The organism is Streptomyces sp. HSS9-12 (assembly GCF_054963655.1).
In genome coordinates, this window is sequence record NZ_JBUEGC010000047.1 from 1 (window position 1) to 54,087 (window position 54,087).

Consider the following 54,087-nt stretch of genomic DNA (forward strand, 5'->3'; position numbering starts at 1 on the left):
GTGCTTGCAGTAGAGGTTCGCCGCCAGTGCGGCTTGAGGGGTGTGCCGCAAAACCCATACGGCTCCGCGGCAACCCGAGATACGTTACGGATCCGGCAGGCCCGTGTCAAGAGGCGGACCTCCCGGCTGCGGGCCGCTCCTCGGCCGACGGTTGGTGTCAGTCGAGGTCGCTCAGCCGACCGTCGGAGTCCGGCTGGGTCTCCTCCACGCGGCGAAGCAGGCGGCCGAGCATCTCGCCCAGCTGCCGACGCTCCTTGTCGGAGAGGTCCTGGAGCAGGTTCTCCTCAAAGACCGAGGCCATCCGCATCGCCTCGAGCCACTTCTCGCGCCCCTCGGCCGTCAGCTCGACGATCACCCGCACGCGGTTGCTCTCGTCGCGCTCCCGCGTGACCAGCCCTTCGGCGGCCATCCGGTCGATGCGGTGTGTCATGGCGGCCGGCGTGAGGCCGAGCCGCTTCGCGAGGTCACCGGGGCCCAGTTGGTACGGCGGCCCGGAGAGGACGAGGGCCTTGAGGACCTCCCACTCGGCGTTGCTGATCCCGAGGTCGCCGGTCTGTCGTCCGTAGGCGACGTTCATCCGGCGGTTGAGCCGCTGGAGCGCCGAGACGATCTGCTCGACCTGCGGGTCAAGATCGCGGAACTCGCGCTGGTAGGCCGCGATCTGCTCTTCGATGCTCGGCTCGTCCGGGCCTGAGCCCGAGCCTGCGTCTGCCTGGGCGTGGGCGGTGTCAGCCATGCCTCGAGTATCGCACGAAACTCATTGGCTTTGAAGTCCTTCTTATTGTACTCTTTAGCATCGAACTTTAGGCCTGAAGTCTTCAGTCTTCGACTCTCCATGTTCCTTCACAACCTGTAGGAGGTGAGCGTGACCACCGCGATGGGGGCAGCGCTGCGCCGGATTCAGCTGGGCAATGCGCTGAGCGCGTTCGGCAACGGCTTCACGGTCCCGTTCCTGTTCATCTATGTGGCACAGGTGCGTGATCTCGGCGCGGGTACGGCTGGTGCGGTGCTCGCGGTCCTCGCCATGGCTGCGCTGGCCGTACTCCCGTTCACGGGTCGGGTCATCGACCGGCGAGGCCCGCTGCCCGTAGCCATCGCGGGGTCGGTGGCGGCCGCCGTCGGGTCGTTGACTCTCGGACTGGTCAGCCACGAGGCCCTGGTCATCGCCGCGGCGGGGCTGATGGGGGCGGGTATCGCGGTGATCCAGCCGTCGCTGGCCACGATGATCGTGTGGTGCTCGACGACGGCGACCCGGTCGCGCTCCTTCGCCGTGCAGTTCTTCCTCAACAACCTGGGGCTCGGCGCCGGCGGCCTGCTCGCCGGGCTCATCGTGGACACCTCGCGGCCGTCGAGCTTCGTCACCCTGTTCTCGATCGAGGCCGTGATGTTCCTGGTGCTGGGGGCGACGGTCGCGACCGTACGGCTGCCCAGCGCGCCCACGGTCCAGGACGCCGTGCCGACCGGCGGCCGGACGAAGGGTGCCTGGCGGAGCCTGCTCGGCGACCGGGCGATGGTGCAGCTGTGCGTACTGGGCTTCGTGATGTTCTTCGCCTGCTACGGGCAGTTCGAGGGGGGCCTGGCCGCCTACGCCGTCGAGGTCACCCGGATCTCACCCGCGATGCTCGGTGCGGCGCTCGCCGCCAACACCTCGGTGATCGTGCTCGCGCAGTTCGTGGTGCTGAAGCTGGTGGAGCGGCGACGGCGCAGCCGGGTCATGGCCCTGGTCGGCCTGATCTGGACGCTGGCGTGGGTGGCGGCCGGGGCCTCCGGGCTGGTCCACGGGAACCGCACGTTCGCGACGGCGGCGATCATCTCGACGTACGCGCTCTTCGGGCTCGGCGAGGTGATGCTGTCGCCGACCGTGGCTCCGCTGGTGGCGGACCTGGCGCCGTCCTCGCTGCTGGGGCAGTACAACTCCGCCTTCGCTCTGGTGAAGCAGCTGGCGCTGGCGGTGGGTCCGGCGGTCGGCGGGATCTTCGCCGGCGCGGGCCTGTACACCTCGTACATCGCCCTGCTCATCGGGTGTTCGCTGCTCATCACGGTGCTTGCGCTGTGGCTGGGGCGGGGGCTCAGCGCGGCACAGGACAGGCCGGGCGGAACCTCCATCGTCGTACGGGCCTCCGTGCCGAAGGCCGTGCCGCGGCCTCGTACCGAGCAGCCGGAGCCTGAGTGCGAGCCCGGACCGGCGGATGCCGCGGCTGTGGCCGCCGGCGCCTGACCCTTCGCGGCTCCCCGTATGTGTGCTGCCGGTGGGCTGGTCAGCTGCTGACCAGCCCACCGGCAGTGCTGTTTTCAAGCCGCCGGGAGCGCGAACTCGCACCAGACCGCCTTCCCACCGCCCGGGGTGCGGCGCGAGCCCCATGAGGACGCGATCGTCGCGACGATCGAGATCCCGCGGCCGGCCTCGTCCACCGGCTCCGCGCGCCGCCGCCGCGGCAGATGCTCGTCGCCGTCCGTGACCTCGATGATCAGTCGGCGGTCCGTACGGCGCAGGCGCAGCCGCATCGGCGGGGTGCCGTGCTGGAGGGAGTTGGCGACGAGTTCGCTGGTCGCCAGGACGCCCAGGTCACGCAGTTCGCTTGGGAACCGCCAGCTGGCCAGCACCCCTGATGCGAAGGCGCGTGCCCGCGGGGCGGCCTCCACCCCGCCCAGCAGTTCCAGCGCCGCGTTGTGGAAGAGCCCCGCGTCCTGGCCGGTGCGCGCCGGGTGCTGGAGGACGAGCACGGCGACGTCGTCGTCGTGGTCCGCGGTGACGCCCAGGGCGCGGATGAGGCGGTCGCACATGACCTGGGGCGAGCCGGTCGCGCCCGCGAGGGCGCTTTCGAGGGCGGCGACGCCTTCGTCGATGTCCTCGCCGCGCCGCTCGACCAGGCCATCTGTATAGAGGACGGCGGTGGAGCCGGGGCCGAACGGTACGGAGCCGGAGGTGTGCAGCCAGCCGCCGGTGCCCAGCGGTGGGCCGGTGGGCTCGGCGGCACGGCGGACCGTGCCGTCCGGGCCGCGGACGATGATCGGGAGGTGGCCCGCGGAGGCGTAGACCAGGCGGCCCTCGTTGGGATCGTGGACGGCGTAGACGCAGGTGGCGATCTGACTGGCGTCGATCTCGGCGGCGAGGCCGTCGAGGAGCTGGAGCACCTCGTGCGGGGGGAGGTCGAGGCGGGCGTAGGCCCGTACGGCGGTGCGCAGCTGGCCCATGACGGCGGCCGCACGGACACCGCGGCCCATGACGTCGCCGATGACCAGGGCGGTGCGGCCGGCGCCGAGGGTGATGACGTCGTACCAGTCGCCTCCGACCGCGGCGTCGGTGCCGCCGGGCTGGTAGGTGGCGGCGACGCGGAGGTCGTCGGGCTGCTCGAGCTCTTGCGGGAGCAGGCTGCGCTGGAGGGTGACGGCTGCCTCGCGCTGGCGGCGCTCACTGGCCCGCAGCCGCTCGGCGGCCTCGACCTGGTCGGTGACGTCGGCGGCGAAGACCAGCACTCCGCGGTGGGGCTCCGGGGCGCCGTCGGAGGCGTCGTCGGTGTCCCGGACCGCGCTGTCGGCCGGGATGTCGATCGGGCTGCAGGTGAAGGTGTAGTAGCCGTGGCGGGACTGGCCGCCGCCTACGGAGGCGCGGGTGACCCGGCGGGACTTGACCGTACGGGGCTTGCCACTGCGGTGGACCTGGTCCATCAGCGGGAGCAGGCCCAGCTCCGCGAGCTCAGGGAGCGCTTCATGGGCGGGCGCGCCGGGGGCGCGCGGGCCGAAGACGGCGGCGTAAGCGCCGTTGACGTACGCGATGCGGTGCTCGGGGCCATGAACGACCGCGACCAGGCCCGGGACCTGGCCGAGGACTTCCAGCACGGAGAGTCCGGCGACGCCGAGGGGAGCGGGCGCGGTGGCAGGCTCGCCGGTGGACCCGGCGGGCGGGACGGGCACGGCGGACTGCTGATGCTCACCGCGCGCCGCGGGCACGGGGCTTCCACCGCCGGCGGGCGCCGCGGCAGGCTGAGGCTGCCGAGGCCGCGCGGCACGGTCGGTCCGTGCGGCGGTGCGCCGCTGTGTTCCGGGGAGCCGGGCGCTCCAGCGCGTGAAGTTCACTGAGTTTTGCCTCGTGATGTCGCTTCGGGTCAGCCAGGCCGCCCGGGGTGCAGCAGGGCGTTCGGATTCGTAATTGGCAGATATGAGCCCACCCATGGTCACACGTCCAGTGTGGCCGACCGGACTGACATAGGTCAGACGCGGCTGGGCGCTGGGGAGTTCCGGGCTCCGCCGGGCGTGCCGCCCACCAATCACGTGGTTTCGTTGTGGCGGCCCGTACCGGCGGCGAGTTCGAACTCCGCGCGCGGGTTCTCGAGCGAACCCAGCGAAACGATTTCTCGCTTGAAGAACCCGGCCAGGGTCCACTCGGCGAGCACGCGCGCCTTGCGGTTGAAGGTCGGCACCCGGCTGAGGTGGTACGCGCGGTGCATGAACCAGGCGGGGTAGCCCTTCAACTTCCGTCCGTAGACGTGGGCGACGCCCTTGTGGAGGCCGAGGGAGGCCACCGAGCCGGCGTACGCGCGCCGGTACTCGTGCAGCGGCTCGCCGCGCAGCGAGGCGAGGATGTTCCCGGCGAGCACCTTCGCCTGGCGGAGCGCGTGCTGGGCGTTGGCGGCGCACGTCGCATCGGGATCGTCGGAGGTGAGGTCCGGGACGGCGGCCGCGTCGCCCGCGGCCCAGGCGTGCTCCACCCCGTCGATCTGGAGGGTGGCCTTGCAGGTCAGACGGCCGCGCCCGTTACGGGGAAGGTCGGTCGCGGCGACGATGGGGTGCGGTTTGACGCCCGCGGTCCACACGAGGGTGCGGGTGGGGAAACGGGAGCCGTCGCTGAGCACCGCCACCCGGTCCTCGCACGACTCGAGGCGGGTCTGCAGGCGTACGTCGATGTTGCGGCCGCGCAGCTCGCGTACGGCGTAGCGGCCCATCTCCTCGCCAACCTCGGGCAGGATCCGGTCGGTCGCCTCGACCAGGATCCACTTCATGTCGGACGCCGAGATGTTGTGGTAGTAGCGGGACGCGTCGCGGGCCATGTCCTCCAGCTCGGCGAGAGCCTCCACTCCCGCGAAGCCGCCGCCGACGAAAACGAAGGTGAGGGCCGCGTCGCGGACGTCGGGGTCGCGGGTGGAGGAGGCGATGTCCAGCTGCTCCAGCACGTGGTTGCGCAGGCCGATGGCCTCCTCGACGGTCTTGAAACCGATGCCGTGGTCGGCCAGGCCGGGTACCGGGAGGACGCGGGAGATCGAGCCGGGGGCGAGGACCAGTTCGTCGTAGGGCACCTCGATGGCGCCTGTGCCCTCTTCCTCGGTGGCGAGGGTGGTGACGGTCGCGGTGCGCTTGGCGTGGTCGATGGATTTCGCCTGCCCGATGACCACCTGGCACTCGTCGAGGACCCGGCGCAGCGGGACCACGACGTGCCGAGGGGAGATCGCGCCGGCGGCCGCCTCGGGGAGGAAGGGCTGGTACGTCATATACGGCTCGGGGTCGAGCACGACGACCTTGGCCTCGCCGGGCTTCAGCTTCCGCTGGAGGCGCAGCGCGGTGTACATCCCGACGTAGCCACCGCCGACAACGAGAATGCGCGCCGGTTCCTTCACAGAGGGTCTCCTCGCGACGTAGCTCCACCCCAGGGGGTCCGCTGCCGGGGGCCGGCCCGCAGCGGAGCCACTGACGATCGCTGTGTCCCCGGGAAAACACAGCACCTTCCCATGAGGCACCCGCGGCGAGCATTTGTCCACAGGCCCAGCGAATTGTGTGAGCGGTGGAAGCAATGAGTCCGGAGCGTCGGCCCGCTGCGGGCGCGGGGCAGCGGTGCAGGTCAGGGTGGAGGACGGGGACGAGCGGGGGTATCAAATCGGGGCGGATCGGGCGCGTACTCCGATCGGAGGGCGCGCCGTACGGAACTGCTCCCTCTTCTTTCTTGACCTGGGCTCAACTATCTTCGTACTCCGTCGGGGTGCTCGACCCGCTCCCCGACCGTCACGGCGGGGAGAGTCTCCGGGGGGAGACGTCATACACCGGGGGAACACGTATGCATATTCAGGGCTCTACTACTCATGTATCCGCTGCCCTGGGCTTTGACGAGGACGAGCGCGCGGTGTCGGCGGACGGCGCCGGAGTCGGCGTCGGCCCGGGGGGAGCCGGGGCGGGAGCGGCCGGGCCCGGAGGATCCGGGGCAACGGGGCGCTCGGCGCCGCTGCGAGTGGACGCGCAGCGCAATCTGGAGCACGTCCTGCGGGCGGCGCGCGAGGTCTTCGGCGAGCTGGGGTACGGCGCGCCGATGGAGGACGTGGCGCGGCGGGCGCGAGTCGGCGTGGGCACCGTGTACCGGCGGTTCCCCAGCAAGGAGGTGCTGGTCCGGCGGATAGCCGACGAGGAGACGGCCCGGCTCACGGATCAGGCCAGGGCCGCGCTGGGGCAGGAGGACGAGCCGTGGTCGGCGCTGTCCCGGTTCCTGCGCACGTCGGTGGCTTCCGGCGCGGGCCGGCTGCTGCCACCGGAGATACTGCGGGTCGGGGCCGATCCGCAGCCGGGGGCGGTGACAGCCGGGGCTGACGTGGTGGAGGCGGCCCAGCCATCCGATGCGGCGGGTGCGGTCGAGGGTGCCGCGGCTTTGGAGGGCCCGCGGGCCTGCGAGACGGCGGGGGTCGCCGAGACCGCCGAGGGGCGGGTGCCGCACCAGCGGCAGGCAGCCCGGCCGGAGCAGTCCGAAGCGGGGACCGTAGAGGCGGTCGGCCAGGGCGGCGGCCGGAGCGGGAGCGCGGCGGCGCTGCTCGAGGTGGTCGGACGGCTGGTCGAGCGGGCCCGGGCGGCCGGTGAGCTGCGCAGCGATGTGACGGTGGCCGATGTGCTGCTGGTGATAGCCACGGCAGCGCCGTCCCTGCCGGATCCGGCGCAGCAGCAGGCGGCATCGGCGCGGCTGCTGGACATCCTGCTGGAGGGCCTGCGTTCCAGGCCGGTTGGCTAAGGATCGCCCCTTCTGTCGTATGTCCGAGCGTATGTGGGTGCGTGCCCCGATCGAGTGAGCTACGTCTGCTGTCTCATACGAAGCCACCCCGGACGAGTGGTTGAAGGCGTTGAACGGGTAGGTAGTTGAGCGGCGTGTGACACGCTGACGCATGTTCAAGTCTGACGGGCGTGTACGGGGGCTTCCGCTATGGGAGTTGACGGGCGAGGCGAGCCACTCGGTGGTGGCGGGGCGCGCAGCGGCGGGAAGGGGCAGGCGGGCGGATTGCCCCAGCGCCAGGCGTCGGCTCCGGGGCAGGGGCCCGGGTCGGCTCCGGGTCAGGGGCCTCGGCGGGTGCCGGGGCAGGGGCCCGGGTCGGCTCCGGGGCAGGGGCCTCGGCGGGTGCCGGGGCAGGGGCCCGGGTCGGCTCCGGGTCAGGGGCCTCGGCGGGTGCCGGGGCAGGGTGGGCCGCTCGTTCCTGAGCCGGGTGCGGATCTGAGTGTTCCGCAGCAGCGAACCGTCGCTGACACGGACCCAGCCGGCGCCTCCGCTGCTGGTCCTGCTGGTCCTGTTGCTCCTCCTGCCGAGGCTGCCGCTCACGCTGCTCATGCCGCTGCCGCAGCGGTGGCGCCGCCGTCCGACGCCCAGCTGATCAGCCTGATGCGGGCCGGTGACGACAGTGCGTACGGCGAGCTGTACCGGCGCCACTCGGACGCGATCCGCCGATACGCCCGTACCTGCTGCCGTGACCCGCACACCGCGGACGACCTGACGGCCGAGGTCTTCGCCCGGACGCTGCAGGCGGTGCGCGGCGGCGCGGGGCCGAACTCAGCAGTCCGTGCCTACCTGCTGACCACGGTGCGGCGGATCGCGGCGGATTGGGCAAAGACCGCGAATCGGGAGCAACTGGTCGAGGACTTCGCGGTCTTCGTCACCTCCGCGACCCCTGCATCGGCCACCGCTGCCGAGCACACGCTCGAACTCGGTGCGGACGTCCAGGCCATGCACCAGGCAGAGCGGTCGATGGTTGTGCAGGCGTTCCGCGGCCTGCCTCAGCGGTGGCAGACCGTCCTGTGGCACACCGCGGTGGAGGAGGAGTCGCCCAGCACGGTCGCCCCGCTGCTCGGGCTGACGGCGAACGCGGCGGCGGTGCTGGCGCACCGGGCGCGGGAGGGCCTCAAGCAGGCTTACCTGCAGGCGCATGTGAGCACGTCGCTCACCTCGGGCGGCGACTGCGCCCGCTACGCCGACCGGCTGGGTGCGTACGCGCGTGGCGGGCTGCGGACGCGGGCCGAAGCCGGGCTGCGCAAGCATCTCGAGGTGTGCGGCGAGTGCCGCTCGGCGCTCCTTGACGTCACCCACGTCAACGAGCGGCTGGGCGCGCTCCTGCCGGTCGCGGTTCTCGGCTGGCTCGCCGCCGGCTACTCACTCAAGACGGCCGGCGCGGCGGGCGTCGGCGCGGCAGGCACAGTGGCGGGAGCGGCCGCCGCAGCCGCGGGTGGCGCCGCCACGGGCGGTACGGCCGGCGCCGGGGCGGCAGCCGCAGCGGGCGGTACGGGCGCGGGCAGCGCAGCCGGCGCTACCGCCGGCGCCGGGGCGGCAGCGACCGCAGGCGGCACTGGTGGAGGTGCCGCGGCCACCACAGGCAGCACAGCGGCAGCTGCGGGCCTGGGCCCGACAGGCGGAGGCGTTACGGCGGGCACAAGTGGCGCAACGGCCGCAGGCGGTACGGGGGCCACCGCAACCAGCACGGGCGCAGGCGTCACAGGGGCAGCGAGCGGTCCGGGGGCCGCAGCAGGCCCGGGTGGGGCAGCCGGCGCTACCGCTGGCGGCGGGGCGGCAGGGACCGCAAGCGGAGCGGGCACGGCCGCCGTCGCGGGCACCGGCAGCACATCGGCAGCCGCAAGCTCAAGTGCGGTCGGCGGAAGCGCTGCTGCAGGCACAAGTAGCGGAGCTGGCGCGGTTGGCACGGCTGGCGCCGGAGGTGGCGCCGCAGCGGGCGGTACGGGTACAGGCGCCGCAGCGGGCACAAGTGGCAATGCCGCCGCAGGCGGTACGGGGGCCACCGCAGGCTCAGGCGCGGCTAGCGCTGGCACCGGGACGGCAGGAACCGCGGGCGGAGCGGGCACAGGCGCCGCAGCGGGCACGGGCGGCACGGCGGCAACCGCAGGCTCCAGCACAGCGGCCGCAGGTGGTGCAGGTGCAGGTGCCGCAGCCACCACAGGCGGCGCGGTCACGAGCGCCGCAGCCGGCGCGGGCAGCACAGCAGCGGCCGCAGGCTCAGGCGCGGCAGGAGGAAGCACCGCCGCAGGCTCAGGCGCGGCAGGCGGAAGCGCCGCCGCGAGTACTAGTGGCGCTGCGGGCTCAGGCGCGGCAGCGGCCGCAGGAGGCGCCGCCGCGGGCGCCTCAAGCTCGAAAGCAGCAGGCGCAGCCAGCGCGGCCGGCGTCGGCGCTGGTGGTACCGGCGCTGGTGGTACCGGCGCTGGTGGTACCGGCGCTGGTGGTACCGGCGCTGGTGCGGGCTCGGGTGCGACGGGGCTCGGGTCGGCGGCCAAGGTCGCCATCGCGGCTGGGGTGGCGGTTGCTACCGCGGCCGCCGTGTTCGGCCTGGCCGGCGGGGGCGGGCAGCACGCCGAGCACAAGCCGCAGGCTGGGAAGCCGACAGCGGCCCCCGTAGCGCCGCCGGAGCAGAGCCCGAAGCCGGGATCGAGGCCGGGCTCAAAGGCCAAGCCTGACCCCGAACCTGACCCGACTTCTCCGCTCCGGCCGGAGCCCACACCGCCGCACGCTCCGTCGGCGCAGCTCCGGCCTGCTCCCGATGCCAAGCCGACACCGTCAACCCATAGCCCGTCCTCACACCAGGCACCCCCCAAGCCGCCGCGCAAGCCGGCCCCGCCCGCTCCCCCGGCGTCGGCCCAATACCGGGTCAGCCAGCTGGAGTTCGACCTGACCGGCGACAGCAGGAGGCCGGAGGTGCGCAGCGGCGAGAGCTCCTGGATGTGGCGGCGCCCGGCCATGTGGATCGACGGCGCCCACTACGACCACGGGGTGACGGTGCGCGCCAAGTCGTCCGTGGTCATCGACCTCAACCGGTCCTGCACCTCCTACGACGCCGTCGTCGGCGTGGACGACCTGAACCTGGGGCTCGGCGCCGTCCGGTTCTCCGTCTATGCCGACGGAAGCCGCCTGTGGCAGTCGGGACTGATGCGCGGCGGGAAGGCAGGGGTGCCTGTGCATGTACCGCTGACCGGCCGCGAGACCCTCCGCCTTGTCGTGGTCCAGCACACGGCGCTCGACTCGCTCGCTCTGGCCGACTGGGCGCGGGCCCGTATCACCTGCGTCTGACCGGTTCGGTGTCTCACAGGGACGGTCGCGGCACCACGCCGCCCGCGACCGCCCGCTGGCGCGGTGCGGACGCGCCCGTCCAGCAGGTGCCCCGGCGGGCCAGCAGGCGGCGGAGCCACAGCTCGGTGGAGACCAGTTCCGCCAGCCCGTCCATGGGGAGCGGTTCGCCCTGGGCCGCCGCCCGCAGGGCCTGGCGTACGACGCGGGCCTCGATCAGCCCCGCGTCGGCGAGCAGCGGGGCGTCGAAGAGCGCGACGAGGTGTTCCACGGAGGCGCTCAGCCCGGCCCGTACGGCTGCCGTGTGGGAGGCCTGCGAGGTGGCGCCCCAGCCGGCCGGCAGGTCGCGGATGCCCGCGCCGGCGAGGACGGCGCGCAGGACCGAGGCACGCGCCCCCGGCTGCACCCGGAGCGCCTCGGGCAGGGCCCGGCAGGCGCGTACGACCTGGTTGTCCAGAAAGGGCGCGTGCAGGCGCTGGCTGCGCAGCTCCACGGCCTGCTCGAAGATACGGTGGTCCGCGGCGTACCGGGCGAGCGCGGCCCGTGCACGCCGTTCGCCGGGACGTTCCAGCGGGCTTCGGTGGCTCGTCGCGTCGCCCAGCAGAACCGATACTTCAGCGAGCGCCTCCCCCGTCAGCCAGCGGGCGGCTGGTCCGGGCCGGCACCAGGCGAGAGCGGCCAGCGAAGCGTCCACGGCACCACCCTGTCCGGCGGCCGCCCGCCCGCCGCCCGCACCCGAGCCGTCGGATCTGCCGTTGCCGTAGCTGCCGTTGCCGTAGCTGCCGGCGCCGTCGTCGTCGAACCGTCGCTCGAGCAGGCGTGCCGCGACCTCGCGCATGCCTTCGTGGTACGGAGTGCGCGCCAGTTTGCGGGCGGCGCGATAGACGGCGAACGGTACGAACAGGGAGTGCGCCGATGGCCCGTCCGCCTTCGCCAGCGCCGCCACGGGCCGCAGCAGCCGCCGCCGCTGGCGGTCCATCAGCAGATCCGCCAGCCGTGCCGGGTGTGCGTCGAGAACCTGCCGCGCGCCATGGCCGACGAGATGGTCCGCGCTGCCCGCGGCGAGCCGCTGCCGGTGCCGCCCAGCGGTGACGAGCGAGGGCCCGGGCTCGTCGGTGAGCGGCACCTCGAGGTCCGCGTACGGCAGGGCATCCGCACCCGCCGGGACGACCACGTGGTGCAGCCGGGGATTGGCGGCGATGCTGCGGGCGCGCTCCAGCTCGGCCTCGCGCACCTGCCGGCCGGCCGCCCCCACCGCCAGGTCGTTGAAAGTGACGGCGAGCAGCCGCTGGCCCGCCTCGGCGCCGTGCCCGAGGGGCGTGCCGGGCACGCCCGGCAGCCCGGCGGCGAGCAGCGCGAGGGTCGCGGAGGCGCTGCCGCCGGAGAGGTCGGCGCCGACGCCGGGCGCGGGCCCGCCGCGTGCGGCGCGCCGCTCGGCGGGCCCCATGCCCGGCACCGGCCCGGGGTCGGGCTCGCGTTCAGGCGCGTGCCGGGGTGCGGACAGCCGGGCCCGTACGGCGTCGACGAGGGCGTCCCGTACGCCGTCCACAGCCTGTGCGGCGTCGAGTTGTGGTGCGGCGACGGCGAGCGAGGCGGTCGGTTCGTAGCCGGCGATCTCGCGGGCGCCGTCGCGCAGGATCAGCGCGTGACCGGGCGGCACCCGCCGCACACCGGCGTACGGGGTGCGGTCGCCGAGGGCCTCTGGAACGTCGGGGCAGGCGAGCAGCGCGGCGAGGTGGGTGATGTCGAGCTCGGCCTCGATGAGGTCGGCAAGCGGGAGGGCGGCGGTGGCGTATGCGGTACCGCGGTCCCAGGGGGTGTAGAAGACGGGCCGGGCACCGGCCAGGTCACCCAGGATGGTGATGCGTCGGCCGACTTGGACGACGGCGGTGTAGCTGCCCGGCCAGGCCGTCAGGTGCCGCAGGGCGCCGCCGCGTGCCGCGAACAGCCCGACGCGCAGCTGCTCGTCGTTCGCTCCACAGCTCCCGAGGACGGCGAGCCGGGCGACGGGCACCTCCTTGCCGGAGGCTGGGGGGTCGGCCCGTACGACGCGCACCTCGTCGGGCCGCCAGTCGCCGACGATCCACAGTGGATCGGGGTCCGCCCAGAGCAGTTGGGCCCCGACGGGGTGGATCGCGGGGCTCCCATCGCCGCGTGTACCGGGCCCGCGGCGGTCGCCGTAGTGCATTCCCGTGGCGGCATTGCTCCATCCCACCAACCACCGCATCGCCGCCTCCACAGGCTGTGGGCACCCAAGACGTAGCAGTCATCATGCACAGCTCGCCGACGAGTGCCGTATCGCATCCGGCGACGCCCTGGTCACGATGCCCGGCCGGACACAGAAGCCGTACCGAAAAGCCGGGCCGTAACGGCTGAGCCAGGCCGTGCCGGCTGTGCCGACACATCAACCGGGTTGCCGCCGAGAGGAGATGCTGCCCCGTCGACGACCATGCTGCCACGACAACGGCGCGCTGGACGGCTGCGAGCAAAGGGCAATCAGCACGCGCGCCGGAGACGGTCCGGAGAATGCCGGGAACCCCAGGTCTCCGGCGACCAGGCGCCATTCGGCCAAACTGCCGGGACGCGGTGGGGGCGGCGGCTCCGGCGGGTATGGCAGGTATGACGGGCGCAGTGCTCGGCGAGGGCCGTACGTACGGACGGGTGCTGCGCGCGGGCGACCAACGTGCAGCGGCGCAGCCCGGGAGGCAATCGGCGCCTCCCGGACTGGTCCGCCGCCCGCGGGGATTGAGGCGACGGTGTCCCCCGGCCCACTGGATCCGGCGCAGTGGGCCAACCCACGCACCGCCCATGGAAGCGCTCTCCCCGCCCCCCGCACAGAGCGCACGGCCAGGCGCACAGCCACACACTCCGGGAGCACAACGCCCCCTGTGCGCACTGGGTTCGGACAATAATCCCGCCATACGGTTCCCTGCCCCTTAACGGTAGGGATGCGGCGAACTACGCTGGGTTTACGAATGCCCCGTGCCTATGCCGGGGCGGTCGTCGGTGTCAGGGGTGGCGCATGTCGAGAGAGCAACGCGGGCCGAACGAGAAGCTCGGCACGGTTCTCGCCCTCGCGGGCATCAGCAACGCCGGACTCGCGCGCAGGGTCAACGACCTCGGTGCTCAGCGTGGTCTGACTCTTCGTTATGACAAGACATCGGTCGCCCGGTGGGTGTCCAAGGGAATGGTGCCGCAGGGAGCAGCACCTCACCTCATCGCTGCCGCCATCGCGGGCAAGCTCGGCCGGCCCGTGCCGCTGCACGAGATCGGCCTGGCCGACGCCGACCCGGCGCCCGAGGTCGGCCTCGCCTTCCCGCGCGAGGTGAGCGCCGCCGTACGCTCGGCCACTGAGCTGTACCGGCTGGATCTCGCCGGGCGGCGGGCCGGCAGCGGCGGCATCTGGCAGAGCCTGGCCGGATCGTTTTCGGTCAGCGCGTACGCCACTCCCGCTTCGCGCTGGCTGATCACCCCGGCCGACAGCGCCGTCGCGCGCGAGCCGAAGGAGGCCGAGGCGGGCGGCGTGGACGGAACGCCGCAGCGCGTCGGCCACAGTGATGTGGCGAAGCTGCGCGAGGCGGCCGAGGACGCGCGCCGCTGGGACTCCAAGTACGGCGGCGGGGACTGGCGTTCGTCGATGGTGCCGGAGTGCTTACGAGTCGACGCGGCGCCGCTGCTGCTCGGCACGTACAGCGATGAGGTGGGCCGCTCGCTGTTCGGCGCGACCGCCGAACTCACGCGGCTGGCCGGCTGGATGGCCTTTGACACCGGCCAGCAGGAGGCCGCGCAGCGCTACTACATCCAGGCGCTGCGGCTCGCCCGCGCCGCGGCCGATGTGCCGCTCGGCGGCTATGTACTCGCCTCCATGAGCCTCCAGGCGACCTACCGCGGATTCGCCGACGAGGGCGTGGACCTCGCGCAGGCCGCCCTGGAGCGGAACCGGGGGCTGGCCACGGCCCGCACCATGAGCTTCTTGCGGCTGGTCGAGGCGCGCGCGCACGCCAAGGCCGGGGACGCGCAGGCGGCGGGGGCGGCGCTGAAGTCGGCCGAGGGCTGGCTGGAGCGGTCGCGGGACGGGGACGCCGACCCGGCCTGGCTCGGCTTCTACACCGAGGACCGGTTCGCGGCGGACGCCGCCGAGTGCTACCGCGATCTGAAGGCGCCGGGCCAGGTGCGGCGCTTCACCGAGCAGGCGCTGTCCAAGCCGACGGAGGAGTTCATCCGCTCGCACGGGCTGCGGCTGGTCGTCTCGGCCGTGGCCGAACTGGAGTCCGGCAACCTGGATGCGGCGTGCGCGCAGGGCGCGCGGGCGGTGGAGGTCGCCGGACGAATCTCCTCGGCGCGGACCACGGAGTACGTCCGCGACCTGCTGAACCGGCTGGAGCCGTACGGGGACGAGCCGCTGGTCGCCGAGCTGCGGGAGCGGGCGCGGCCGCTGCTGGTCGCGCCGGCGTGACGGCGCGGGCCTGACGCGTGACGCCGCGGGCCTGACGCGTGACGCCGCGGGCCTGACGCGTGACGGCGCGGGCCTGACGCGTGACGGCCTCGTGTCGCAGGTAACTGCGTCGGTGGCTCGAGGGCGTGATGGCGTAACGGTGGGTAGTGGTGGCGCGGCGAAAAGTCTGCGGCGTCCCGCTGGCCGCTGGGTTTCGTCCGGTTGTCAGTGGGCCAAGGCATCATCGTGACTGTCGGTGTGCGCGGGGGCCGGGAGGAGGAGCGGTGACGTACGACAGCGACGTGCTGGTGATCGGCGGCGGGATCGTCGGCCTGTCGACGGCATACGCGATCACGCGCGCCGCGCCTGGCACGCGCGTCACCGTGCTGGAGAAGGAGCAGGGGCCCGCGCGGCACCAGACGGGGCGCAACAGCGGTGTGATCCACAGCGGGATCTACTACCGGCCGGGGTCCCTGAAGGCGCGGTTCGCGGTGCAGGGCGCGGCGGAGATGGTCAAGTTCTGCGCCGAGCACGGCATCGCGCACGAGGTGACCGGCAAGCTGATCGTCGCGACCGAGCGGTCGGAGCTGCCGCGGCTGCACGCCCTGGTCCAGCGGGGGCGGGAGAACGGCATTCCGGTGCGGGAGCTGGGCCCGGCCCAGATCGCGGAGTACGAGCCGGCGGTGCGGGGGCTGGCCGCGATCCATGTCGGCACGACGGGGGTGTGCGACTTCGGGGCGGTGGCCGCGCGACTGGGCCGGCTGGCCCAGGATGCCGGGAGCGAGATCCGGTACGGGGCCGAGGTGCGGACCATCGGGCGGCGGGCCTCGGCGGTCGCGGTGCGTTTGGCGGACGGGTCGGTGCTGCGGGCGCGGGCGCTGGTGAACTGCGCGGGGCTGCACTGCGACCGGGTGGCGCGGCTGGCGGGCGATGAACCAGGCATGCGGATCGTGCCGTTCCGGGGTGAGTACTACGAGCTGGTACCCGGCCGTTCCGATCTGGTGCGGGGCCTGGTCTATCCGGTGCCGGATCCTGCCTTTCCGTTCCTCGGCGTGCATCTGACCCGGGGCATCGAGGGCTCGGTCCACATCGGGCCCAACGCGGTGCCCGCGCTGGCCCGGGAGGGGTACGACTGGCGGACCGTACGGCCCGCTGAGCTGGCGGCGACGCTGGCGTACCCGGGCTCGTGGCGGATCACGCGCCGGCACTGGCGGTACGGCGCGGGCGAGCTGCACCGGTCGTTGTCCAAGCGGGCTTTTACGGAGGCCGTGCGGCGGCTGCTGCCGGAGGTGACGGCGGCGGATCTGATTCCGGCCCCGGCCGGGGTGCGCGCTCAGGCGGTGCTGCCGGACGGAACGCTCGTCGACGACTTTCTCTTCGCCGAGTGGCCTCGCATGGTGCATGTGCTCAATGCGCCGTCGCCGGCCGCGACCGCTTCGCTGCCGATCGGGCGGGAGGTGGCCCGGAGGGCGCTTGCCGCGCTGGGGGCGGCGGTGAGCGCGTAGGCGCGCGGGCGCGGGGTGCGCGGGCGCGGGGTGCGCGGGCGCGGGGTGCGCGGGCAGCGGGGTACGGTGCGCGGGCCGGGGTTGGGGGCTGCCGCCGTAGAATCGGACATTGTGTCTGAGCCGAGTATCTTCCCCGCACCCCTGCCCGCCGACGGTGACGACCGGCACGCGGCCGGGGCGTCCGGTCTGCCCGCGCGCTCGGCGGAAGAGTCGGTGCGCAGCCCCGGGAAAGGCTCGAAGGAAGGCAAGCAGCTGCTGTTCCCCGGTGGGCCGGCCGCCGACCCGGCGGGCTCGCACCATGAGCGGCGGATCCGTAGCTTCCGGCCCCGGCGCGGGCGGGTGACCGTCGGACAGGCCGAGGCACTGCGCCGACTGTGGCCGAAGTGGGGCCTGGACATCGATGGCCAGGCCCGGCTGGACCTCGGTGAGCTGTTCGGCGACCCCAGCATGCCCGTCGTCCTGGAGATCGGCTTCGGCATGGGCGAGGCCACGGCCCAGATGGCCGCCGCCGACCCCGGTACCGGCATCCTGGCCGCCGATGTGCACACCCCCGGCCAGGGCAACCTGCTGAATCTCGCGGAGCGGAACGGCCTGTCCAACATCCGGGTGGCGAACGGCGACGCGATCATCCTGCTGCGCGAAATGATCGAGCCCGGTGCCCTCGCCGGGCTGCGGGTCTTCTTCCCTGACCCCTGGCCGAAGAAGCGCCACCACAAGCGACGTCTGATCCAGCCGGAGTTCGTCGAGCTGGCCGTCTCCCGGCTGCGGCCCGGTGCGCTGGTGCACTGCGCGACCGACTGGGAGCCGTACGCCGAGCAGATGCTCGAGGTGCTCAGCGCCAACCCCGATCTGGAGAACACCCAGCCGGATGGCGGCTACGCCCCGCGTCCCGACTTCCGTCCGCTGACGAAGTTCGAGAGCGCGGGCCTCGACAAGGGTCACGTCGTCCACGACCTGTTGTTCGTACGGCGCTGACGCGAGCCGGCGTGATGGCGTACGGCCCGGCGCCTCTGTGACCTTGGCCGGAGTCCTGGGCTATCGCACCGGTGCGTCCCCGCCCCTGGTTAGGGTCGACAGGTGCATCCGTCTCCGCTTCCACAGCATCCGCCGGTGCCGACGTACCAGGCGCAGCCGCAGTTCGACGCCGTGCCCGAGCAGGCACAGTGGCGGTACCGCCCGCGTCGGCCGCTGTGGGACAGCAAGGTGCTGCGCGTCGGCGCGCTGGGTACCCTGCTCGCGCTCTCCGGTCTCGTCATCCTCGCGCTCGTCCGGCAGGAGACCGGTACCGAGGGCTTTCTGGTCGGGCTCGGGCTGGCCGTGCTGCCCCTGCCGCTGCTCATCGGCGTCTTCCGCTGGGTCGACCGCGTCGAACCCGAGCCATGGAAGAACCTGCTGTTCGCCTTCGCCTGGGGGGCCTGCGCCGCGACGCTGGTGGCGATCATCGCCAATGGGTTCGCATCGGAGTTGATAGCGACCCGGGTGGGAGAGTTCTCCCGCAGCGAGGCCGACACCTGGAGCGCCGCCGTCGTCGCCCCTGTCGTGGAGGAGAGCGCGAAAGGCGCCGCTGTGCTGCTGCTGTTCGTCTTCCGCCGCCGTGACTTCGACGGCATCGTCGACGGCGTCGTCATCGCCGGAATGACCGCCACGGGCTTCGCCTTCACCGAGAACATCCTCTATCTCGGCAATGCCTTCGGCGAGGATCAGGCGGTCGGCTCGTTCGGCCTCCAGTCGGTCACCGCCGCGACCTTCTTCATCCGCATCGTGATGTCGCCGTTCGCCCACCCGCTGTTCACGGCGCTGACAGGGATCGGCTTCGGCGTCGCGGCCCTGGCCGCGACGCGCCAGCGCGCCCGCCGCATCCTCGCGCCGCTCGCCGGGCTGCTGACGGCGATGGTGCTGCACGCCGTCTGGAACGGTTCCGCCACGCTCGGCGGACTGGGCTTCCTCGCCGTCTACGGCATGTTCATGGTCCCGGTCTTCGGCCTGCTGACCTGGCTGGTGATCTGGTCCCGGGGCAACGAGCTGAAGACCGTACGCGGCCAGCTTCCCGCGTATGTGGCAGCGGGCTGGCTGGCGCCGCCGGAGACGTACGCACTGTCCTCGATGAAGGCCCGGGCGCTGGCCCGCAGTGTCGCGCGCCGCGCCCACGGGCCGGCGGCGGCCCGTGCGGTGGCCGAGTACGTGGGGTTCGCCACGGCCCTGGCCTTTCTGCGGCAGCGGGCGCACCGGGGGGCGGCCGGGGCGGACTTCGCCGCCCGGGAGCAGGAGTTGCTGCACCACTTGTGGCAGCGGAAGGACGTGGCGCAGCCGGCGCTGGTGCAGGCGGCGGCGGTGACGGTCCGGCCGTGGGGGCCGCAGGGGGTGCCGTACGGGATGCCGCCGGGGTCTCTGTACGGAGCGCCCTCCGGGTACGGGCCCTGGCCGACGACCGGGCAAGGACCGGGCCCGTACCCGGCCCCAGGGCCCCACACTTCCGGCCCGTACTCGGCCCCGCCGCCAGGAGTCGGCCCCGGGCCGTACCACCCTCAGTCCCCCTACGGACGGTACGGCGCGCCCGGCAGCTGACGCCTGCGGCCGGGCTTCCGCCCCAGGCCCCGGAAATTGGGCGGAGCCCTGAACCGGGATCGGTCAGGCCGAGGCCGTCGTCAAGGTGTTCAGTTCCGCCTCCGTGAGGCGGAGGTCGGCCAGGGCCAGCAGCGCCGGGAGTTGTTCGACGGTCCGCGCGCTGGCGATGGGCGCCGCCACCGTCGGCTGCGCCGCCAGCCAGGCCAGGGCCACCGTCGCGGCCTCCACCCCGTGCGCCCGCGCGATCTCGTCGAGGGCCGCGAGCACCCGCCGCCCGCGCTGTCAGCCATATGTGACATCAACACCCCGGTGACACCGGCTGTTCCAGCATCACCGGGGGCCGAAGGGCCATGACCGTCAGGGGTTCAGACCGTGCTGACGCAGCCAGGGCATCGGGTCTATCGGGGAGCCGCCACCCGGCCGTACCTCGAGGTGGAGGTGCGGGCCGGTGACATTGCCGGTGGCGCCGACGCGGCCGATGACCTCGCCCGTCGACACCTGGCCGGACGACTGCACGATCGACGACAGATGGCAGTACCAGATCTCGGTGCCGTCGCTGAGCTTGAGCACGATCCGGTAGCCGTACGAGCCGGCCCATCCGGCCTCGGTGATGGTGCCGCCGTGCACCGCCTTCACCGGGGTGCCGGTCGGCGCCGCGAAGTCCTGTCCGGTGTGGTCGGCGGACCACAGGTCGCCCGCCTGGCCGAAGCCGGCCGTGAGCGTGTACGAGGACGTCGGCAGGGTGTAGCTGGCGGCCAGCTTGGCCAGCCGCTCGGCCTCGGCCTTGCGCCGGGCCTCCTCCGCCGCCTTCCGCCGTGCCTCTGCCTCGGCCGCCTTCCGCGCGGCGTCTGCCTCCTCCTTGCGCTGCGCGGCCTGCGCTGCGGCCTGCTTGGCCGCCGCCTCCTCGGCGGCTTCGCGCTGAGCCTCATCGGCGGCGGTCTCCTGCTGCTCGGCCTGGCGCATGATGCGGGCCCGCAGCGCCTCGCCGGCGCCGGTGCCGTCCGCCGCTTCGTCGGTGGTGAGGCCGGCCTGGGTGAGCGGGGCGGCCGCGGTGTTGTCCGAGGAGTCCGGCATCAGCTGTCCGATGCCGGGCAACTGGCCCGCGTCCGGGAACTCGTCCGCGACGTGCGAGAGGTCCGGCATGGAGATGGGAAGCGGAGGCCGTTCCTTGGCCGAGGCCATGCCGCCCGCGCCGACCGCGGCGATCATGCCGACACCGAGGACGGCGCCGCTGCGGGCCATGCCTCCCCCGCGCTGCTTGGCGACGCGGTGCCTGCCGCGCACCGGGGCAAGGCTTTCGGCGGTCGGGTTCCACTCGCCGGGGGCCGGGTCGTCGCTGAAGCCGTAGTCAGCGGGTTCGTCGAACCAGGGCTCGGGGGCAGGGGGCTTGGACGCCACGCGGGCGCACTCCTTTCCTTCCTTCTCGCCTACCGGGTTAGCTGACGGGTTCGGAGCAGGAAGGTCTCCTACGGGCCCCTCCGCGGGAGGCGCCCGATTCACCCCTGGGTGGTGGTTCCCCGGTTCCCTTGGTGCTGGTGTTACTGCTGTTTCTGGATCTTGTCTTGGGTGGTGCTCGTGCGGGATTCGGCGATTGCGCACGGCGCCGCCTCTTGTGGCGGCTGTGACGACCGCGCTGCGTTATCGAACGTTAATAGACCCGGGTGCCGAATTCCAAGCTGTTCCCGTAATCCCTACGCGTTCCGGCCAGGACTTAAATGGACAAGAGTGGCGCTTTCCGGGCGACTTGATCGTCCAGTGGAAAACCAGTCACCGCTGATTGTTGGTCAGTCGTTATCCGGAGCGGCGCCAGTCGATCACGCACCGTGAGACGAGCCGACGGGCCGGTCCCCCGACGAACCGCGCGTCAGCCCCACCGTCCGGCGGCGCACCGGCTGCCGCTCCCCCGGCCGGCTGACCGCCAGCAACGCCATGTCGTCCGCGGCCGCCCCGCCCGTATGCCGCGCCACGTCCTCGACGATCGCGTCGAGCAGGGCGTCGGGGCCGGGAAACTGCCGGCCCCGCAGCCTCTCCTGCACGTCGTAGAACTCGCCGTCCTCGTCCCGGGCCTCGGACACCCCGTCCGTGTACAGCAGCAGCGTGGCGCCGTCCGGAAAGGGGAACTCCTCCACCCGGTCCTTCTCCTCGCCCAACTCCCCCATCCCCAGCGGCAGCGCGGGCATTCCCGGCCCGGTGTCGCGCACAGTGCCGTCCGGGAGCAGCAGCAGTGGCGCGGGGTGGCCGCGGTTGAGCAGCCACAGTGTGGGCGCGCCGACCGGCACCTCGGCGAGCACGGCCGTGGTAAAGCCCTCGAACCGGTCGTGCCCGTCCCGCCGCGCAGCCTCCCGCTGCAGCGCGTGTTCCAGCCGTACGGCGACGGCCTCCAGGGTCGGCTCGTGCTCGGCGGCCTCCCGGAAGGCGCCAAGGGCGATCGTCACCATCTCCACCGCCCCCAGCCCCTTGCCCCGCACATCGCCCACAACCAGCCGCACGCCGTACGGGGTGTCGTGCACCGCGTAGAGATCGCCGCCGATCCGGGCGTCCGCATGAGCCGCCACATAGCGCGCCGCGATCCGCAGGCCGCCGATGCGCTCGTCGGGCATCGGCAGTACGGCCCGCTGCGCCGCCTCTGCGATCCCGCGCGCCGAGGCGAGCTGCCGGCCGCTACGGCGCACCACGCGGTTGATGAACAGCGCGAGCACGACCACCGTCAGGATGGTGGCCACCTCGGTGACCGACTCCATCGTGCCGGCGCTGTGCTCGCTCAGACGCAGACCCAGCACGACGGCCGCGGCGGCGAGCCCGGTGGCGACGATGGCGCGCACCGAGAAGAACGGGGCGCCGACCAGAGGGGCCGCGGAGAAGAACGGCGAGCCGGTGAAGCCGGGCGGGGTACAGAGGTCGAAGACGAAGCCGCCGAGGATGAGGGCGGCGGGGAGCCAGCGTACGAGGCGGCCGCTGAGACTGCCACGAAGACACCGACCCGCCCCGCCCATGCGGCGACCTGCACGCCTCCGTGCTGCTTCTCGCATCCCCACCTGTGGTCTCCTGCCGTTTACCTGCCGTACGCGCCGTGCGCGGCAGCGGAAGGAACCGCGCCGTCCCAGGCTGGCGGCTGTCGGCGCGGGCGGCGAATCTACGTGCGCCAAGTGGGTGTCGGTCCGGTACGAGGGTGCGGCTGCGGATTTCTTGGGGAGGCGTCCGGGGGCTCCGTCATGCGGCGAAAAGCGCGGAAATTGGGCTTTCGGGTAGCGTCGTAGACATGAAGAGTGCGAGGCGTCACCGCCTACTCGGACCTCTGCTCGCCGTCTTGGCCGCGGTCCTGGTCCTGGTTGTCGGGATGGCACCCAGCGCGTCGGCGGCCGACGGTCTCGACCGCGCCGCGGCGGCGCTGCGGCACGGCCCGGTGTACGTCGACCCGCGGGCCGCGGACCGGCTCCCCGCGGCCGACGCCGACGCCCTGGCCAACAAGATCAAGAAGGCGGACAAGCCGGTCTTCGTCGCCGTCCTCCCCGCGTCCGCCGAGTTCAACCCGCAGACGCTGCTGCGCGATCTGCGCACCGAGGTCGGGATCGCCGGTGTGTACGCGGTCGCGCTGGGCAACCGCTTCGACGCGGGCGCCGACTCCGCCGTGATGTCCCACAACGCGGTCTCCAACCTCACCGGGGCCGTCGAGCGGTCGGCGGGCGGCAATACCAAGGTGCTGCTGAACGACTTCGTCGACCAGGCCGTACAGCAGGCACGCGGCCATGCGCCCGCCTCCTGGAGCGACGGCTCCGCGGACGGCGGTGGCGCCGGCGGCACCAGCGGTGTCGGCGCGGTCGTCGCCCTCCTGGTGCTCGCCGCCGTCGCCTGTGGCGGGGTCATGCTCGTCGCCCGCCGCGGAAACAAGCGGCGCGAGGAGTACGAGCAGGCCAGGTTGCAGACGCTGCGCCCGGTGGTGGACGAGGACATCACCGCCTTCGGTGAGGAGTTGGACCGCATCGGATTCGATCCATCCGCTCCGTCCACCGATGAGGCGATGCGCCAGGACTACACCCGCGCCCTGGACGCCTACGACAAGGCCAAGGCCGCGATGGACGCCGCCCGCCGGCCGGCGGACGTACAGGCTGTCACCCAGGCCCTGGCGGACGGACGCTTCTGGCTCGCCGCTCTGGAGGCGCGCCGCTCCGGCGCCCCGCTGCCGGAGCGGCGCCTGCCGTGCTTCTTCGACCCGCGCCACGGGCCGTCTGTCCAGGACGTGCAGTGGGCGCCGGCCGGGGGCGCGGAGCGCACCGTGCCGGTGTGCGCGGCGGACGCCGCGCGGCTGGCCGACGGCGAGGAGCCGATGGGCCGTACGGTCGAGACGCCGTCCGGGCGGCGGCCGTACTGGGAGGCCGGGCCGGTGTACGCGCCCTGGGCAGGCGGCTACTTCGGCGGCGGTGTGCTGCCGGGCCTGCTGGTGGGCACGCTGCTGGGCAGCATGCTCAGCACGCCTTCCTACGGTTACGGGTACGACGACGCCGGAGGCTTCGGCGACTTCGGCGGCGGCCCTGAGGGCGGCGACTACACCGGGTCGGACTTCAGCCCGGGTGACTTCGGGGGCGGCGACTTCGGAGGGGGCGACTTCGGAGGCGGCGGCTTCTGAGCCCTGGCGGCTTCCCGGAGTTCTGACGCCAGGAAGCCGCCAGGCAACCGGTCGCCGACCGGAGTGCCCGGCGCGGCGGGTCCCGCACCACCCGTCGAGTAGCGGGCGCGCCGGATTCGTACGTGGCGTCGGTCGCCGTCTCCCCCTGGAACGACGCCTTCTCCTGCATATGCACCACTGCCTGCGACGACAGGCGCAGCGACGCGCCGGATCACGGCCTTGTCTCAGCGGTCGGGACCGTGCAGGTGCACCCTTGAGATATGGAGCACATCGCGAGCACACCTGACCGGGACGACTACCTGGTCGTGGTGGCCTCGTTCGGCACCGACAGCCGGTACCGCCTCGTGCGCCTGCGGGGCATCGGCTGGGAGCCGCTTTCCCGGGATGAGTTCGAACCCCGCGTCCGCGAGGTCTTCCCGGACATCGACCTGGATGATCCGGAACAGGTCCACTGGGTCGACCGCCCCGAGGAGTGGCCGGCAGCGGGCTGAGGAGCCCTCCGCTCGATCTGCGCCCGACTCGGCGTCGGCGGCTGTCGAGCAGGCCGGTGACCAGTGCGGTGTCCATCGCACGAACCCGAGCAGGCCGGTGACCAGTGCGGTGTCCATCGCACGAACCCGAGCAGGCCGGTGACCAGTGCGGTGTCCATCGCACGAACCCGAGCAGGCCGGTGACCTGCCCCGTCGTCGGCAACCGGGGCCCTCTCCGCCGTGTCACGTGGGTGCCACTCTCCGCGGTCGCCCCACCCGTACCCCAGCAGGTCGCCGGCTGGCAGCACGACCGCCCGGCGCGGCGCCCGGCATCGACCTCTACCCTGGACCTCAGTCGTCCAGGTCGATGACGAAATCCACGACCGTCGTGTCACCGCGACGCACAATCGGGTGCGCGACCTCGACGACCCGGCCGGTGTCCGCGATGTGCCGCCGGATGTAGCGCAGCACCGGCACCCCAGCCCGAGGCGGTGAGTCGCAGCTTGGTCTGCGTGGGCATGGCGGCGGTGAACGACTCGGTGATCCGAGTCACGCGGATGCCGAGGCTGGCCATCTGAGCGCGGGTTCCGCCCGGCCACAGCTCGTGGATCGGGTCGGTCACCGGGGTGCCCGCCACGTCGGACCAGCGGACGTAGCTGGTGCTCATCTGCGTCGGGCTGTCGTTGTCGTAGAACACGAAGTGCCGCGCGAGGAGCGTTCGCCGGGTTCGCCCCACTCAAACAGCGCGCGGCCAGCTGCTCGTCGGCCTCCACCTTCTCAAACCGCTTGTCCAGCCGGTATTCCGACCAGCCAATCCCCTGATCCCGAGTAAACGGCGTGGACTTGGCACCGGGCTTGGTCCGATACCGGTCCGCAGGCATGTGGTGCACGCGAGGGCTCGGGCGCACCCGGGTTCCCGCGCGGGCGCGTGTCTCGATCAGTCCCTCACGGGCCGGTGAGCGCCCAAGTGCCCGAGAGCCCAGGGCGGCCCGCATGACCATCCGCGTCTATACGGCGGCAAGAGACGGCAACCGTGACGGCCGAACACGGCGAAGTACGCGTCATGGTGGGCGAAAAGACCCACGTCGAGTCGTCCACCATGGCCTTTCCGCCCTGCCTTTGCCCCCGCTGCCGGGAACAGAACACCGCCATCGGCCGGTGAGGCAACAGCCTCCCGGCCGGGGTTGGAAGCCCCGGCCGGGAGGCAACTCACCGCTGCGCGTCGCTGAAGCCCTCCAGCAGCTGTCCCAGGTCCGTCTCGCCCTCGCCGTCGGGCAGCGGCACCTCCGCCCAGATGACCTTGCCGTTGCCCGTGTACCTCGTCCCCCACCGTTCGGCGAACTGGGCTACGAGGAACAGCCCGCGGCCGCCCTCGTCCGTCGTGGCCGCCCGGCGCAGATGGGGCGAGGTGCTGCTGCCGTCCGCCACCTCGCAGACCAGGCTGCGATTGCGCAGAAGCCGTACCCGGATGGGCTCGGATCCGTAGCGGATCGCGTTGGTGACCAGCTCGCTGAGGACCAGCTCGGTGGTGAAGCCGACCTCCTCCAGCCCCCACTCGTCCAGCTGACGGGCGACCTGAGCGCGGACCCGGGATACCGCCGCCGGGTCGGCGGGCACCTCCCAGTCGGCGACCTCCCCGGGGTCCAGTACGTGGGTGCGGGCCACGAGCAGGGCGATGTCGTCGTTCGGGTTCGGGGACACCATGCTGTCGAAGACGGCCTGGCAGGTCTCCTCCGGATCCCGGTCGGGGTGCCCGGCCAGGACGCGGCGCAGGAGGTCGACACCGGCGTCGACGTCCCGGTCGGCGTCCTCGACAAGCCCGTCGGTGTACAGGACCAGCCGGCTTCCCTCGGGCAGCTTCAGCTCGGTCGTCTCGAACGGCTCTCCGCCGAGGCCAAGGGGCGGGGAGAGCGGCACGTCGGGGAATTCCACGGAACCGTCGGGGTGGACGACGGCAGGTCCGACATGGCCGGCCCGGGCCATGCAGCAGCGCCCCGAGGCTGGGTCGTAGATGGCGTACAGGCAGGTGGCTCCGGTGATCCCCACGGCTTCGTCCTCGGCCGCCTGCTCGTAGTCGGTGCGCGCGACCAGATCGTCGAGGTGCCCGATGAGTTCGTCGGGTGGCAGGTCGAGGGTGGAGAAGTTGTGGACTGCGGTCCGCAGCCGTCCCATCGTGGCGGCGGCGTGCAGGCCGTGGCCGACGACGTCGCCCACGACCAGGGCGACCCGGGCACCCGGCAGCGCGATGACATCGAACCAGTCGCCACCCACCCCGGCCTGGGCGGGCCGATAGCGGTACGCCACGTCGACCGCGTCCTGCTCGGGCAGCCCCCGTGGCAGCAGGCTCTGCTGCAACGTCACCGCCAGGGCGTGCTCACGCGTGTAGCGGCGGGCGTTGTCGATGGCCACCGCGGCGCGTGCGACCAGCTCCTCGGCGAGGGCCACGTCCTCCTGCTCGAACGGCTCGGGCTTCTCCGAGCGCCAGAAGGTGGCCATGCCGAGGGTGACGCCCCGCGCCCGCAGCGGGACGGTGATCATCGAGTGGAGGCCGTAGCCCGCCATCGCCCTGGCGTGTTCCGGATCCATCTCCTGCCACCCGGCGAAGGCCCGCAGATCCGCCTCCAGCACGGCCTTCCCGGTGGCGAAGCCGACCGCCGGCGGCGCGACCGGGGGGTAGGTGATCTGGCGGCCGATCTGCCAGAGGGGGTGGTCATCCCGGATGCCGGCGATGGCCGTTCGACGCATGGTCATACCCACGGGCTCGTCACCGCGGAACACCTGTTCCACGAGATCGACGGTGGCGAAGTCGGCGAAGCGCGGAACCGCGAACTGGGTCAGCTCCTCGGCGGTCCGCACCACATCGAGGGTGGTGCCGATCTTGGCGCCCGCGTCGTACAGCAGCCTCAGGCGCTTCTCCGCCAGCTCCGCCTTGCCCGACAGCGCCCGCAGTTCGGTGGTGTCCCGGAGCGTCGCGACGCTGCCCGCAGGCCCGCCGTCCCAGTGCGTGGACCGCTGGTTCACGGCCAGCAGCCGCTCCCCGGCCAGGTGCACCTCGTCCGTGGCGACGCGCCCGGAGGACAGCAGCTCGGCGGTACGCGGGTCCAGGCCCAGCTCTGTGACGTCGCGTCCTTCCGCGTCCGGGGGCAGGTCCAGCAGCCGGCTCGCCTCGTCGTTGGCGAGTACGAGGCGACCCTCGCCGTCGACGATCAGCACCCCTTCGCGGACCGAGTGCAGAACCGCGTCGTGGTGCTCGTACATACGGGTCATCTCGGCGGGGCCCAGACCGTGCGTCTGGCGCTCGAGCCGCCTGCTCACCAGCGCCGTTCCGGCCGTGGCCAGTGCGAGCGCGACGGCGGCGGCGCCGAAGACGAGCGGCAGCTGACGGTCGACCAGGCCGCTCACATGCTCGACCCGGAATCCTGAGGAGACCAGGCCGATGACCGAGCCCTTGGCATCGGTGACCGGGACGATGGCCTGAATGACGGGACCGGTCGCCCCCTCGACGGTCTCCGTGACGACACGCCCGGAGGCCGCCGGCTTGATCGTCCCGACGAAGGGTTTTCCGATCCGGTCCCGTTCGGGATAGGTGTAGAGGATTCCGCCCCTGGTCATCACTACCAGGAAGTCGACGCCCGACCTGTCCCGGACCCCTTGGGTGGCCGGCTGCAGCAGCGCGGTCGGGTTGTCGGAACTCAGCGCCTCCGGCACTCCCGGGGCGTGCGCGAAGCTCTGTGCGACGGCGATCGACCGGTTACGGGCTTCCCGCTGGCTGTCGCTCTGCGACTGCAGTACGAGCGAGACCACCGCGGCGACGATGAGCAGTACCACGACCGCCACCTGCAGGATGAACACCTGGCCGGCGAGGCTGCGCGCGCTCAGCTCCGAGCGCAGAGTTGTGCGGTCCGACGGGGCCCTGGATCGGCCGCGAAGTCCGACCATATTCCCATTACTAGCACTGCCCGCCTGGCAGGAGCGACCTCACCGCCCGCTGCCCCGCGCCTACCGGGCGTACGAGCTGCCAGGTCCACCGCGAGGCCGGCCGGCGCGGTCGGCCGGCCGCCATCGGCGGGCGGCTTCCGTACGCGCCGGCCTCACCCTGACAGTGCTGTGCTGCGGACGTAGAGCGGGAGTGGGGCGGCGCGAGCCGACGGAGCGGGCGAGTCCGCACGTCAGAAGCGGGTACGGTGGCGCATCCCGACAGGACCGCCGCGGCAGGCGCACGGCCAGAATTCGACGGTGCCCGGACCGTCGGGCCCGCCCGGACCGCAAGGCGAGCGCGGCGAGCAAGGGCCCGCGGCGAGCCCGGCGAGCAGGGACCGCCCGGATCTTGAATGCGTGACGACCAGCCAACGAGACGGCGGGCGCCCAGGGCTGACGGTCCGTATCTACCGGGTCGGACCCCGCCACCCTGGCCCGCACCCAGCCGCAGACACGCACCCTGCCGGCCTCCGATGTGCCACCCCGCCCGGAGGCTGCGGCCCGATCGGACCCAACCGGCAGCCCGGCCCCGGCCCGCAGAACCCCGGCCGGTAGACGGCGCCGACCGCTACGGTGGGGCCACCCACCGGGAGGTAGCCATGGACTCGTGGACAGACCCGCGGTACGAGGACGTCGTCGCCGCCATCCGGGCCTGCCAGGAAGCCGAGCAGGAGAACGGGCGGGAGCGCCCACTGCGCGGCTTCATCATCCCCACCGACGAGGACTGAGCGCCCCACACAGATCGATTGCGGCCGGGCATCGGCCGAGCTGACGATCTTCAGACCCTCGAAAAACGAGTCAGGCCCAGGTCAGACATCGCCTGACCTGGGCCTCGTCGGTAGGCCGTGTGGGACTCGAACCCACAACCAATGGATTAAAAGTCCACTGCTCTGCCAATTGAGCTAACGGCCCGCACCCCGCAGCATAGCCCGCTCACCCGCCGGTCCCCGAAGGTATTCCCCTTGGCGGGGCCGATCGCCCACCGGAGCGGCCAGGTGCCACCCCCATATACGGATCCGCTGGTGGGCCAGGTGCCGTCGCCGAAGCCGTCCCCATGCGGATCCTCGGCCCCACGATCTTCGTGTAGCCGGTCCATCCTGAACGGATCTTCTTCTCCGCCGCCGGTTCCCGGTCGTTCAATGCGTGACGAGACAGATGCTTCGGCTCAAGTATTCCGAGCGACCAGGTCCGTACATCCGTCGTCGTCGGTCACAGATCACCATGACGGCGCAGGGAGCGGGTCAACAAGGCGCGAGCCCGGACGATGTGTCACATCGTCCGGGCTCGCGCCGGATCAGCTGCTGCGGTCAGCCGTTGCGCTTCCAGCGGGGCTTGTCGGCGCGGCGGTCGAAGGAGCGGCCGCCCGTGGTGCTGCCGCGGTGGTCGTCGCGGCGGCCCGGCCGGTCGTCGCGGCGGTCACGGTTGAACGGGCGGTCGCCGCCACGGTGGTTGTGGTCGCGGCGCTCGAACGAGCGGCCGCCGCCGAACCCACCGCGCTCGTTCTCGCGGCGGTCGCGGTTGAACGGGCGCTCGTCACGGCGGTCACGGCGCTCGTACCCGCCCCGGTCGTCACGACGGTCACGGCCGTAGCCAGCGCGGTCGTCCCGGCGGTCGTACGGACGGGCACCGCGGTCACGGCGCTCGTAACCACCCCGGTCGTCACGACGGTCACGGCCGAAGCCACCGCGGTCATCGCGGCGGTCACGCTGGAACGGCCGGTCGTCGCGACGGTCACGGCGCTCGTAACCGCCGCGGTCGCCCCGGTCGTTGTCCCGACGCTCGCTCTCCTTGCGGTCCCGGCGCTCGAAACCGTCCCGCTCACCCCGGCGGTCGTCACGGCGCTCGTACGACGCCCGGCGCGGCGCCTCAGCGACCGGCTCAGCCACGGTGACCGCCTCCGTCGGCGCGTCGACAGCCGCAGGCTGCGCCGGGATGGTCACGGCCGCCGCGGCCTCCTCGGCCACCGCCTCGGCCAGCACAGCCGCCGGGTCCTCGCCGCGCTCACGCGCCACGATCGCCAGCAGCCGGTCCGCCTCCTCGCGCAGCTCGGCGGCCCGCCGCTGGGCCTTCTCCAGCTCACGCGTCAGATCCCGCACCTCGCGCTCGGCCTGCTTGGCCGCATTGCCGGCCGACTCGGCCTGGACCTCGGTGAGCGAGCGCGCACCGGTGATCCGGGCCACGTCCTCGTCGAAGGCGCCACCCCCACCGACGATGTGGCGCGAAGCGTCGACGCCCGCGTCCTCCATCAGCCGGAAGATCTGCCGGCGCTGGTGCGGCAGCGCCAGCGAGACGACCGTGCCGCTGCGGCCCGCGCGCGCCGTACGGCCGGAACGGTGCAGGTAGTCCTTGTGGTCACCGGCCGGGTCCACGTTCAGCACCAGATCGATGCCGTCGACGTGAATGCCGCGCGCGGCGACGTCGGTTGCGACGAGGACGTTGACGTACCCGTCCTTGAAGTCGGCGAGCGTGCGGGTACGAGCGCCCTGCGTCATGCCGCCGTGCAGCGCGTCCGCGCGTACCCCCGCCTCGCGCAGCTGCTGCGCCACGCGGTCCGCACCCAGCTGGGTGCGGACGAAGATGATGGTGCGGCCCTTGCGGGCGGCGATCGCGGCCGTGACCGGCGCCTTGTCCTTCGGCTTCACCACGAGCACGTGGTGGGTCATCGTCGAGACCGCGCCCGCCGACGGGTCGACCTCGTGTGTGACCGGGTTCACCAGGTAACGCTTGACCAGCGTGTCGATCTCGTCCTCGAGGGTCGCCGAGAACAGCAGCCGCTGGCCACCGGCCGGGACCAGGTTAAGGATCTCGGTGACCTCGGGCAGGAAGCCCATGTCGGCCATCTGGTCGGCCTCGTCCAGGACGGCGACCTGCACCTTGTCCAGCGCGGCGGCGCCGCGGTCGATCAGGTCACGCAGCCGGCCCGGGGTGGCGACCAGGATGTCGACGCCGCGCTCGAGGGCGTAGATCTGATTGCCCATCGAGGTGCCGCCGCAGACGACCTTGAGCTTGAGGCCGAGCACGTCACCGTACGGCTGGAGCGCGTCGGAGACCTGCATCGCCAGCTCGCGGGTCGGGGTGAGGATCAGGCCGCGCGGGCGCTTCTTCTCGGTGTAGCCGCCGGCCAGCGTGGTCAGCAGCGGCAGACCGAAGGAGAGGGTCTTGCCGGAGCCGGTACGGCCGCGGCCGAGGATGTCCTTGCCGGCCAGGGCGTCCGGGATGGTCGCGGCCTGGATCGGGAACGGCGTGGTGACGCCGTTCTGGGACAGCTTGCGCACCACCTGCTCGGGCAGGCCCAGGTCGGCGAAGGTGATCTGCGGAGCCTCGGGGGCCGCGTCGGCCAGATCCTCGCCGATCTCGGGCATGACGGCGTGGTCAGTGGCAGAAAAAGACATGCGAAATGCGAACCTTCCGGAGTTCTCGGCACGTGCCCAAACTCCGTGATTCGCATACGACCGCCTCTATGCGGTCAGCCACGGCAAGGGAAGGAACGCGCCACGCGGCGCGCTCAGGTCCAGGCGCCGGGCAAATGGGATCAAACGATCTGCCACCATACGCACCCCGACCCCCGACTGGCAAATCCGTCTCACGGCCCCCTCGCCCCCGGGCTACGACACCGGCCCGGCCTGCGCTGTCACCTGCGGCTGCTGCTGCGCCGCCGTGTCGGAGGAGCTGGGCGAGGTGGGCGGCGCGGTCGTGCTGGGATTGTCCGGCGAGGGCTCCGGCTGGGGTGACGACGGGCTGGGCTGCGGCTGCGGCGTATTGCCGGACGGAGCGGCAGTCGGCCGGGAACCCGACGGCCGGGGCGCCGCGGGGGACGGCTGCTGACCGTGCCGCGACGGGGACGCCGACGGGCGCGCGCTCGTACTCGCCGTGTCCTGCTCCCCGTCCGTTCTCCCCTTCTTCTTCTCTTCCCGGTCCTTGGCGTCGTGCGGACCCGGGTTCGTACCGACGCCGCCCGGACCGCCATTCGTCACCCCCAGCCCGCCGTCCGGCTGCGCCGCGCCGTCCCGGTGGGTGACCGACCGCGACGGCTTCGGGTCTTCCGGTTCGCTCACGCTCATGCAGCCGCTCGCCACGGCGAACACCAGCAAGGCAGTGGCGGTACGGCCGACAGAACGTGCGGCAGAACGTGCGGCGGGACGGGCGCGATGCGGGCGCACGGCGGCACCTCCGGGACAGGGGCAGGGACAGACCGCTGTGCTCAACTCCGCCCGGCCCGCGCAGGACACGCGCCCCGCACGATCCGCCGCCGCCGGCCGCAGGGCAGCGGCGTCGCCACTCAGCCCAGCAGGCCCTCCGCGAGCTTCTGCCCCAGGAAGACCGCGCCGAGCCCCACCAGCAGCGAACCCACCACATTCGCGGCAGCCGGCGACCCTGGCCGCGCTCGACCAGCCACAGCGTCTCGTAGGAGAACGTCGAGTACGTGGTCAGCGCCCCGCACAGCCCCGTCCCCGGCAGCAGCCGGAGTTCGGGCGGCGCCGAGCCGGCCAGGTCAGCGACACGGCGTACCGGGCGCTCGCCCCCGATCACTCCGCCGGCCGCGACGGCGCCGAGGACACGCCAGATCCCCTGACCCGCGGTCTCGGCCCCGCTGCGAGCCGATGTGCGGATCGACATCCGGATCGATCGCCTCCGCTGCCTCACACGAAGCGGCGGTCGCGCGGGCTCTGTCACCCGTACCCCAGGGCGTGCAGACGGTTGTCGTCGATGCCGAAGTGGTGGGCGATCTCATGCACGACCGTGACCTCGGTCTCCTCGACGACCTCCTCCCGGGAGCCGCACATCCGCAGCGTCGGGCCGCGGTAGATCGTGATCCGGTCCGGCAGCACCCCGGCGTACCACTCCCCGCGGTCGGTCAGCGGCGTCCCCTCGTAGATCCCGAGCAGCTCCGGATCGTCCTTCGGCGGCTCGTCCTCGACGAACACCGCGACGTTGTCCATCAGCCGCGTCAGCTCAGACGGGATCCGGTCCAGGGCCTCGGCGACCAGTTCCTCGAACTCCTCGCGCGTCATCTCCAGCACGGGACTCATTCTCCGCCACGGATCCGCTCCGCGGGGCCGCCTGGGGTGACGGCGCCACGGAAACCGCATAGGAAGCGCGGGGCCGGGGCATACGGCCCCAATGGATCGCGAACCCTCCCGGTCGCCCCATTCCGCACGCTCACTGGGCGCGACCCTGCTGCGCCGTTGGCGCACCCTGGTCACCTCTCTCCGGCCGAAGCCGAGCGGCCCCGAGCTGGCCCTCGCCGCCGAGCCCGCGCCCCATCCCCTCAAACGCGCCGCCGGACTGATCTGCGTCGTGCTTCTCGGCTCCTGGCTCGGGCTGCTGGTCTTCGGGAGCGTTCACGCGCCCGTGGGCCCCGTCGATACCCGGATGACCCTGCGCCCGTCCCTCACCGGCGGCACCAAGGTGAACGTGTCCCCCCTCGGCTCCCTCGAACTGCGCAGCCATATCGCGCCCGTACGGCTGGACGTCGATCTCGACGAGCTCAACCCCGAGCGCTCGCAGGCCCTGGTCCACCACCCCGAGCGGATCGCCGGCCTCCAGGACGAGATCACCCGTGACGTCGGCGCGGGGGCGTCGAACCTGGCCGTACGCTCGTGCATCGCCGTCGCCGCCGGGGCCACCGCTCTGGGGCTCGCCGTCTACCGGCGGCCACGGCGCGCACTCGCCGCGGGCGGTCTGGCCCTGGCCCTGCTCGCCGCGTCCGGCGCGAGTGCGTACGCCACCTGGAACCCCAAGTCCGTACTGGAGCCCAAGTTCTCCGGGCTGCTCTCCAGCGCCCCCAGCGTGGTCGGCAACGCCCGCAGCATCGTCAGCGATTTCAACGTCTACCAGGGGGAGTTGGCGCGGTTGGTCACCAACGTCACCAAGCTGTACGACGCCACCTCGAACCTGCCCGTCTACCAGCCGGACCCGACGACGATGCGCGTCCTGCACGTCTCCGACATCCACCTCAACCCGGCGGCCTGGCACATCATCCAGTCGCTCGTCGACCAGTACGACATCGACGTGATCATCGACACGGGCGACACGATGGACCACGGCACCGAAGCCGAGAACGGCTTCCTCGACCCCATTTCGGACCTCGGCGCCCCGTACGTGTGGGTGCGCGGCAACCACGACTCCGACGCCACCCAGAAGTCGATGAAGAAGCGCAAGGGCATCCACGTCGTCGACGCCGGGAAGTCGGTGCGGGTGGCGGGGCTGCGGATCGCGGGCATCGGCGACCCGCAGTTCACCCCGGACCGCTCGGTCGTCGCCGCCGGGGACCCGGCCGAGCGGCGCGTGGGCCGCGAGCTGGCCGCGTCGATCCGGGCCCAGCGGGCAGCGGGCAAGCCGGTGGACATCGCCATCGCCCACAACCCGGTGGCCGCGGCGGAGACCGACGGCACCGTCCCGCTGGCCCTGGCCGGGCATCTGCACCACCGGACGACGAGTGTCCTGACGCATGGCACCCGGCTGATGGTCGAGGGCTCCACGGGCGGCAGCGGGCTGCGGGCGGTGGAGAAGCAAAAGCCGACGGATGTACAGGCGTCCGTGCTCTACCTGGACCGGAACACCCGGCTGCTCCAGGCGTGGGACGAGATCATCCTGGGCGGGCTGGGCCTGTCAAGGGCCGAGGTCAGCCGCCATCTGCCGGACGAGAACCGGCCGGGAGGGAGCCCGTCACCGACGGTTCCGTAAACCGTTTTGGCGAACACTCCCCCCATCCCATATGCTTCTCACGTCCCCGACGGCGCCGACAAGCGCCCAGGTGGGCCATCAGCCCTCATCGTCTAGTGGCCCAGGACGCCGCCCTTTCAAGGCGGTAGCACGGGTTCGAATCCCGTTGGGGGCACGCAACACCCTGTGCGAGACTGGTTTCGCACGAGCTTGGTCCTGTGGAGCAGTTTGGAGTGCTCGCCACCCTGTCAAGGTGGAGGCCGCGGGTTCAAATCCCGTCAGGACCGCTGCGGCTGGGTAGCTCAGTTGGTACGAGCGTCCGCCTGAAAAGCGGAAGGTCGCCGGTTCGACCCCGGCCCCAGCCACCGTCCCGCCCCCGTCGTCGACGGGGGCGGATTTTTTGTATCTGCTACGGCGGCCCGTAGGCCCGTACGCCAACGGGGTCAGAGAAGCCGCTCTCCGAAGTCGAGATCCTTGGAGTCCCAGCCGCTCCCCTGACATGACGACTTGGGAACGGTCGCTCAGCCGAAGGCCGGCTCCGCCGCGCTGAAGGTGAGGCTTCAGCCCTGCGGTGGCGCAGTCCGGATTGGGGTTCGCCTCGATCGGCGCGACGGTGAGGGTGTCAGCTGCCAGGGGGCCGGACACGACCTCGCCGTCAATGCCGGCCGTGCCCGCCTTCGGCGTAAATGCCGGCCGTGCCCGCCTTCGGCGTAGAGGACTCCGCCCGGGCGCCTCGCCCGCGAAACGGCAACCCGTACGCGAACGGGCGCCGCGCGGCATGCGGTCAGCCCCCGCGCGGGGGAGTCCACACGAGCGGTCGCACTGGATCCGCACTCCCCCGTCGGCGCGGTGCGGTTCCGCGGCAGCCTGCTGCAGGGGCGCAGGTGCGGCGCGGCCACCATCACCATGCGCGCAGCCCCAGCGGGCACCGTTCGGGTTCACTCGGACCCCTCGTCCCGTGGCGAGCTCGTCCCGTGGCGAGCGGGAAAGCCCCCCATCGGGCTGGCATACGGTCGCTTACGCAAAGGTGTCAGCATCTGACACTAGAGGGAGCCAAGCTTCCACTTGTGGAAATCCCGGCCTCGGCAAGGCCGGAACCTGGGCATTCACCTACGGGGCCGTCCGCATTCATGCACCTTTTCCCCTCCCCTGTGTGACCTTGCATGAGCGTTGTGTAATGTACGTGGCCGGATTCCCTCTTGAGTCCGCCGGGGAGCGACAAAAAGACTGCTTACGCAACAAAGCCGGACACGCACCCTGCATGGGGCTGCGCGGCACAGCCGTCACGATCGCAATTGTGAGGAGACCGCCGTATGCCTGATGCCTGTACTCGAGGCACCGCATACCCGATCACGCTGTCCGACGGCACCACCACCCGAACCCGGGAGGTGACCCCCTCCGACCTGGGACCGATCCAGGCGCTGCACCTCCGTTGCTCGCTGGACAGCCGAGCCATGCGCTATCACGCGGGTAAGACCGTGCTGTCTCCCGCCGAATGGCGGCAGCTCTCGGACCCGAAGCGCGGCACCACGTTGGTCACAACCCCTGGCCAGCGCATGGACCACATCATCGCTATGACGAACGTCATGCGGACCGATCAGCAAGGGGTGGGGGAACTCGCCATCCTCATCGAGGACGCATGGCAGTTCAGGGGACTGGGCACCGCGCTGGCCGCGCACGCGGCCGCCGTGGCCCGCCAAGCAGGGCACCACACGCTGACCGCTGTGGTAGCGGCGGGCAATGCGCCGATGCTCCATGTTCTGGAGAGCCTGGACGCGGCGCCGGCCCGGGCGATGGGGCCCGTCCTGGACATCAGCATCCCGCTGTAGCGAGGGCTCCGGGGCCGCTGAGGACCACGTGTCCCGCGTACGGCTCCGGACCTGCACCCCCGGGCGCTCCGCGCCGCGGTGCCTCCCCGCCCACCCGCCCTCACAAAGGGCCGGGTGGGCGGGGGAGGAAACGCGCCGCAGGCGCTGGGAGCACACCCTTGCCGTCCAGTAACCCCACCTGGCCGCGATACCCATCGCGGCCCCGGCAGAAGGAGTCCCGCGTGAGACGCACCCCCCACCGACGCGCCGTAACGACCGGCGCGCTGGTAGCCGTGACGGCGATGCTCGCCGTCGGTGTCCTGGGCACGGGCCGCAGGCGCGAGATGCGGGGCGCGCGCCGCCGGCGCGGTGCGTCGGCCCGCGGGCGCGGAGCGGCCGACTCGGCGAGAGAAATGGTTCGGCACTTCATTCGGCGAGGTGAGATCCTTGACCAGGTATGCCTACTTCCTTGCCCACCGCGCCCGCCACCCTCGCCGCGCTCCAGGAGCGGCTGCCCGAGCTGATGCTGCGCGACGAGCGCCGGCTCGGGCGGCGTCTCGACGGCGCGTGCAAGATCCGTAAGCCCGAGGCCCGGCAGGCGGTCCTGGCGGAGATCGCCGCCGAGGTCGAGCAGGCCGAACTGCGCATCGCGAACCGCCGCGCCGCCGTGCCCGAGGTCACGTACCCCGAGCAGCTGCCGGTCAGCCAGCGGAAGGAAACGATCCTGGAGACGATCCGCGACCACCAGGTCGTGATCGTCGCGGGCGAGACCGGCTCCGGCAAGACCACCCAGATCCCCAAGATCTGCCTCGAGCTGGGCCGCGGGGTCCGCGGCCTGATCGGCCACACCCAGCCGCGCCGCATCGCGGCCCGTACGGTCGCGGAGCGCGTGGCGCAGGAGCTGCGGACGCCGCTCGGCGAGACGGTCGGCTGGAAGGTCCGCTTCACCGACCAGGTGGGCGACGACACCCTCGTCAAGCTGATGACCGACGGCATTCTGCTCGCGGAGATCCAGACGGACCGCGAGCTGCGCCAGTACGACACGATCATCATCGACGAGGCCCACGAGCGCAGCCTCAACATCGACTTCATCCTCGGCTATCTCGCGCAGCTGCTGCCTCGCCGCCCCGACCTCAAGATCGTGATCACCTCCGCCACCATCGACCCGGAGCGCTTCTCCCGCCACTTCGGCGACGCGCCGATCGTCGAGGTGTCGGGGCGTACGTATCCGGTCGAGGTCCGCTACCGCCCGCTCCTCGAAGAGGGGGGCGAGGACGCGGACCGCGACCAGATCACCGCCATCTGTGACGCCGTCGACGAGCTCCAGGCCGAGGGCCCGGGCGACATCCTGGTCTTCCTCTCCGGCGAGCGGGAGATCCGCGACACCGCCGACGCCCTGCTCAAGAAGAGGCTCCCCTTCACCGAGGTGCTGCCGCTGTACGCGCGGCTGTCGCACGCCGAGCAGCACCGCGTCTTCCAGCGGCACACGGGCCGGCGCATCGTCCTCGCCACGAACGTGGCGGAGACCTCGCTGACCGTCCCGGGCATCCGCTACGTCATCGACCCGGGCACCGCCCGTATCTCCCGCTACAGCCACCGCACCAAGGTGCAGCGGCTGCCCATCGAGCGGATCTCGCAGGCCAGCGCCAACCAGCGCAAGGGCCGCTGCGGCCGTACCGCCGACGGCATCTGCATCCGGCTGTACTCCGAGGAGGACTTCCTCTCCCGGCCGGAGTTCACCGACGCCGAGATCCTGCGGACGAACCTGGCCTCCGTCATCCTCCAGATGACCGCGGCCGGGCTCGGCGACATCGAGAAGTTCCCGTTCATCGATCCGCCGGACCACCGGAACATCAAGGACGGCATCCAGCTCCTGGAGGAACTGGGCGCGCTCGACAAGCTGAAGTCCCCCCGGCCGGGACAGAAGGGGCGGCGGCTCACCCCGGTCGGCCGCAAGCTCTCGCAGCTGCCCGTGGACCCGCGGCTGGCCCGTATGGTCCTGGAGGCCGACCGCAACGGCTGCGTCCGCGAGGTCATGGTGATCGCGGCCGCCCTGTCCATCCAGGACCCGCGCGAGCGCCCGACCGACAAGCAGCAGCAGGCGGACCAGCAGCACGCGCGCTTCAAGGACGAGAACTCCGACTTCCTGGCCTTCCTCAATCTGTGGAAGTACATCCGCGAGCGGCAGAAGGAGCTGTCCTCCTCCGCGTTCCGGCGGATGTGCCGCAATGAGTTCCTGAACTACCTGCGGATACGCGAGTGGCAGGACATCTACAGCCAGCTGCGTACGGTCGCCAAGACCATGGGCATCCACCTCAACGACACGGATGCCACCCCGGAGCAGATCCACACCGCGCTGCTGGCCGGCCTGCTGTCGCACATCGGCCTGAAGGACACCGACAAGAACGAGTATCTGGGCGCCCGCAGCGCCAAGTTCGCGGTCTTCCCCGGCTCGGCGCTGTTCAAGAAGCCGCCCCGTTGGGTGATGTCCGCGGAACTGGTGGAGACCTCCCGGCTGTGGGCGCGGGTCAACGCGAAGATAGAGCCGGAGTGGGTCGAGCCGCTCGCCCAGCACCTGGTCAAGCGCACCTACAGCGAGCCGCACTGGGAGCAGAAGCAGGCGGCGGTGATGGCGTACGAGCGGGTGACGCTGTACGGCGTGCCGATCGTCGCCCAGCGCAAGGTCAACTACGGGCGGATCGACCCGGAAACCAGCCGCGAGCTGTTCATCCGCAACGCGCTCGTCGAGGGCGACTGGCGCACTCACCACCAGTTCTTCCACGACAACCGCAAACTGCTCGGCGAGGTCGAGGAGTTGGAGCACCGTGCGCGGCGCCGCGACATCCTCGTGGACGACGAGACCCTCTTCGACTTCTACGACCAGCGCATCCCCGAGCACGTCGTCTCCGGTGCCCACTTCGACTCCTGGTGGAAGAGCAAGCGCAGGGAGGAGCCGGAGCTACTCAACTTCGAGAAGTCGATGCTCATCAACGAGCAGGCGGAGGGCGTCACCAAGGACGACTACCCGGACTCCTGGCGCCAGGGGAAGCTGAAGTTCCGGGTGACCTACCAGTTCGAGCCGGGCGCGGACGCCGACGGTGTGACCGTCCACATCCCGCTGCAGGTGCTCAACCAGGTCACCCCCGACGGCTTCGAATGGCAGATCCCGGGCCTGCGGGAGGAACTGGTCACCGAGCTGATCCGGTCCCTGCCCAAGCCGGTCCGCCGTAACTACGTCCCGGCGCCGAACTACGCCAAGCGCTTCCTCGACACGGTGGTTCCGGTCCAGGAGCCGCTGACGGTCGCGCTCACCCGCGAACTCCAGCGGATGGTGGGCGTGAGGATCGACGTCGAGGACTGGGACTGGTCGAAGGTCCCCGACCACCTGAAGATCACCTTCCGGGTGGTGGACGAGCGACGGCGCAAGCTGGCCGAGGACAAGGACCTGGAAGCGCTCAAGCTCCGGCTCAAGCCCAAGACGCGGGCGGCGATCTCCAAGGCCGCGGACACCAGCGGCATCGAGCAGCGCACGGGCCTGACGCAGTGGACGATCGGCGCACTGCCCCGCACCTTCGAGACCCGGCGGGGCGGCCAGCCCGTCAAGGCGTACCCGGCACTGGTCGACGAGGGCGCCTCCGTCGCCGTACGGCTCTTTGACACCGAGCCGGAGCAGGCCGAGGCGATGTGGCGCGGCACCCGTCGGCTGATCCTGCTGGGCATCCCGTCCAATCCCGCCAAGTTCGCCCAGGACAAGCTGAGCAACCAGGCCAAGCTCGCGCTGTCGCGCAGCCCGCACGGCAGCGTGCAGGCCCTGTTCGAGGACTGCGTGACGGCGGCCGCCGACAAGCTGATCGCGACGCACGGCGGCCCGGCGTGGGACGAGGAGTCCTTCCGGAAGCTGTACGACGCTGTACGCGCCGACCTGGTCGACGCGACGATGGACACGGTGCGGAAGGTCCAGGAGGTGCTGGCGGCCTGGCAGTCCTGTGAGCGCCGGCTGAAGGCCACCACATCGCTGTCCCTCGTACCGTCGCTGACCGACATCAAGGAGCAGCTGGCGGGCCTCATCAAGCCGGGTTTCGTGACCGAGCACGGCGTGCGCCGGCTTCCGGACCTGCTGCGCTACCTGGTCGCCGCCGACCGGCGGCTCCAGCAGCTTCCGAACAACGCCGAGCGGGACCGCGCCCGGATGGCGAAGGTGAAGGAGATGCAGGACGAGTACGCCTGGCTGCTGGAGCGGCTTCCGCAGGGACGGCCGGTCCCGGCGGAGGTGCGGGAGATCCGCTGGATGATCGAGGAGCTGCGGGTCAGCTACTTCGCGCATGCCCTGGGGACGGCGTATCCGGTGTCGGACAAGCGGATCATAAAAGCGATCGACGCGGCGGCGCCGTGACGCCACCATCGCCAAGAGTGAGTTCGACCGAAGCGTCTGACCTGCTGTAGAGTCTCATCTCGCGGCACCGAGCGGCACGAAAGTGCGAGGAGTCGTGACAGCTTGGTCCTGTGGAGCAGTTTGGAGTGCTCGCCACCCTGTCAAGGTGGAGGCCGCGGGTTCAAATCCCGTCAGGACCGCACCGAAGCGAGGCCCGCATCCCACGAGGATGCGGGCCTCGCTGCTGCGCAACAGCCCAACCAGGCGCCAGAGGCGGCGCCCTGGGGGCACTCCCCCAGCTACCGCTGGGGGCACCCCCACTCGGCCGAAGGCTGGGGGAGGAGCCGCAATTGGATGCAGCAGATCCCGTCAGAGCCGCACCGCGAAGCCCGGATCCCCCAGGATCCGGGCTTTCTGGCGTCTTGACTGCTTCCCCGTGCGGCGGGTACCCAGGCATCAGGGGACAGGGGGCTGCTGGGGAGGTCCGCGCATGACGACATCCGCGAGGCATGAGACGAGAGCGCTGCTGAGAGCCCATCTGTCGGCCGCCGCCAGCTACCGCCATCTCACCCGGCACTGCCCCATCTGCCGGCGCCTGCTCCGCCTTGCCATGGAACCGGCAGGGGACCGGGAACCGGACCGGGACCTGGCCGGGAGCAGCACCGCCCGGGCCACGCCGAGCGGCGACGAGGAGACGGACGAACCTTCCGCCGACACGTGATCCACGACTCCTCAACTGCCCAATATCGCAGGGTTACCGTCCGGTACAACCTGTGGGGCCTGTGACGGGAGTCACGCAACGAGTTTGCCGAACGGCGCATCTTACACACCTCTTACAGAGCCTCAATTTAATATGTGCAATTGCACGACCACTGAAGAGGGTTGCAGGAGGCGTTCGAAGGGCCGCCGCGCCACCACCGATCAGCGATCCGCGGCCCCGCGACGCCGCCCAACCACGGCTCACGAAGGCAACCTTGAGGTCTCGGACACAAAAAGATCGCGCTGGACCCGGCGGAGTCCAGCGCGATCGACGACGCACCCCCGTGCGTGAGGGATATGGAGCCTGTTGGGGCAGGCGCCCGTCGTATGGAGCCAGTCGGGCTGCTAGCCGGGGTGGGGGCCCGGAATTGCCCGGTTATGCGGTTGTTCAGGCCTCGCTGCGCTGCTGCGGGATACCCGCGAGCAGCGCGCGGACCTCGGCCTCGCGGTAACGGCGGTGCCCACCAAGCGTGCGGATGGACGTGAGCTTGCCTGCCTTGGCCCAGCGCGTGACCGTCTTCGGGTCCACGCGGAACATCGTGGCAACCTCAGCCGGGGTCAGCAGCGGCTCGGCATCAGGGGTGCGAGCGGTCATGAGCGGCCTCCTCGGGAGAACCGAACCATCACGGTTCTTTCCTCTAAATTCTGCACCTTGACCCACGTTGCCCGAAATGGCGCACGCAGGCCGAGTCGGTTATAGGACGAACGGCTTGTCCTCGGCACTACAACTACACCATCTGTCCAGCCGCGTCGGCCAAACCGATGGAATTGCCCTCTCAGGTGTTCAACCTCGACGGAAGCCGATGGACCATGCCATAACGGACAGTCACTCGGCAGTGACGATCAGTCACAACGTGATCAGCGGGTACGAGACACCCAAGAAGTGCAATACCGATCTTTCCGCCCATAGTTGAACGGAAGGAGCCCGTCCCGGACTCCTTGTCCTATTTTGACACGAGGGCAGGGGATGAGGGCAAGGCCCGGCTTAGTGCTGTAGGTCACGCTTGCCTCAATGGCCCGGATCAGGACCAATGTCCTGGGTCCTTGGGCCCCGAGGCCTCGAGGTCCCGGCTCAACTCGCGAACTGCCGCTCCCGGACCACGCGCCAGCGGTCCGTGAGCCGTTCGTACGCCTCACCCGCCCGCGCCCCGTCACCCTCCCGCAGCGCCGCCAGCCCCTCCGCCACATCCGCAGCAGAATGATCGTCGGCGAGCTGCCCTTCGGGAAGAGCATGCACCAAGCCGCCGTAGTCCAACTCCACCAGGGACCGCGGATGGAACTCCTCGAGCCACCTGCCGACCTTCTCCAGGCCCTCGATCAGCGGTCCCTCATCGAGGGCCTCCCGCAGCACCTTCAGGCCCCGCGCCACCCGCCGTCGCGCCTGCACCATCGGAGTGCGGTAGCGCAGCACGGGCTCCTCGGCGTCCTTCACATACTCCCGCTCCTCGTCGGAGAAGAGCACGAACCACCGCACCGGCACATGCCAGGTGGCCGACCGGATCCACGGCCTGGCGTCGGGATTGCGCTCCCGCCACCGCTCGTAGTCCGCCACCGCCTGCCCGCGCACCACCGGCGGCAGCACCGCGTCCAGCACCGGCTCCGGAAGCTCCTTGGCGAGCTGCTCCAGGGCCAGCCAGCCGCGCAATCGGGTGCGCCAGGGGCAGACGCAGGTCACGCCGTCCACGACCGCGATGAAGGCGTCGCTGCTCTCGTGTACGGGCACCGGGACGGGCGGCACCGGCAGCAGGTCCGCCAGCGCCCGGCGCAGCTCGTCCTGAGCCGTGGGCAGCTCCTCGCGCTCCGCATAGCGATACCAGTGGGAGCGCTCGGGCTCAGGGAACGCGGCCAGCGGTTCATAGACCCGCAGATATGCCGTGTACGGGACCATCACCGATGACGCCGGACCCACGCGCCTGCTCCTCCGTCGTTGCCGGGAGTTACCGCTCTGCCGGTCCGATCGTCCCACGTCCGACCACTGACGGAGGCTGATCCGGGGCACCCGGCCACTGCCGGAATCGCGGTCCGCATACGCCCACTCGGGCGTGACTCGGGCGCACCCCGGTGCTCCCGGGTGCCCGCAGGATCTACCCTGAGGCCGTCCGGCCCTCCCCCCACCCGCCGGAGGGCGTTCCTCCACGTCTTCGGGAGTCACCACAGTGACCGACGTAGCTCCTGCGCCAGCCGACCACCTCGGCGTGCTCACCACTCTCTTCCGGTCCGATCAGGGCGGCCACGAGCAGGTCGTTCTCTGCCAGGACCGCGAGAGCGGCCTGAAGGCCGTTATCGCCATCCACTCGACCGCGCTCGGCCCCGCCCTCGGCGGCACTCGCTTCCACGCCTACGCTTCCGACGAGGAGGCCGTCCTGGACGCGCTCAACCTCGCCCGCGGCATGTCGTACAAGAACGCGCTCGCCGGGCTCGACCACGGCGGCGGCAAGGCCGTGATCATCGGCGACCCGGACCGGCTCAAGAGCGAGGAGCTGCTGCTCGCCTACGGGCACTTCGTCGCATCTCTCGGCGGCCGCTACGTCACCGCCTGCGACGTCGGCACCTACGTCGCGGACATGGACGTCATCGCCCGCACCTGCCGGTGGACCACCGGCCGCTCGCCTGAGAACGGCGGCGCCGGCGACTCCTCCGTCCTGACCGCCTTCGGCGTCTTCCAGGGCATGCGGGCCAGCGCGCAGCACCTGTGGGGCGAGCCGACGCTGCGCGGCCGCACTGTCGGCATCGCGGGCGTCGGCAAGGTCGGCCACCACCTCGTGGAGCACCTGCTGGAGGACGGCGCCGAGGTCGTGATCACGGACGTCCGCGCCGAGTCGGTGGACCGGGTCCGGGCCAAGCACCCGAACGTCAAGGCCGTCGCCGACACGGACTCGCTGATCCGTACGCCCGGCCTGGACGTCTACGCCCCGTGCGCCCTGGGCGGCGCGCTGAACGACGACACGGTCCCCACCCTCACCGCGAAGGTCGTCTGCGGCGCGGCCAACAACCAGCTCGCCCACCCGGGCGTCGAGAAGGACCTCGCCGACCGCGGCATCCTCTACGCCCCGGACTACGTCGTGAACGCCGGTGGCGTGATCCAGGTGGCGGACGAGCTGCACGGCTTCGACTTCGAGCGGGCCAAGGCCAAGGCCAGGAAGATCTACGACACGACGCTGGCCATTTTCGAGCGGGCCAAGGCCGACGGCATTCCGCCGGCGGCCGCCGCGGACCGCCTCGCCGAGCAGCGCATGGCGGAGGCCCGCGCGGTGTGACGCCACACCGGTGGTGCCGCTTCGCGAGGGAGGTGCGGCCGGCCGAAACGGCCGAAAATCTGCCCCTGCGCGCGGAGCGGCCCCGCCGTGAAACGGCTCATGGGGGAGCCCAACGAGAGAAGACTCACGACCCTTCGGCGGGTCGATCCGCAACAGAAGGTAAAATCACAGCTGACCAGCGAGGACGAGGCTCCTTGCGGGTCCTGCGGCGTGGCGCGTCCTGCGGGCGACGTACCGTATGGGCGCGGAAGCAGGTACCGTTGAACCACTACCGGACCGGTCTCTCCTTCGAGAGTCCGCTCCTACTCATGAACGCGTGTCAAGACTCTGGGGCCGTCGAGCCCCGTCGTTGAGGGGGTCGAGCCATGGGGCGCGGCCGGGCCAAGGCCAAGCAGACGAAGGTCGCCCGCCAGCTGAAGTACAACAGCGGTGGGACCGACCTCACACGCCTGGCTGAGGAGCTGGGCGCATCGACGTCGAATCAGCCGCCGAACGGCGAGCGCTTCGAGGACGATGAGCTGGACGACGACCCGTACGCACGGTACGCGGAGCTGTACAACGACGAGGACGAGGACGAGGACGAGCCGTCCGACCACTCTTCGCACCGTCGGCGGGCCTGACCACGGGCAGCTGCCCGCGGCTCCTCTCGTACGTCCATGACCCGGTCCGGGCCCTGTCCCGGACCGGGTTCTGCGCTGCCCTCATACGGCCGACGAGTGCCCTCACGCCGTGGCGTAGTCCCCGGTCAGTGTCACGGCCTCGGTGTGCGCGCCGCGCTCGGTGATCTCGCCGACGGCCCAGGCGTCCACGCCCCGGTCGGCGAGGGTCGTCAGCGCCACGTCCACCGACTCCTGCGGCACGACCGCGATCATGCCGACGCCCATGTTGAGCGTCTTCTCCAGCTCCGGCCGCTCCACCGAGCCCAGCCGCCCGACCAGGTCGAACACCGGCCCCGGGGTCCAGGTGGAGCGGTCCACCGTCGCGTGCAGCTCGTCCGGGACGACCCGGGCCAGGTTGTTCGCCAGCCCGCCGCCCGTGATGTGCGAGAAGGCGTGCACCTCGGTGGTCCGGGTGAGCGCCAGGCAGTCCAGCGAGTAGATCTTGGTGGGCTCGAGCAGCTCTTCGCCGAGCGTCCGGCCGAACTCCGGGACCTGCCGGTCCAGCGACCACCCGGCCCGGTCGAAGAGCACATGCCGGACCAGTGAGTACCCGTTGGAGTGAAGTCCGGACGACGCCATGGCGATGACCGCGTCACCCGTACGGATACGATCCGCGCCCAGCACCCGGTCGGCCTCGACCACGCCCGTGCCCGCGCCGGCGACGTCGAAATCGTCCGGCTCGAGCAGGCCGGGGTGCTCGGCGGTCTCGCCGCCCACCAGGGCGCAGCCCGCCAGGACACAGCCCTCGGCGATGCCCTTGACGATCGCGGCGACCCGCTCGGGGTAGACCTTGCCGACGCAGATGTAGTCGGTCATGAACAGCGGCTCGGCGCCGCAGACGACGATGTCGTCCATCACCATGGCGACCAGGTCGTGGCCGATGGTGTCGTAGATGCCCATCTGGCGGGCGATGTCGACCTTGGTGCCGACGCCGTCGGTGGCGGAGGCGAGCAGCGGCCGCTGGTAGCGCTTGAGGGCGGAGGCGTCGAAGAGGCCGGCGAAGCCGCCGAGGCCGCCGACGACCTCCGGGCGGGTGGCCTTCTTCACCCACTCCTTCATCAGATCGACGGCGCGGTCGCCCGCTTCGATGTCGACGCCCGCTGCTGCGTAGCTGGCACCGGTGGTCCCAGTGGTCTCCGAGGACATGACGATGGGATCTTTCGTGTCGGGTGACAGGCGTGTGCGGGCTAGGGGCGGCGGAGCGAGTCGGCGCCACCGGGGCCGGAGGTCAGCGTGGCGACGCCGTCGACGTCGCTGCGCGCGGGCACGGAAGCCTCCGACTCCAGGAGGTGCTTGCCCAGCAGCTCCGGATCCGGCAGCTCGATCGGGTACTCACCGTCGAAGCAGGCACGGCACAGGTTCGGCTTGGCGATCGTGGTCGCCTCGATCATGCCGTCGAGGGAGATGTACGCCAGCGAGTCCGCGCCCAGCGACTTGCCGATCTCCTCGACCGACAGGCCATTGGCTATCAGCTCGGCGCGGGTGGCGAAGTCGATGCCGAAGAAGCACGGCCACTTGATCGGCGGCGAGGAGATCCGGATGTGGACCTCGGCCGCGCCGGCCTCGCGGAGCATCCGGACGAGCGCGCGCTGGGTGTTGCCGCGGACGATCGAGTCGTCGACGACGACCAGGCGCTTGCCCTTGATGACTTCCTTGAGGGGGTTGAGCTTGAGCCGGATGCCGAGCTGGCGGATGGTCTGCGAGGGCTGGATGAAGGTCCGGCCGACGTAGGAGTTCTTCACCAGACCGGAGCCGTACGGGATACCGCTGGCCTCGGCGTATCCGACGGCGGCCGGGGTCCCGGACTCGGGAGTGGCTATCACCAGGTCGGCGTCGGCGGGGGCCTCCTGGGCCAGACGGCGGCCCATCTCCACGCGGGAGAGGTAGACGTTGCGGCCCGCGATGTCGGTGTCGGGGCGGGCGAGGTAGACGTACTCGAAGACGCAGCCCTTGGGCCGGGCCTCGGCGAAGCGGGAGCTGCGCAGGCCCTTCTCGTCGATGGCGATCATCTCGCCCGGCTCGACCTCCCGGATGAAGGAGGCGCCGACGATGTCCAGGGCGGCGGTCTCGGAGGCGACCACCCAGCCACGCTCGAGGCGGCCGAGGACCAGCGGCCGGATGCCCTGCGGGTCACGGGCGGCGTACAGGGTGTGCTCGTCCATGAAGACCAGCGAGAAGGCGCCCTTGACCTGCGGCAGCACGCGCGGGGCGGCCTGCTCGACGGTCAGCGGATTGCCGTCCTCGTCGGCCTGGCCCGCGAGCAGGGCCGTGACGAGGTCGGTGTCGTTGGTCGCGGCGACCTGGGTGGCGCGGCCGCCCTCGCGGGGCAGCGAGGCGACCAGCTCCGCCAGCTCGGCGGTGTTGACCAGGTTGCCGTTGTGGCCGAGTGCGATCGATCCGTGCGCGGTGGCGCGGAAGGTCGGCTGCGCGTTCTCCCACACCGAGGCGCCGGTGGTCGAGTAGCGGGCATGACCGACAGCGATATGGCCCTGCAGGGAGCTGAGGGATGTCTCGTCGAAGACCTGCGAGACCAGGCCCATGTCCTTGAAGACGAGGATCTGTGAGCCGTTGCTCACCGCGATGCCCGCGGACTCCTGTCCACGGTGCTGCAGCGCATACAGCCCGAAATAGGTGAGCTTGGCGACCTCTTCACCCGGGGCCCAGACACCGAAGACGCCGCAGGCGTCCTGGGGGCCCTTCTCACCCGGGAGGAGATCGTGGTTGAGTCGTCCGTCACCACGTGGCACGCGACCGAGTTTAAGCCAGGTTGCGGATTCATCCGAACCGGGGACTGGCGGGGAGCTGTCCGATGTGACCATCGGAACGCGGCGAAGGCGTCCAAAACGGTGTCCATGATTCGGGACGGGCGAGGGCACCCCAGGTCAGGCTGACGGCAGCGCTGTGCCGTCCACGCGGCGGGTGACGTCCGCCTCATCCCTCGGGGCGAGACAGCTCTAGCCCAGGAGTGGCAGGTAGGGGGAGAGGTCGGCGCGGTCGCCGCCGGCGGTGAGGGCCGCCGAGTCGAGCGCCGTGGTCCAGTCCGTACGGCCCGTGGCAAGGCGGATCCACGTCAGCGGGTCGGTCTCGACGACGTTCGGCGGCGTACCGCGCGTGTGCCGCGGCCCCTCGATGCACTGGACCACGGCGAACGGCGGGATCCGCACCTCCACGGAGCCGCCGGGCGCCTTCGCCGCGAGGGCGTCGGCGAGCAGCCGGGTCGCGGCGGCGAGCGCCTGACGGTCGTACGGGATCTCGGTGCCGAGCGCCGCCGCCAGGTCGTCGGTGTGGACGACCAGCTCGACGCACCGGGTGACCAGGAAGTCGTCCAGCCGCATGGCACCGACGCGCCCCGCCAGCAGCCGGTCGTCACGAGCGGTCGGCAGGACCGCGGCGAGCCGGTCGGCCGCCCGGGTCAGCAGCTCGTCCGGCTCGGTCGCGGCGGCCAGGCCGCGGGTGTCCTCATCGATCTGCCCGGCCAGGGCCGCGGTCGCGAACGGCCAGTCGAGGAGCGCGACCTCCTGCGCAGGCGGCTCGGGCAGCTCCAGGTAGTGGCTGACGGCGCCCACGACCATCGAAAAGTGCCCGACGAGATCGCGGACGCTCCAGTCCCCCAGCCGAGTGGGCAGCGCCAACTGGGTGGTGGACAGGCCGGCTGCCGCTGCCCGGACGTGCTGGGACTGCGCGATGACAGCGGCCCGTATCCTCGCGGAGTCGTAGGCACGCGCTCGAGGCTTGCGCTGGGCGGTGGACATGGCGCTGAGCTTAGTTCGGTGGCCGGTGCGAGGGCAGGAATCGGCGGGAAGGCCTCCGACGTCGGAGGTTGAGCCTGCGTGACGGCGCTGAGCGACCCGAGGCCAGGACAGCAAGCGGACGGCCCCGCTCCCGTGAGACCCGGGAGCGGGGCCGTTCGTCGCGTGCGCTCGCGGATCAGGCCAGCAGCGCCGGGATCGTCGCCTCGTACGCTGCACGCAGCTCGGCCAGCGGGATGCTGAACTTCCCCTGGACCTCCAGCGCGTCACCGTCGACCACGCCGATGCGCGTCGCCGGGAGACCCCGCGCACCGCACATGTCGGTGAAGCGGAGCTCCTCGCTGCGGGGCACCGCCACGATCGCGCGGCCCGCCGACTCCGAGAACAGCGTGACGAACGCGGAACCCGTGGCGGAGCCACTATCGGATGCGGTGTCCGGGATGACGATCCGCGCGCCCTTGCCGCCCTTGAGGCAGGACTCGACCAGAGCCTGGATCAGGCCGCCGTCCGACAGGTCGTGCGCCGCGTCGATCATGCCGTCACGAGAGGCGGAGATCAGGATCTCGGCCAGCAGCTTCTCGCGGTCCAGGTCCACGGCCGGCGGCAGGCCGCCGAGGTGGTCGTGGATCACCTGCGACCAGGCCGAACCGCCCAGCTCCTCCCTGGTGTCCCCAAGGAGGTAGATCAGCTGCCCCTCCTCGGCGAACCCCATCGGCGTACGGCGCGTGACGTCGTCGATCACACCGAGCACGCCGACCACCGGGGTCGGGTGGATGGCGGCCTCTCCGGTCTGGTTGTACAGCGAGACATTGCCGCCGGTGACCGGCGTGCCCAGCGCCAGGCAGCCGTCGGCCAGCCCACGGCAGGCCTCCGCGAACTGCCACATGACCGCCGGGTCCTCCGGCGAGCCGAAGTTCAGGCAGTCGGAGACGGCCAGCGGCCGGGCGCCGGTGGCGGCGACATTGCGGTACGCCTCGGCGAGCGCCAGCTGCGCGCCGGCGTACGGATCGAGCTTGGCGTAGCGGCCGTTGCCGTCCGTCGCGACGGCGACACCGAGGCCCGTCGCCGCGTCGATCCGGACCATGCCGGAGTCCTCGGGCTGAGCCAGGACCGTGTTGCCCTGCACAAACCGGTCGTACTGGTCGGTGACCCAGGACTTGGACGCCTGGTTCGGGGACCCGACGACCCTCAGGACCTGCTCACGCAGTTCTTCCGGCGTAGCCGGCCGGGGCAGCTTGTTCGGGTCGTCGGCCTGGAGGGCGTCCTGCCAGTCCGGACGGGCGAAGGGCCGGTGGTAGACCGGGCCCTCGTGGGCGACCGTACGCGGCGGGACGTCGACGATCTGCTCGCCGTGCCAGTAGATCTCCAGCCGGTCGCCGTCGGTCACCTCACCGATGACGGTGGCGATGACGTCCCACTTCTCGCAGATCTCCAGGAAGCGGTCGACCTTGTCGGGCTCGACGATCGCGCACATGCGCTCCTGCGACTCGCTCATGAGAATCTCCTCGGGCGAGAGGGTCGCATCGCGCAGCGGGACGGTGTCGAGCTCGACGCGCATACCGCCGGAGCCGGCGCTCGCCAGCTCGCTGGTGGCGCAGGACAGGCCGGCGCCGCCGAGGTCCTGGATGCCGGCGACCAGCTTCTCCTTGAAGATCTCCAGGGTGCACTCGATGAGGAGCTTCTCCTGGAACGGGTCGCCGACCTGGACCGCCGGCCGCTTCGCCGGCTTACTGTCGTCGAAGGTCTCGGAGGCCAGCACCGAGACACCGCCGATGCCGTCGCCGCCGGTGCGGGCGCCGTAGAGGACCACCTTGTTGCCGGCGCCGGACGCCTTGGCCAGGTGGATGTCCTCGTGCTTCATCACGCCCACGCACAGGGCGTTGACCAGCGGGTTGCCCTGGTAGCAGGAGTCGAAGACGACCTCGCCGCCGATGTTGGGCAGCCCCAGGCAGTTGCCGTAGCCGCCGATGCCCGCGACGACGCCCGGCAGGACGCGCTTGGTGTCGGGGTGGTCGGCGGCGCCGAAGCGCAGCGGGTCCATGACGGCGACCGGGCGGGCACCCATGGCGAGGATGTCGCGCACGATGCCGCCGACGCCGGTGGCCGCGCCCTGGTAGGGCTCGATGTACGAGGGGTGGTTGTGCGACTCGACCTTGAAGGTGACCGCGTAACCCTGACCGACGTCGACGACGCCCGCGTTCTCGCCGATGCCGACGAGGAGTGCGTCATTGACCGGGGCCTTCTCGCCGAACTGCTTGAGGTGGACCTTGCTCGACTTGTACGAGCAGTGCTCAGACCACATGACGGAGTACATCGCCAGCTCGGCGCCGGTCGGGCGGCGGCCCAGGATCTCGCGGATGCGCTCGTACTCGTCCTGCTTCAGGCCCAGTTCGGCCCACGGCTGCTCGACGTCCGGGGTTTCGGTGGCGTGCTTGACGGTGTCGAGAGTCATGCGTTGACCAGCTTCTTCAGGATCGAGGTGAAGAATCCGAGCCCGTCGGTACCGCCGGTGCCGATCAGCGGCTCGACGGCGTGCTCCGGGTGCGGCATGAGGCCGACGACGTTGCCCGCCTCGTTGGTGATGCCGGCGATGTCGCGCAGCGAACCGTTGGGGTTCACATCCAGGTACCGGAACGCGACCCGGCCCTCCGCCTCCAGCATGTCCAGCGTGCGCTCGTCGGCGACGTAGCGGCCGTCCATGTTCTTCAGCGGGATGTGGATCTCCTGACCGGCGGTGTAGTCGGCGGTCCAGAGGGTGTCAGCGTTCTCGACCCGCAGCTTCTGCTCGCGGCAGATGAAGTGCAGATGGTCGTTGCCGAGCATGGCGCCGGGCAGCAGGTGTGCTTCGGTGAGCACCTGGAAGCCATTGCAGATGCCCAGGACCGGAAGACCGGCCCTGGCCTGGTCGATGACGTTTTCCATGATCGGCGAGAAGCGGGAAATGGCACCCGCCCGCAGATAGTCGCCGTAGGAGAAACCGCCGGGAAGCACCACGGCATCGACCTGCTGAAGGCTCTTGTCGCGGTGCCACAGAGCAACCGGTTCCGCACCGGCCAGGCGGATCGCGCGCTGGGTGTCCCTGTCGTCCAGGCTCCCCGGAAAAGTAATGACTCCGATACGAGCCGTCACGACTCGACCTTCACGGTGAAGTCTTCGATCACGGTGTTGGCCAGGAAGGTCTCGGCCATCTCATGGATCCGGGCCAGGGCGGCGTCGTCGACCGGCCCTTCGACCTCGAGTTCAAATCGCTTTCCCTGGCGGACGTCGGAGATTCCGTCGAAGCCGAGGCGGGGCAGTGCACGCTGCACCGCCTGGCCCTGCGGGTCGAGGATCTCCGGCTTGAGCATGACGTCGACTACGACGCGTGCCACTGGCACTCCCGATGGTGTGGTGCGTAAGGCGGTGTCCTCAGACTACCCCGCCCGAAAATCTACGCGAGTAGATATCTTCTACGGCTGCATCACACTTGTCACCGCCGGGGAAAATCCAGGGAAAAACGCGACGGCGACATTGCGTAGTGACACGCAACGGAATTAACTGGGCTTCCCAATGCATTGGCTGTCGCTGTACAAATGAAAATGGCCTGACCCCAAACATCCCGGCCATCCGCGTCTTCGCACGTCATCGCGGTGGTGCCGCACGAAAGGACCGATATCCGTGGCTCAGCGCGTAGTGGTCACACTCTCCGACGACATCGAGGGCGGGGAAGCGGCGGAGACGGTCATCTTCGGCCTCGACGGCAAGTTCTACGAGATCGACCTCAACGCTGCCAATGCGAAGAAACTGCGCGGAGCGCTCGCGCCTTACGTCGAGGCCGGCCGAAAGCGGTCCAAGTCGGGCAAGACGTACCGGCACACCGCGATCGCCCCGGATCCGGCCGCAGTACGCGCCTGGGCCCGCTCTCACGGCTACGAGGTCCCGCCGCGCGGCCGTATCCCGAAGAAGGTCTACGAGGCCTTCAATGCCGCCCGTTGATCGGACTTGCATGACACCCCAGGTGATCAGCTAAAGTCTGGATCACGCCGAGGGGCGAGACCGAAAGGCCAAACCCCTGGGTCCCGCGGGTGTAGCTCAGTAGTAGAGCGCCCTCTTTCCAAGAGGGAGGCGCAGTGTGCAATCCCTGTCACCCGCTCTCAGCACTGTCGGACCACTCCGGTGGATCAGGTACAGTGGTGTTCGCGCCGGACGGTGAAAGCCGTTCGGAGGCAATGCGGACGTGGCTCAGTTGGTAGAGCATCACCTTGCCAAGGTGAGGGTCGCGAGTTCGAATCTCGTCGTCCGCTCCATACGGATAAGGCTCCGGTTCTTTGGACCGGAGCCTTTTTCGTTGTCGGTTAGAGGTTGTCCACTGGAGCGGCTTGAGCGACAGATGTGACAGTCGCCACATTTTGGTACATCCGGCTGCCGCAGTGAGGATCGTCATGCGGCAGCGTGCGTTGCATGGGCACGAGGTTGGCTATAGTGGGTGTCGCACCGCGCGAGCGCGGCGCAGGCGGACGTGGCTCAGTTGGTAGAGCATCACCTTGCCAAGGTGAGGGTCGCGAGTTCGAATCTCGTCGTCCGCTCCATAGGGAGAAGGTCCCGGTCATCCGACCGGGACCTTCTCCGTTGTTCCGTGCCGGGTCGAGGAGGCCGGTTGGCGCCTGCGATCGGGCTCTTCCCACGTCCCGCCCTCTTCCTGGTACCGCTGGGAGGTGTCCCCATCCCGTAACTGGGGCTCCGCCCCAGGCCCCGGGGAGCCGGGGGCTGCGCCTGGCTCCGGGACGGAGGCACTCCCGGGGTGTCCCGGCGCAAGCGTCGGCACAGAGGCGCGGCCGCGGCATCCCGGCGAGGGGATTGCCTCTAGTGCCGCGTCAGCCAGGGTTTGCGCGGTAACGAGGTGACCTGGTGCGGTCAGCTGCAAGGCGCCGGATCGGCCTCGTAGTGGGCCTACTCGG

General features: G+C 71.2%; 36 protein-coding genes, 8 tRNA genes, 2 pseudogenes and 1 riboswitch. Of the genes and pseudogenes, 25 read left to right on the plus strand and 21 right to left on the minus strand.

Features of this window, described 5'->3' with window-relative positions:
- Positions 1 to 157 precede the first annotated feature (157 nt).
- Positions 158 to 736 (minus strand): MarR family winged helix-turn-helix transcriptional regulator, encoded by a 579-nt coding sequence (locus ACY34J_RS22515; protein WP_462728427.1) that lies wholly within the window; start codon positions 734 to 736, stop codon positions 158 to 160.
- 129 nt (positions 737 to 865) lie between these two features.
- Between ACY34J_RS22515 and ACY34J_RS22520 the strand changes: the two genes are divergently transcribed.
- The gene (locus ACY34J_RS22520) at positions 866 to 2,218 is read left to right on the plus strand and encodes an MFS transporter (RefSeq protein WP_462728428.1); all 1,353 of its coding nucleotides are present in this window, start codon (positions 866 to 868) and stop codon (positions 2,216 to 2,218) included.
- A gap of 74 nt (positions 2,219 to 2,292) precedes the next feature.
- Here the strand turns inward: ACY34J_RS22520 and ACY34J_RS22525 are convergent, their stop codons facing one another.
- On the minus strand, positions 2,293 to 4,077 hold the full coding sequence (locus tag ACY34J_RS22525) for an ATP-binding SpoIIE family protein phosphatase (protein WP_462728429.1): 1,785 nt from the start codon (positions 4,075 to 4,077) through the stop codon (positions 2,293 to 2,295).
- Positions 4,078 to 4,268: 191 nt separating this feature from the next.
- Positions 4,269 to 5,612 (minus strand): NAD(P)/FAD-dependent oxidoreductase, encoded by a 1,344-nt coding sequence (locus tag ACY34J_RS22530; RefSeq protein WP_462728430.1) that lies wholly within the window; start codon positions 5,610 to 5,612, stop codon positions 4,269 to 4,271.
- Positions 5,613 to 6,046: 434 nt separating this feature from the next.
- Here ACY34J_RS22530 and ACY34J_RS22535 point away from each other — a divergent pair, with 434 nt between their 5' ends.
- The 3 genes from ACY34J_RS22535 to ACY34J_RS22545 all read left to right on the plus strand — a co-directional run bounded on the left by ACY34J_RS22535 (position 6,047) and on the right by ACY34J_RS22545 (position 10,306).
- The gene (locus tag ACY34J_RS22535) at positions 6,047 to 6,982 is read left to right on the plus strand and encodes a TetR/AcrR family transcriptional regulator (protein WP_462728431.1); all 936 of its coding nucleotides are present in this window, start codon (positions 6,047 to 6,049) and stop codon (positions 6,980 to 6,982) included.
- 478 nt (positions 6,983 to 7,460) lie between these two features.
- Positions 7,461 to 7,613 carry a hypothetical protein gene (locus ACY34J_RS22540; protein ID WP_462728432.1) on the plus strand — a complete coding sequence of 51 codons (153 nt, stop codon included), beginning with the start codon at positions 7,461 to 7,463 and terminating at the stop codon, positions 7,611 to 7,613.
- 8 nt (positions 7,614 to 7,621) lie between these two features.
- Complete coding sequence (locus ACY34J_RS22545) at positions 7,622 to 10,306, plus strand: sigma-70 family RNA polymerase sigma factor (RefSeq protein ID WP_462728460.1); 2,685 nt, start codon at positions 7,622 to 7,624, stop codon at positions 10,304 to 10,306.
- A 13-nt stretch (positions 10,307 to 10,319) separates the two neighbouring features.
- Here ACY34J_RS22545 and ACY34J_RS22550 read toward each other — a convergent pair whose 3' ends face one another.
- Positions 10,320 to 12,530 carry an asparagine synthase-related protein gene (locus ACY34J_RS22550; RefSeq protein WP_462728433.1) on the minus strand — a complete coding sequence of 737 codons (2,211 nt, stop codon included), beginning with the start codon at positions 12,528 to 12,530 and terminating at the stop codon, positions 10,320 to 10,322.
- Positions 12,531 to 13,325: 795 nt separating this feature from the next.
- On the opposite strand from ACY34J_RS22550, the gene ACY34J_RS22555 reads away from it, so the two are divergent.
- The 4 genes from ACY34J_RS22555 to ACY34J_RS22570 all read left to right on the plus strand — a co-directional run bounded on the left by ACY34J_RS22555 (position 13,326) and on the right by ACY34J_RS22570 (position 18,808).
- On the plus strand, positions 13,326 to 14,759 hold the full coding sequence (locus ACY34J_RS22555) for an MFS transporter (RefSeq protein WP_462728434.1): 1,434 nt from the start codon (positions 13,326 to 13,328) through the stop codon (positions 14,757 to 14,759).
- Positions 14,760 to 15,022: 263 nt separating this feature from the next.
- Positions 15,023 to 16,243 carry an L-2-hydroxyglutarate oxidase gene (lhgO, locus tag ACY34J_RS22560; RefSeq protein WP_462728435.1) on the plus strand — a complete coding sequence of 407 codons (1,221 nt, stop codon included), beginning with the start codon at positions 15,023 to 15,025 and terminating at the stop codon, positions 16,241 to 16,243.
- Positions 16,244 to 16,456: 213 nt separating this feature from the next.
- Complete coding sequence (gene trmB / locus ACY34J_RS22565; RefSeq protein ID WP_462728461.1) at positions 16,457 to 17,218, plus strand: tRNA (guanosine(46)-N7)-methyltransferase TrmB; 762 nt, start codon at positions 16,457 to 16,459, stop codon at positions 17,216 to 17,218.
- A 135-nt stretch (positions 17,219 to 17,353) separates the two neighbouring features.
- Positions 17,354 to 18,808 carry a PrsW family intramembrane metalloprotease gene (locus ACY34J_RS22570; protein ID WP_462728436.1) on the plus strand — a complete coding sequence of 485 codons (1,455 nt, stop codon included), beginning with the start codon at positions 17,354 to 17,356 and terminating at the stop codon, positions 18,806 to 18,808.
- Positions 18,809 to 18,871: 63 nt separating this feature from the next.
- On the opposite strand, the pseudogene ACY34J_RS22575 reads toward ACY34J_RS22570, so the two are convergent.
- The 3 genes and pseudogenes from ACY34J_RS22575 to ACY34J_RS22585 all read right to left on the minus strand — a co-directional run.
- Positions 18,872 to 19,090, minus strand: a pseudogene (locus tag ACY34J_RS22575) (aldo/keto reductase); the annotation flags it as partial.
- A 75-nt stretch (positions 19,091 to 19,165) separates the two neighbouring features.
- Entirely contained in the window at positions 19,166 to 20,206 is a 1,041-nt protein-coding gene (locus ACY34J_RS22580) for a M23 family metallopeptidase (protein ID WP_462728437.1), read from the minus strand.
- Between the two features lie 12 nt (positions 20,207 to 20,218).
- Positions 20,219 to 20,356: riboswitch (cyclic di-AMP (ydaO/yuaA leader) on the minus strand.
- 266 nt (positions 20,357 to 20,622) lie between these two features.
- Positions 20,623 to 21,801, minus strand: a complete 1,179-nt coding sequence (locus tag ACY34J_RS22585; RefSeq protein WP_462728438.1) for a PP2C family protein-serine/threonine phosphatase — start codon at positions 21,799 to 21,801, stop codon at positions 20,623 to 20,625.
- Positions 21,802 to 22,067: 266 nt separating this feature from the next.
- On the opposite strand from ACY34J_RS22585, the gene ACY34J_RS22590 reads away from it, so the two are divergent.
- Both ACY34J_RS22590 and ACY34J_RS22595 read left to right on the plus strand, forming a co-directional pair.
- Positions 22,068 to 23,432: a hypothetical protein gene (locus ACY34J_RS22590; RefSeq protein ID WP_462728439.1), complete on the plus strand. Its 1,365-nt coding sequence runs from the start codon at positions 22,068 to 22,070 to the stop codon at positions 23,430 to 23,432.
- 260 nt (positions 23,433 to 23,692) lie between these two features.
- On the plus strand, positions 23,693 to 23,923 hold the full coding sequence (locus ACY34J_RS22595; protein WP_462728440.1) for a hypothetical protein: 231 nt from the start codon (positions 23,693 to 23,695) through the stop codon (positions 23,921 to 23,923).
- 1,188 nt (positions 23,924 to 25,111) lie between these two features.
- On the opposite strand, the gene ACY34J_RS22600 is transcribed toward ACY34J_RS22595, so the two are convergent.
- On the minus strand, positions 25,112 to 27,841 hold the full coding sequence (locus ACY34J_RS22600; RefSeq protein WP_462728441.1) for a SpoIIE family protein phosphatase: 2,730 nt from the start codon (positions 27,839 to 27,841) through the stop codon (positions 25,112 to 25,114).
- Between the two features lie 638 nt (positions 27,842 to 28,479).
- On the opposite strand from ACY34J_RS22600, the gene ACY34J_RS22605 reads away from it, so the two are divergent.
- Positions 28,480 to 28,608: a hypothetical protein gene (locus ACY34J_RS22605; protein ID WP_462728442.1), complete on the plus strand. Its 129-nt coding sequence runs from the start codon at positions 28,480 to 28,482 to the stop codon at positions 28,606 to 28,608.
- Between the two features lie 111 nt (positions 28,609 to 28,719).
- Here the strand turns inward: ACY34J_RS22605 and ACY34J_RS22610 are convergent.
- The 5 genes and pseudogenes from ACY34J_RS22610 to ACY34J_RS22630 all read right to left on the minus strand — a co-directional run bounded on the left by ACY34J_RS22610 (position 28,720) and on the right by ACY34J_RS22630 (position 32,901).
- A tRNA-Lys gene (locus tag ACY34J_RS22610) sits at positions 28,720 to 28,792 on the minus strand.
- A 395-nt stretch (positions 28,793 to 29,187) separates the two neighbouring features.
- Positions 29,188 to 31,272, minus strand: a complete 2,085-nt coding sequence (locus ACY34J_RS22615; protein ID WP_462728443.1) for a DEAD/DEAH box helicase — start codon at positions 31,270 to 31,272, stop codon at positions 29,188 to 29,190.
- A 213-nt stretch (positions 31,273 to 31,485) separates the two neighbouring features.
- Positions 31,486 to 31,935: a hypothetical protein gene (locus ACY34J_RS22620; protein ID WP_462728444.1), complete on the minus strand. Its 450-nt coding sequence runs from the start codon at positions 31,933 to 31,935 to the stop codon at positions 31,486 to 31,488.
- A gap of 224 nt (positions 31,936 to 32,159) precedes the next feature.
- Positions 32,160 to 32,437 (minus strand): annotated as a pseudogene (locus ACY34J_RS22625) (fluoride efflux transporter FluC); the annotation flags it as partial.
- A gap of 113 nt (positions 32,438 to 32,550) precedes the next feature.
- Positions 32,551 to 32,901 carry a metallopeptidase family protein gene (locus ACY34J_RS22630; RefSeq protein ID WP_462728445.1) on the minus strand — a complete coding sequence of 117 codons (351 nt, stop codon included), beginning with the start codon at positions 32,899 to 32,901 and terminating at the stop codon, positions 32,551 to 32,553.
- A 100-nt stretch (positions 32,902 to 33,001) separates the two neighbouring features.
- Between ACY34J_RS22630 and ACY34J_RS22635 the strand changes: the two genes are divergently transcribed.
- From ACY34J_RS22635 to ACY34J_RS22670, 8 genes are all read left to right on the plus strand, one after another.
- Positions 33,002 to 34,567, plus strand: coding sequence for a metallophosphoesterase family protein (locus ACY34J_RS22635; RefSeq protein WP_462728446.1), 1,566 nt, complete (start codon positions 33,002 to 33,004; stop codon positions 34,565 to 34,567).
- A gap of 81 nt (positions 34,568 to 34,648) precedes the next feature.
- Positions 34,649 to 34,721 (plus strand) — tRNA-Glu (locus ACY34J_RS22640).
- Between the two features lie 37 nt (positions 34,722 to 34,758).
- A tRNA-Asp gene (locus tag ACY34J_RS22645) sits at positions 34,759 to 34,833 on the plus strand.
- A gap of 4 nt (positions 34,834 to 34,837) precedes the next feature.
- Positions 34,838 to 34,911, plus strand: a tRNA-Phe gene (locus ACY34J_RS22650).
- Between the two features lie 948 nt (positions 34,912 to 35,859).
- Positions 35,860 to 36,375, plus strand: coding sequence for an N-acetyltransferase family protein (locus tag ACY34J_RS22655; protein ID WP_462728447.1), 516 nt, complete (start codon positions 35,860 to 35,862; stop codon positions 36,373 to 36,375).
- A 436-nt stretch (positions 36,376 to 36,811) separates the two neighbouring features.
- Entirely contained in the window at positions 36,812 to 40,747 is a 3,936-nt protein-coding gene (gene hrpA, locus ACY34J_RS22660) for an ATP-dependent RNA helicase HrpA (protein ID WP_462728448.1), read from the plus strand.
- 104 nt (positions 40,748 to 40,851) lie between these two features.
- Positions 40,852 to 40,926: transfer RNA gene (locus tag ACY34J_RS22665), tRNA-Asp, on the plus strand.
- 290 nt (positions 40,927 to 41,216) lie between these two features.
- Positions 41,217 to 41,447: a DUF6274 family protein gene (locus tag ACY34J_RS22670; protein WP_462728449.1), complete on the plus strand. Its 231-nt coding sequence runs from the start codon at positions 41,217 to 41,219 to the stop codon at positions 41,445 to 41,447.
- A 426-nt stretch (positions 41,448 to 41,873) separates the two neighbouring features.
- Here ACY34J_RS22670 and bldC read toward each other — a convergent pair whose 3' ends face one another.
- Both bldC and ACY34J_RS22680 read right to left on the minus strand, forming a co-directional pair.
- Positions 41,874 to 42,080: a developmental transcriptional regulator BldC gene (gene bldC / locus ACY34J_RS22675; RefSeq protein ID WP_003949541.1), complete on the minus strand. Its 207-nt coding sequence runs from the start codon at positions 42,078 to 42,080 to the stop codon at positions 41,874 to 41,876.
- A 477-nt stretch (positions 42,081 to 42,557) separates the two neighbouring features.
- Positions 42,558 to 43,394, minus strand: coding sequence for a hypothetical protein (locus ACY34J_RS22680; RefSeq protein WP_462728450.1), 837 nt, complete (start codon positions 43,392 to 43,394; stop codon positions 42,558 to 42,560).
- Positions 43,395 to 43,641: 247 nt separating this feature from the next.
- Between ACY34J_RS22680 and ACY34J_RS22685 the strand changes: the two genes are divergently transcribed.
- Together ACY34J_RS22685 and ACY34J_RS22690 are read left to right on the plus strand one after the other, a co-directional pair.
- A complete protein-coding gene (locus tag ACY34J_RS22685; protein ID WP_462728451.1) occupies positions 43,642 to 44,742 on the plus strand; it encodes a Leu/Phe/Val dehydrogenase in 1,101 nt (366 codons plus the stop codon).
- Positions 44,743 to 45,107: 365 nt separating this feature from the next.
- Positions 45,108 to 45,362 (plus strand): DUF3073 domain-containing protein, encoded by a 255-nt coding sequence (locus ACY34J_RS22690; RefSeq protein WP_462728452.1) that lies wholly within the window; start codon positions 45,108 to 45,110, stop codon positions 45,360 to 45,362.
- 102 nt (positions 45,363 to 45,464) lie between these two features.
- Here ACY34J_RS22690 and purM read toward each other — a convergent pair whose 3' ends face one another.
- The 6 genes from purM to purS form a co-directional block, all read right to left on the minus strand.
- On the minus strand, positions 45,465 to 46,547 hold the full coding sequence (gene purM / locus ACY34J_RS22695; RefSeq protein WP_462728453.1) for a phosphoribosylformylglycinamidine cyclo-ligase: 1,083 nt from the start codon (positions 46,545 to 46,547) through the stop codon (positions 45,465 to 45,467).
- Between the two features lie 41 nt (positions 46,548 to 46,588).
- Positions 46,589 to 48,148 (minus strand): amidophosphoribosyltransferase, encoded by a 1,560-nt coding sequence (gene purF, locus ACY34J_RS22700; RefSeq protein ID WP_462728454.1) that lies wholly within the window; start codon positions 48,146 to 48,148, stop codon positions 46,589 to 46,591.
- A 207-nt stretch (positions 48,149 to 48,355) separates the two neighbouring features.
- Positions 48,356 to 49,153 (minus strand): sterol carrier family protein, encoded by a 798-nt coding sequence (locus ACY34J_RS22705; RefSeq protein ID WP_462728455.1) that lies wholly within the window; start codon positions 49,151 to 49,153, stop codon positions 48,356 to 48,358.
- 175 nt (positions 49,154 to 49,328) lie between these two features.
- The gene (purL, locus tag ACY34J_RS22710; RefSeq protein ID WP_462728456.1) at positions 49,329 to 51,602 is read right to left on the minus strand and encodes a phosphoribosylformylglycinamidine synthase subunit PurL; all 2,274 of its coding nucleotides are present in this window, start codon (positions 51,600 to 51,602) and stop codon (positions 49,329 to 49,331) included.
- Positions 51,599 to 52,279, minus strand: a complete 681-nt coding sequence (purQ, locus tag ACY34J_RS22715) for a phosphoribosylformylglycinamidine synthase subunit PurQ (RefSeq protein WP_462728457.1) — start codon at positions 52,277 to 52,279, stop codon at positions 51,599 to 51,601. Before purQ ends, purL begins: the two co-directional genes overlap by 4 nt.
- A complete protein-coding gene (purS, locus tag ACY34J_RS22720) occupies positions 52,276 to 52,521 on the minus strand; it encodes a phosphoribosylformylglycinamidine synthase subunit PurS (RefSeq protein WP_462728458.1) in 246 nt (81 codons plus the stop codon). The genes purQ and purS overlap by 4 nt, the downstream gene beginning before the upstream one ends.
- A 286-nt stretch (positions 52,522 to 52,807) precedes the next feature.
- Here purS and ACY34J_RS22725 point away from each other — a divergent pair, with 286 nt between their 5' ends.
- From ACY34J_RS22725 to ACY34J_RS22740, 4 genes are all read left to right on the plus strand, one after another.
- Positions 52,808 to 53,125, plus strand: coding sequence for a histone-like nucleoid-structuring protein Lsr2 (locus ACY34J_RS22725; protein WP_462728459.1), 318 nt, complete (start codon positions 52,808 to 52,810; stop codon positions 53,123 to 53,125).
- Positions 53,126 to 53,210: 85 nt separating this feature from the next.
- Positions 53,211 to 53,282 (plus strand) — tRNA-Gly (locus ACY34J_RS22730).
- Between the two features lie 78 nt (positions 53,283 to 53,360).
- Positions 53,361 to 53,436, plus strand: a tRNA-Gly gene (locus ACY34J_RS22735).
- 206 nt (positions 53,437 to 53,642) lie between these two features.
- Positions 53,643 to 53,718: transfer RNA gene (locus ACY34J_RS22740), tRNA-Gly, on the plus strand.
- Positions 53,719 to 54,087: the final 369 nt, after the last annotated feature.

Coding starts and splice junctions, on each gene's coding strand:
- hrpA (WP_462728448.1), top strand. CDS start 36,812: ATGCCTACTTCCTTGCCCACCGCGCCCGCCACCCTCGCCGCGCTCCAG.
- ACY34J_RS22705 (WP_462728455.1), bottom strand. CDS start 49,153: ATGTCCACCGCCCAGCGCAAGCCTCGAGCGCGTGCCTACGACTCCGCG.
- ACY34J_RS22550 (WP_462728433.1), bottom strand. CDS start 12,530: ATGCGGTGGTTGGTGGGATGGAGCAATGCCGCCACGGGAATGCACTAC.
- ACY34J_RS22595 (WP_462728440.1), top strand. CDS start 23,693: ATGGAGCACATCGCGAGCACACCTGACCGGGACGACTACCTGGTCGTG.
- ACY34J_RS22515 (WP_462728427.1), bottom strand. CDS start 736: ATGGCTGACACCGCCCACGCCCAGGCAGACGCAGGCTCGGGCTCAGGC.
- ACY34J_RS22690 (WP_462728452.1), top strand. CDS start 45,108: ATGGGGCGCGGCCGGGCCAAGGCCAAGCAGACGAAGGTCGCCCGCCAG.
- ACY34J_RS22600 (WP_462728441.1), bottom strand. CDS start 27,841: ATGGTCGGACTTCGCGGCCGATCCAGGGCCCCGTCGGACCGCACAACT.
- purL (WP_462728456.1), bottom strand. CDS start 51,602: ATGACTCTCGACACCGTCAAGCACGCCACCGAAACCCCGGACGTCGAG.
- ACY34J_RS22535 (WP_462728431.1), top strand. CDS start 6,047: ATGCATATTCAGGGCTCTACTACTCATGTATCCGCTGCCCTGGGCTTT.
- ACY34J_RS22590 (WP_462728439.1), top strand. CDS start 22,068: ATGAAGAGTGCGAGGCGTCACCGCCTACTCGGACCTCTGCTCGCCGTC.
- ACY34J_RS22635 (WP_462728446.1), top strand. CDS start 33,002: ATGGATCGCGAACCCTCCCGGTCGCCCCATTCCGCACGCTCACTGGGC.
- purM (WP_462728453.1), bottom strand. CDS start 46,547: ATGTCCTCGGAGACCACTGGGACCACCGGTGCCAGCTACGCAGCAGCG.
- ACY34J_RS22655 (WP_462728447.1), top strand. CDS start 35,860: ATGCCTGATGCCTGTACTCGAGGCACCGCATACCCGATCACGCTGTCC.
- ACY34J_RS22615 (WP_462728443.1), bottom strand. CDS start 31,272: ATGTCTTTTTCTGCCACTGACCACGCCGTCATGCCCGAGATCGGCGAG.
- ACY34J_RS22670 (WP_462728449.1), top strand. CDS start 41,217: ATGACGACATCCGCGAGGCATGAGACGAGAGCGCTGCTGAGAGCCCAT.
- ACY34J_RS22555 (WP_462728434.1), top strand. CDS start 13,326: ATGTCGAGAGAGCAACGCGGGCCGAACGAGAAGCTCGGCACGGTTCTC.
- ACY34J_RS22545 (WP_462728460.1), top strand. CDS start 7,622: ATGCGGGCCGGTGACGACAGTGCGTACGGCGAGCTGTACCGGCGCCAC.
- ACY34J_RS22585 (WP_462728438.1), bottom strand. CDS start 21,801: ATGGGCGGGGCGGGTCGGTGTCTTCGTGGCAGTCTCAGCGGCCGCCTC.
- bldC (WP_003949541.1), bottom strand. CDS start 42,080: ATGACCGCTCGCACCCCTGATGCCGAGCCGCTGCTGACCCCGGCTGAG.
- ACY34J_RS22605 (WP_462728442.1), top strand. CDS start 28,480: ATGGACTCGTGGACAGACCCGCGGTACGAGGACGTCGTCGCCGCCATC.